Raw genomic sequence first — 54,132 nt, 5'->3', positions numbered from 1 at the left:
CGCTGCCTCGTTGCGGTACTGACCCGGCGGCGCGCACGGCGAAGGACGGCGCAGGGCGGAGGACGGCGCAGGGCGGAGGACGGCGAAGAGGCGGGCCGGCGCCCGGATTCGTACGGGCGCCGGCCCGCCTCGGCTCCGGGCGCGGGCCCGGGGGCGGTGCTGTCCTGTTCCGGCGGGTCGGTCCGGCCGGGCCGCCCTAGCCGGCCTGGCGGGGGCGACGGCCGACGAGGGCCGTCAGCGAGGCCATGGTCGTCCGCGGCGGGTCCTGCAGGTGACGGTCGGGGCGCACGAGCGGGCGGGCCAGGAGGCGGACCAGGGCGCCGAGGACGAAGCCGTACACCGACACCAGGCCGTGCCCGTTGGACTGGGCGAACCACATGGCCAGGCCGGCGGCGGGCACGGCCAGCGCGAGCAGCCGCTCCTTCGCGTCGCCGCCGCGCAGCAGGAGGGCGGCGGCCAGGGTCGCGGCGAGGAAGTAGGTGGCGCCCGAGCTCCCGGCGAAGTTGCGCGGGTCGACGGTGGTGCGGTCGGCCTCCCCGAAGAGGGAGTCGATGTGCTCCGGCAGCAGGATGCCCGCGGCGAACAGGCCCAGCATCAAGGGGGCGCCCCAGAACCACTCCGCGAGCGCGGCGACGATCACGAGGGTGGCGATGTTCCACGCGCCTCCGAAGAGGCCGCCGTTCTGCATGAAGACCGAGGTGACCACCCGCCACCAGCCCGACTTGCTGGGGTCGGAGTCGAAGGCGTCCATCGCCCCCGACCAGCACAGCTGCGTCACCACGGCGCCGATCGCGATCACGGCCAGCCCGGCCGCGGCCCACGGCAGCCCGCGCCGGTTCACGGTCTCCGGCCCGATCAGGGCCATGCCGGCCTTGAACATCAGCACCATCAGACCTGCCGTGGTCACGTTGAACACGATCGCGTCCATCGCCGCCCCCATCCCCCTGTTTGACCTGCGATGACCGCGACCCTAGCGGTAGTGGTGAGCAGATTTCAAACATCGTTTGAAAGGCCTCGGTACACTCGCCCGGTGAAGCTGACCGCCGACCGGATCATCGACGCGGGCATGGGCGTGTTCGCCGAATCGGGCTATCACGGACTCTCCATGCGAAAGGTCGCGGAGCGGCTCGGCGCGCGCGCCGGCAGCCTCTACTACCACGTGCCCAGCAAGGGCGCCCTGCTCCAGCTGATGGCCGACCGGCTCGCCCGCCAGGCCTACGACGCGGGCACGGCCGCGCTGGCGGCCCTGCCCCAACAGGCCGACTGGAAGCGCCGGTTGGAGGCCCAGGCCGTCACCCTGCGGCACAGCATCCGGCAACACCCGGGCGGCGCCGCCCTGTTCGCCGACAGCCCGAAGGTCCTCAGCACGGGGGCACTGTCGTTGATGGAGCGGCTGCTGCGGACCCTGGGGGACGCCGGGGTACCACAGGCCACGTGCGCGGTCGCCGCCGACGCGCTGCTCAGCCACGTCACCGGGTTCGTGCTGCAGGAGCAGGGCGATCCGCCCGCCGTGCCCGTCACCCCGCGGGCCGTCGCCGAAGTCCACGAACGCTTCCCGCTGACGGTGGCCGCCGCGTCGACCTCGGCCCGCGCGCTGGACGAGAAGTTCGTCCAGAGCGTGCGGCTGCTCTGCGACGGCATCGAGGCCCGGATCCCGGCGTCCGCCCCGGGCCGCCCCTGACCTGCGCCCCCGCGGCGGTCGGGCCGGCACCCCGCGCCGGGGCGCGGGCCCGCCCGCCCCCGCCCCGGCCGGCGACACCACGCCCGACCCGCGAAACGCCCGGGCCCGCGGACGCCCGGCCACCCCGTCGCGCGCTCGCCCGGCGAGCCCGGCCGCCCCGCCGTAGGCTCGCGGCCGGGACCGCCCCCGCCCCCGCCGCCCACGACGCCGCCCTCGAACGACGAGGCCGCGGGGCGGCAGGGCGGCGGACCCGCGCGAGGAAAGGAGCGGAAGGTGGACGAGCGAACCCCCACCGGACGGCGCTGCCTGGTCACCGGAGCCACCGGCTACATCGGCGGACGGCTGGTGCCCGAACTCCTGGCCGCCGGATACCGGGTGCGCTGCCTGGCCCGCGACCCCGGGCGCCTGCGCGACCAGCCGTGGCGCGCCGAGGTGGAGGCCGCCACCGGCGACGTCACCCGGCCCGAGAGCCTGGACGGCGCCTTCGACGGCGTCGACACCGCCTACTACCTCGTCCACTCGCTCGGCACCGGCCCCGACTTCGAGGACACCGACCGGCGCGCCGCCCGCGCCTTCGCCCGGGCCGCCGCCGCGGCCGGGGTGACCCGGATCGTCTACCTCAGCGGACTGCTGCCCGCCGGCGTACCCGAAGCCGAACTCTCCCCGCACCTGCGCTCGCGCGCCGAAGTCGGCCGGGTCCTGCGCACCGCCGGCGTGCCCGTCGCCGAACTGCGGGCCGCCGTCATCATCGGCTCCGGCTCCGCCTCCTTCGAGATGCTCCGCTACCTCACCGAGCGCCTGCCCGCCATGGTCACCCCCCGCTGGGTCGACACCCGCATCCAGCCCGTCGCCGTCCGCGACGTGCTCCGCTACCTCGTCGGCGCCGCGTCCCTGCCGCCCGAGGCCGACCGGGCCTTCGACATCGGCGGACCGGACGTGCTGACCTACCGCCTGATGATGCAGCGCTACGCCGCGGTGGCCGGCCTGCCCCGGCGGCTGATCGTGCCGGTGCCCGTCCTGTCCCCGGCCCTGTCCAGCCTCTGGGTCGGCCTGGTCACCCCCGTCCCCGGCCCGCTCGCCCGCCCACTGGTGGAGTCCCTGCGCCACGAGGTGGTCTGCCACGAGCACGACATCGCCCGCTGGCTCCCCGACCCGCCCGGCGGCCCGACCGGGTTCGACCGCGCCGTCGAACTCGCCCTGCGCCGCATCCGCGACGCCGAGGTCGCCACCCGCTGGTCCTCCGCCTCCCTGCCCGGCGCCCCCAGCGACCCGCTGCCCACCGACCCCGACTGGGCCGGCGGCAGCCTCTACCAGGACCTGCGCGAACGACGCGTGGCCGCCGAACCCGCGGCCGTGTGGCGCGTGGTCGAGGGCATCGGCGGCGACAACGGCTGGTACTCCCTCCCCTTCGCCTGGACCCTGCGCGGCACCCTCGACCGGCTGGCCGGCGGCGTCGGACTGCGCCGCGGCCGCCGCGACCGCCACCGCCTGCGGGTCGGCGACGCCCTCGACTTCTGGCGGGTCGAGGAGATCGAGCCGGGCCGGCTGCTGCGCCTGCGGGCCGAGATGCGCCTGCCGGGACTGGCCTGGCTCGAACTGCGGGTCACCCCCGACGGGGACGGCGGCGCGCTCTACCACCAGCGCGCCCTGTTCCACCCGCACGGCCTGGCCGGACACGCCTACTGGTGGGCGATCGCCCCCTTCCACGGCCTGGTCTTCGGCGCCATGGCCCGCAACATCACCGACCGCGCCCGCCGCCCCGCCTGACCCGGCGCAACCAGCGCCCGCCGCACCTCGGACGCGCCGTCGTCCGCGCCGTCGTCACCCGGCCGGCTCCAGGGCCACGTCGATCACGTCGACCAGTCGGCGCAGCTTCTGCTGGACGCGGACGGCCTCGGGCTGCGGAACCCGCACGACGGCCCTGGCCGGGGCCGCCGCTCCGGCGCTGAAGGCGAGGTCCAGGACCCGGTGGTTGTTGAGGGTGGAGGCGAGGCGGGCGAGCGTCCCGGCGGTGGGGTGCAGGGTGACGGTGAGCCGGGTGTGTTCCATGGCGGCGGTCCTGTCTGTGGAGGGGACTGGCGGGGCCGGAAAAGCAGAAAGACCCCTCGCGGAGCGCGAGAGGTCTGCGTGCGGGCGGGGGCCGGGGAGGGTCACTCCTCCCGGCGCGGTGCCGGCACGCCGCCGCTGGTAATCAGCTGCTGCTGCATGCCCGGAATGCTGGCAGAAACCCGCCGGCGTGGGACGGGGCGTCTCACCCTGCGGACAGCCCCGGCTGCCGCCGCCCGCCGGCGCCGCCCGCCTGGGGGCCGGGGACCGGCGACCGGCGCGGCCGTATATCGGTTGGCCGGGCACACCACCGGCTGCTACCGTCTGCGCAGCCGTGCAAGAACGCGAGGAGGTGAGACCCATGAAGGCCGTATCCGTATGGGTGCTCCCCCTTTCCGTCACGGTGGGCGGGTGACGTAGGTGTCGCCAGGGAGCGCCTCAGACCAGGCACTCCCCAAGGACGACACCATGACCGCTCCGCATCCCATCCCGGGCGCCGACGGCCACGCACTCGTGGTCACCCGGATCTCGGACACCCGGTGGCACGCCGTGCAGGACGACCTCGTGGTCGGCACCGGCGACGCCTCACGCCGCCCCGACGGGCGACTCTTCGTCAGCGTCGACGCGTGGCACGGCGAGGCCTTCGCCCGCATCGCCGCCGCGATCTCGGCCGACCTGCCCGAACCGCTGCACACCCTCACCGACGAGGCCGACCACGACACGACGGCCGCCTGGCAGCGCACCGGCTTCACGGCCGTACGCCGCGAACGGTGCTACCTCGTGCCCACCGACCCGCAGACCACCGGCCTCGGCACGGTACGGCCCCCGGCGGGCGTGACCATCGTGCCCGCCGGCGAGGCGCAGGAGGGCCCGCTGCGCGCCCTGGACCTCGTCATCCGCGAGGAGGTCGAGGCCGGCCCCGGCTGGTCGTCCATGCCGGCCCAGGTGCTGCCGCGCCCGGCGGGCACCACCGTGCTCGACCCCTCCCGGTACGCGGTGGCGCGGCAGGACGGCCACTACGTGGGGCTGGTGCGGGTGGCCCCGCCGACCCGCCCCCGGATCGGCCTGCTCGCCGTCCGGGCCGACCGGCAGCGCCGCGGCATCGCCCGGGCCCTGCTGGCCCACGCCCTGGACGGGCTGCACCGCTGCGGCACCGCTGCGGCCTGGGCCGAGGTGACGGAGTCCAACACGGCCGCCACCGCCCTCTTCGAGGGCATCGGCGCCCGCCGTACGGGCAGCACCCTGGAACTCGTCCGCCGCTGACGCCCCGCCACGCAATCCCGACCCGCAGTCCCCACCCCGCACTTCCCGCCCCGCAGTCCCCGAAGACCGCACCGACCCCCGAGAGAAAGAGGTGAGAGCCATGGCCAAGACCGCAGACGGCATCGAAGTCGAAGGCACCGTCACCGAGTGCATGCGCAATGCCACGTTCAAGGTGGAACTCCCCAACGGGCACATCGTGCTCGCCCACATCAGCGGCAAGGTCCGCAAGAACCACATCAAGATCCTCCCGCACGACCGGGTGCTCGTGGAGCTCAGCCCCTACGACCTCACCCGCGGCCGGATCCGCTACCGCTACCGGTCATAGCGCGTTCCCGCCGCCCGGTACCGCCCCGAAGCCCCGCCGCCCCGCCACCGCCCCCGACAGGAGGGCGGGGCGGGGCGGCGGGGCTTCGGGCGCCGCCGCCGGTCGAACGCCTCCGGCCCCCGACCGGCGGCGGCGCGGTGCAGTAGCCCGCCTCGGTGACTGAGCGTCAAGTGACTGATGTGCCGGACCGTTCCGCGGACCACAGTGGGTGGTGCCGGCCGCCGGTCCCCGGCACCGGCCGACGCCACAGCACCACGGAGGAACCAGCATGATCGACAGGCGCACCTTCGCCAAGGCCGTCGGATTCGGGGCGGGCACGACCGCCCTGTCCCTGGCCGCCCTGCCCCAGTCCGCGCAGGCCGCCCCCGCGCCCCCAGCCCCGGCCCCGGCGGCTCCGGCACCGGAGGTCGCGCCGGGCGCAACCCCGGCCGGGCGCACCGGCTTCGCCCGGCAGGCCCAGGTCCGCGCCGGACTCCTGGACGTCGGCTACGCCGAGGACGGGCCGGCGGACGGCCCCGCCGTCATCTGCCTGCACGGCTGGCCGTACGACATCCACAGCTACGTCGACGCCGCCCCGCTGCTCGCCGCCCAGGGCTACCGCGTCATCGTCCCCTACCTGCGCGGACACGGCACGACGCGCTTCCTGTCCGCCCGCACGCCCCGCAACGCGCAGCAGGCGGCCGTCGCCCTGGACGTCGTCGCCCTGATGGACGCGCTGGGGATCGGGCGGGCCGTGCTGGCCGGCTTCGACTGGGGCTCGCGCACCGCCGACATCGTCGCCGCGCTGTGGCCCGAGCGGGTCAAGGCGCTGGTGTCGGTCAGCGGGTACCTCGTCACCGACGTCGAGAAGCAGCGGGAGCCGCTGGCGCCGGCCGCCGAGCACACCTGGTGGTACCAGTTCTACTTCGCCACCGAGCGCGGCCGCCGCGCCATGGAGGACCGGGACAAGCGGCGCGAGCTGTGCCGGCTGGTGTGGGAGACGGTCTCCCCGACCTGGGCCTTCGACGACGCGGTCTTCGCCCGCACCGCCGCCGCCTTCGACAACCCCGACTACCCGGCGATCGTCGTCCACAACTACCGCTGGCGCCTGGGCCTGGCCGACGGCGAGCGCCGCTACGACCGCGTGGAGCAGCGGCTCGCGGCCCGGCCCCGCATCGCCGTGCCCACCGTCACCCTCGACCCCGGCCGCGACCCCTTCACCGCCCCCGGCGACGGCTCCGCCTACCGGCAGTACTTCACCGGCCCCTACCTCCACCGCACCCTCGCGGACGTCGGCCACAACCTGCCCCAGGAGGCGCCCGCCGCCTTCGTCCAGGCCGTCCTGGACGCGGACCGCCTCTGACGGCCCCCAGGCCCCCCGGCTGGCCCGGCCCGGACGGCTGGGCTCGGCCCGGGCGGGCGCCGGGCCGGTCCTGCTCCGGGAAGGCCGCGACCGGCGGGCCGCTGCCCCGGGGAGGGCGGCGGCGGCCCGCCCGGCGTCAGGCCCCCGTCCGTCCCGGGGGACCGCCCTAGACGATCCGGTTCACATCCAAGACTGAACTGTCTGGTTGACTAACTGAACCGATCCGTTTAGATTCCTCGTGTCGAGACGCCGCGAACGGCGAACCCGAACAGCCGCACCCACACACCGCCGCAAGGAGCAACCGCCATGAGCCCCGCCAAGGTCTTCGCCATCTCCGGCTCGCTGCGCGCCGACTCGCACAACACCGCCCTGCTGCGCGCCGCCCGGACGCTCAACCCGACCGGCATGGAGATCGAGATCTACGACGGCCTGCGCGAGATCCCGCCCTACGACTACGACCTCGACCACCCGGGCGTGCGCCCCGCCGTCGTCGAGGAACTGCGCCGCAAGGTGCTCGACGCCGACGGCCTGCTGATCGCCACCCCGGAGTTCAACTACTCGATCCCCGGCGTGCTGAAGAACGCCCTGGACTGGCTGAGCACCGACTGGAGCAAGAGCGAGGGCCTGCCGCTGCACCGCAAGCCCACCGCGATCATGGGCGCCGCGCCCACCAACTTCGGCTCCGTGCGCGCCCAGCTGGCGCTGCGCCAGGTCTTCGTCTGGACCGACAGCGACGTCGTAGTCAAGCCCGAACTGGTCGCCTTCCGCTCGCACGAGCGCTTCGACGCCGAGGGCGAACTGGCCGACGAGGTCACCATCGGCATCCTGAAGGACCTGCTCACCGCCCTGCAGGGCAAGATCGACGCCGCCCGCGCCTGACCTCGGCGCCCGCGGGACCGGACCACGGCAGGGCTGTTGCAGGGGCCGTGACCCGGCTCACAGCCGTTCGGGCGCGGAGCGTGATCGACTCGGCCGATGCGCCAGTTCGAACAGTCACCCCGTCGGCTGACGGCCCGTCGGCCCGCACCTCCCGCCACGGCCACCGCCGCCGCCGCCGTCACGCTCGCCGCGCTCGCCGCCGCCCTGCTCGCCGGCTGCGGATCCCCGGCGACCGGGCCCGCCGGGTCCGCGGGGCAGGCCGGATCGGCGGGGCCCGCCGGCGGCACCGGGCCGTGCGGGGCGCCGCCGGCCCCGGCGCCCGGCAGCGGGCGCCAGCCGGACGGCCCCGCGCAGGGCGGCGTACGGATCACCGCCGTCGGCCCGGCCTGCGCGGAGTACGAGGTGACCAACCCGGGCACCGAACCGTTCGACGTCACGGTGGACTTCCGCCTCTCCGCGCCGGACCCGGGCGGAACCGCGACCATCTCGCGGACCACCACGGCGCTCGCCCCCGGCGCCACCGCCGAAGGCAGGCTCGACCTGTCCGGGCCCGGCCCCGCCCGACCGGGCACCGCACCCCAGGTGAAGATCGTCAAGGTCCGCAGCGTGCCCACCGCCGAGGCCCCGCAGCCCGGCGGCCCCTGCCCGGCCTCCGGCCTGCGGCTGTACGCGGACCAGGGCGACGCCGCGATGGGCCTGCGGGTGGTCGGCCTGCACCTGCGCAACTGCGGGACGGCCACGGTCGCCCTCGACGGCTACCCGACGCTGCAACTGCTCGACCCGGACCGCCGGCCCGTCGACGGGGTACGGCTGCTGCCCGGCGGCGCCGCGATCGCCACCGGCACCGGCGCGGACGACCCGCCGCAGGAGATCGCGCTGCGCCCGGGCGAGGGAGCCCGCGCCACCCTGGTGTGGCGCAACACCACCGAGGCCGGCACCCCGCTGGACGTCCCCTACGTCCGGGTCCGCGCCACTGCGGGCGCGGCCCCCGTGACGGTCACCCCCGAACTCGACCTCGGCACCACCGGGCGCCTCGGCGTCGGCGCCTGGACCAGGGAGGACGGCGACGGGCGGCCGCCCGCCACCAGGCCGCCGGCCACGGGCGGCTGATGCCGTGGCACCCGGGGCGGGCGGCCGCCGATTTCCTCTTTCCGATCATGGACTGGTACGTTCTTCCTGTCGGCAGGACGGGAACGCGAAAGCGGTCCGGACCAGCCGGAGCAGGCGTCGGTGGTGCAGCGGTAGCACGCCCACTTTCAGTGGGAGGGGTTCGTTCGATTCGGGCCCGGCGCTCCAACTCGCAGGGGCGGAAGTCGTAGTCGACTTCCGCCCCTGCGGCGTGTCCGGGCCGAGCGGCCGGCGCCCCGTCAGGGGACCTCCGCCCCGTTTCCCGCCGCGGCGACACCCGCAGGACGGCGGCGACACCCGGCAGGGGAAGGCCTGCGGGTGGGTTCCAAGCTCGCAGTATCGGCACGCGGGCATCCGCGCACCGTCGCGCCGCCCGCCGACCCGGGCGAGCGTCACCCGTCGGGCCCGTCGCGGGGCTTTCAGTGCCGGGGGAACAGGCTGGCGATCTTGTCGTCGATGCAGTGCGGGCCGTCGTCGTCGGTGCAGACGAAGGAGGTGGGCTTGCCGCCGGGCCCCCACCCCGGGCGGCTGGAGGTCAGCGGCGTCGGCGTGGTGGCGCCGCCCGCCTCCCCGGTCGGGCCCTGGAGGCCGAGGACGGCGCAGGCCACGCCGACGCCGACGACCACCAGGGCACAGACGGCGCCCGCGACCAGCCCGGGGGTGAGCCCGGACGGGTGCCGGTCGGCGGGCGTCACCGTCCCCTGGGGCCGCTCGGGCAGGTAGCGCACCCGTACCCGGTCGCCCACCACGCGGGGCACACCCGACCTGTCGCGGAACCGGACGTCCAGGCCGTCCGGGGTGCGGAACCCGAGGATCACGTGCCGCTCGGTGAAGGTGCGCCGCTCGGTCCCCGCCCCCCTCGTCTCCACCGCGACGTAGGTCTCCAGGCACTCGGCCCACGCCGTCAGCCCCCGCGCCAGGGTCCGCGCCCGCAGCCGCGTCCTGAGCACCACACCGACCAGGACGGCCACCCCCGCGGCCGCCCCGACGAAGCCGAGCACCGACCAGACGACCTTGTCACCCGACATGTCCACCCCCCGTGGAACTGCCTGCCCGCACCTGAGCCATCGTCAGGGAGACGGTGATCGACTCCCCGCGGTTCCCCGGGGCGCCGCCGGTTCCCCCGGGGGCGCCGCCGCCGAGGTTCCGCCGCCCCCGGGCGCGGGCCCCTGGCGTCGGACGGGTCAGACCTCGGGCAGGTGGTCGGCGACGAGGACGGCGAAGTCGTCGGGGGTGACGATCCGGACGCCCAGCTCCTCGGCCCTGGCCCGCTTGGAGCCGGCCTTCTCGCCGGCGACGAGCAGGGTGGTGCGCTTGGAGACGGACGAGGACGCCTTGCCGCCGGCGCGCTCGATCAGCTCGTTCATCTCGTTGCGGGACAGCGCGGCCAGCGGGCCGGTCATGCTGCCGGTGACGACGACGGCCTCGCCCGCGAGCGGCCCGGCCGCGGCTGCGGCTGGGGCCGCCTCCGCCCGCGGCGCGTCGCCGTCGGCCCGGGCGCCCGCCGTGGCGGGGGCCCGGGGCGCGGTGACGGTGGTGCCCACGCCGCGGGCCGCGAGCCGGTCCAGGAGCGGTGCCAGTTCGGCGAGTTCGGCGACGATGACCCGGGCCTTCTCCGCGCCGATGCCGTCCACCGCCGCCAGGGTGTCGGCGTCGGCGGCACGGATCGCGGCCATCGACCCGAAGTGCGCGGCGATGCGGCGCGACATGGTGCGCCCGGTGCCGCGCACACCGAGCGCGCAGAAGACCCGGTTGAGCGGACGGCTGCGGGCGGTCTCGATCGCGGCGAGCAGGTTGTCGGTGCTGGTGTCGCCCATCCGCTCCAGGGCCAGCAGCTGCTCACGGGTGAGGGAGAACAGGTCGGCGAGGTCGGTGACCAGCCCGGCTTCGACCAGCTGGACGGCGCGGGTGCCGCCCAGGCCCTCGATGTCGAGCTGGTCGCGGCCCGCCGCGTAGATCACCGAGGCGACGGCCTGGCAGTTGCGGCCCCGGGCGCAGCGCCAGCGCTGCTCGGTGGTGTCGATGGCGTCGCCGCAGCGGGGGCAGGACCCGGGGAAGACGATGGGCCGTTCGTCGCCGGTGCGCTCGTCGACGAGCGGGGCCTCGACGCGCGGGATGACGTCGCCGGCGCGGTACACGAACACCTGGTCGCCGAGCATCAGGCCGCGCCGGGTGATGTCGGCGGGGTTGTGCAGGGTGGCGTAGGTGACGGTGACGCCGTCGATGACGACGGGTTCGAGGACCGCGCGCGGGGCGATGATGCCGGTGCGCCCGACGTTCCACTCGACGTCGAGCAGCCGGGTGACCTTGTGCTCGGCGGCGAGCTTGCGGGCCACCGCCCAGCGCGGCGCGCGCGAGCCGGACCCGGCGTCCCGCTGGTCGGCGGCGGAGTCCGCCTTGACCACGACACCGTCGATGCCGAACGGCAGGGCCGGGCGCAGCGCGGCGATCTCCTCGATGCGCTGCTGGGCCTCCGCCAGCGTGGCGCAGCGCAGCGGGCGGGCGGCCGTGGCGGCGGCGGTGTTGGCCCCCAGGGCGGCCAGGCGCTCCAGGAGGGCGCTGTGGGGCAGGTCGTCGTCGAGCCCCACGGCGTCGTAGCCGAAGAAGGTCAGCTCGACGCGGTACGGGCGGTCCTTGGCGCGCAGGGTGCCGGCGGCGCCGTTGCGCGGATTGGCGAAGGGGACGGCACCGTGGGCGGTGCGCACCTCGTTGGCGTGCTCGAACTGCTCGCGGGTGAGCAGGACTTCACCGCGCAGCTCGACGTCCACGGGCTCGGCGAGCGCGGCGGGCAGGCCCAGCACGGCGTCCGCGGCGTGGCTGATGTCCTCGCCGGCGAGGCCGTCACCGCGGGTGATCAGCCGCTGCAGGCGCCCGGCGCGGTAGCGGGCGGCCACCGCCAGGCCGTCCAGCTTCGGCTCCACGCACCAGGCGGCCACCGGTCGGCCCAGCCGCCGCTCCAGCCCGGCCGCCCACTCCGCGAGCTCCTCGGCCGAGAAGACGTTGTCCAGCGACAGCATCGGCACGCTGTGCGGCACGTCGCCCTCGACCGCGCCGCCGGCGACCTTCCCGGTCGGGGAGTCCGGCAGCGCCTCGCCCGGGTGCGCCTCCTCGTAGGCCGCGATGGCGCGCAGCAGGGCGTCGTACTCGTCGTCGCCGAGCGGGGTGCCCCCGTCGGTGTAGTAGGCGGCGGAGGCCCGGACGGCGGCCGTGACGGCGTCGGCGTAGTCGCCGGGGGTGAGCAGAGCGGCGTCGTTCATGGGCAGCATCATCGCCACCGGCACTGACAGTCGACCGGGGCACGGGTGTGCCATCCGGCGCCGCCCCCGCGCCGCCCCCGCCGGGGCCCGCGCAGCTCCTGGCGGGGCCCGCCCGGGGCCCGGCGGGGGCCGGGTCCTCCGGGCGGGGTGGGCTCGGGTCAGGGGAGGTAGCGCTCCAGGGCCGCGGCGCCCTTCTGCTCGATCTGCTGCCTCGCCCAGGAGAGGCGGCTGGGGGTGACGTCGCGGCCCGACGCCATCACGAGGTCCTCCGGGTCGAAGGGGCGCTCCGATCCGGTGTAGAGCTGTCGCTGGACTTCGGAAGCCGACTCCGGCATGTCTCCGCTCAACGGTTGCTGCATGTCCATCACCTCATCGCCTGGGTGGCCCGCACGCACGGTCCTTCGATGGTCTGCCGGAAGCGAGAGTACGGCGGGCGGAGCACGACAAAACTACTCCATCCGGGTGAATCGGCCACCTGTCCGTTCCGTGCGTGCCCCCGCTTCCCCCGGAGGACGGCCGGGGAGGGGAGCGGGGCGTCAGCGGGGCCGGTGGGCGATGACGGCGAACATCGTCACCGACAGGTGGAAGGCGCCCCGTCCGGCGGCGGCCTCGAGGTCGGCGTAGAGCCGGTCGCACTGCTCCTCGGTGAGCAGACCCCGCCGCAGGGCCGCCGCGCCGAGCCCGCGCACGATCGGCTCGCTCACGGTCCGCGGGTCGTGCAGGAGGACGTCGGAGCCGAGCTCGTCGACGGCCAGACCCGCATCGGCCAGCCAGCCCGCCAGGCGCCGCCCGGCGTCCGGGGTGGCGGCGGTGGCCTGGGTGACGGCGGCCAGCGCGGGGCGGATCTCCGGGGCGGCCGGGTGGAGGACGAAGGTGGCCCAGTCGGTGTCGAGCAGGGCGACCCGCCCGCCCGGGCGCAGCACCCGGGCGATCTCGGCGACGGCCCGGGCCGGATCGGTCAGGTGCTGCAGGACGCGCTCGCACCAGACCACGTCCGCGTCGGCGTCGGGCAGCGGCAGTGCGAGCGCGTCGCCGTCCAGGAAGCGGGCCGGGCTGCCGGCCTCGGCGGCGCGCCGCTCGGCGACGGCGCGCAGCCCGGCGTTGGGTTCGAGGCCGGTCGCGGTGCCGCCCGGGGCGACGGCCGCCGCCAGCACCCGGGTCTCCGAGCCGGTGCCGGAACCGACGTCCAGCGCCCGCTCACCGGGGCGCGCGGCGAGGCGGTCGTGCGCCCACGCGCGCAACCGCCGCACCCCGGCGTTGGCGGCCTGGACGTCCAGGGCGGCGGTCAGCCGCTCGGTGACCGCGGGGTCGGTGTTGGCCGCGTGGAAGGCCGAGGTGGGGCGGGGGGTGGTCATCGGGCTCTCCGTAAGTCGTCGGGCGGCCCCGGGGGGCCGGACCGCCGCCGAGGCGGTGGGTGTTCCGGTAGGCGATCATCCGTCATGTGCCCGCACGCAGGGCCGCCCACGTGCGGCCCCCGCACAGCCGGTGTCCGGCCCGGCCCGGTCCGGCCCGCACCGGCCCGGGGTCCGGTCTGCCGTTTTCGCGCCGGATCGACCCCGGACACGTCCGCTCCACCGGCCGGCAGGTCGGAAGACACCGTCCGTTCGACCAATAGTCTTGTGCAGTCCCTACATTCGGGCCACTGCCGGTGATCGGCCGTCGGCGGTGCGTACCCGCCCGGCCCGGCCGGCCCGTCCGCTCCTGAGCGAAAGGCCGCCCGATGGCCCCCCGCCTGTCCGTCGTCGTCCCGATCCACAACGTCGAGCGCTACCTCCAGGAGTGCCTGGACTCGATCGCGGCCCAGACCTTCGAGGACTTCGAATGCGTCCTGGTCGACGACGGCTCGACCGACGACGGCCCCGCCATCGCCAAGGCCTGCACCGACCGGGACCAGCGCTTCCGCCTGGTCCGGCAGGAGAACAAGGGCCTCGGCGCCGCCCGCAACACCGGCTGGCGCCACCTCACCCCCGGCACCGAGTACCTGGCCTTCGTCGACAGCGACGACACCCTGCCGCCGCACGCGTACGAGCTGATGATCCGCACGCTGGACGAGACCGGCTCCGACTTCGCCACCGGCAACGCGATGCGCCTGCGCACCACCGGCCTCACCCCCTCGCACGCCCACCGCCGCCCGTTCCGCGAGACCCGGCTGCGCACCCACGTCAGCGAACTGCCCGCCCTGGTCACCGACCGCACCGCCTGGAACAAGGTCTACCGGCGCTCCTTCTTCGACACCGCGGGCATCCTCTACCCCGAGGGCATCCTGTACGAGGACGCCCCCGTCAGCGTGCCCCACCACTTCCTCGCCGAGCGGGTCGACGTCCTCGCCGACCCGATCTACCACTGGCGGGTCCGCGAGGACGGCGCACTGTCCATCACCCAGAAGAAGACCGACCCGCGCGGCCTGGTCGACCGGGTCCGCTCGATGGAACTGGTCCGGGAGTGGCTGCTCGCCCGCCCCGAGCCGGTGTTCGCCGAGCACCTGCGCGCCTACGACCACAACTGCCTGGTCGAGGAGATCCCGATGTTCTTCTGGTCCGTCCCGGACGGCGACCGCGCCTACCGCGAGGCCTACCAGCAGCACGTCAGCCGGCTGCTCCGGGCCATCGGCCCCGACCGGCTCACCGGCCTGAACACCCAGCTGCGCCTCAAGTACGGCCTGACGCTGGCCGACCGGATGCACCGCTTCGTCGCCGTCCAGCGCCTGCACCGCCTCGCCCGCCGCACCCGCCAGGTGGCCGCCCGGGGCTGACCGGCGCGGGCCCGGCAGGGCCGCCGGCCCCGGCGGCGGCGCCGTGCCTGCGCCGGTCCGCCGCCGCGCCGGCTCAGGCCGTGCCCGGACGGGAGGCGGCGCGCGGGACGGCGTCGTCGAGGACGGCGAGCAGGCGGGACCGCACGTCGGCGGCCACCTCGCGGGTCACCGGGTCCTCGCTCTCCAACTGCGGGGCGATCAGCTCCACGGCCGCGGCCAGCAGCGGGAGGGGCACCTGCGCGGTGCGCAGGTGGAGGAGCTGCGACGCCGCCCGCTCGCCCGGCGTGGCGGGGGCGGGAGCGCTGGGAATCAGGGCGGTGATGCCTCGGGGGAGCTGACTGCCGGTCACCCGCCCATTCTCCCGCGCCCGGGCCGATGGTGATCACCACCCGGAACGCCGGTTCGGCCGCGGCCGCCGCCCCCGCGCCGCCGGGCCGGGGCCGACCCGAACCCCGGGCGCGCGGCCCGCGTGGGCGGGGGAGCGGCCGAACGGCGTCGATGTGGCCTGGATCACACCGGATCGGGCGATGATTCCGGGGTGGCCCACCGGTCTTCACCGCACAACCCCGAACATCCCGAGGAGCAGTCCCCATGCGCATCGCGGTCAACGAGTTCATCAGCCTGGACGGCGTCGTCCAGGCCCCCGGCGGTCCCGAGGAGGACACCGACGGCGGCTTCGCCCACGGCGGCTGGTCCCACCCGTTCTTCGACCCGGAGACCCTCGGCCCGTTCATCGACGGCACGATGGGCACCGCCGACGCCCTCCTCTTCGGCCGCCGCACCTGGCAGTCGATGGCCGCCGCCTGGCCCGGGCGCACCGACGACCCGTTCGCCGACCGGATGAACTCCATCAGGAAGTACGTGGTCTCCGGCACCCTCGCCCAGGCCGACCTCACCTGGGCGAACTCCACCCTCGTCCCCGCGGCCGAGGCCCTCGGCTGGGCCCGCGAGCAGCGCGCCGCCGACGGCGGCGACCTGCTGGTCATGGGCAGCCCGACGCTCGTCCGCTCCCTCCTCGCCGCGGACCTGGTGGACGAACTGCGGCTGATGGTGATGCCCGTGCTGCTCGGCGGCGGCAAGACGGTCTTCCCGGCGGACGGCGTGCAGCGCACGCTCGAACTGGTCTCCACGGCGGTCGGCAAGACGGGCGTCCTCGTGGCCACCTACCGCCGCCCCGGCGCCGCCGCCTAGCGCCCGGCGCGCCCGCGGGGGAAGCCGGCCGGCCCGACCTCCCCCGCGGGCGTGGCGGCCGTTGCCGCCTGCCTGACCCCCGTTCGCCTCCGGGGCCCTGCCGATCGGCAGGGCACAACGCCGGGAGTGAACGACTTTCCTGCCGATCGGCACATGGTTCGCACGGGGGTGCACCGGCCAGGATCGGAGGCGTCAGGACGGCGGCCACCGGGGCCGCCGAGGGAGGAAGCCCACCATGTCCCGCATCGGAACCCGCACCGGTATCCACACCGGCACCCACGCCCCGGTCAGCGCCCGCGCCAGCGGCCGCGCCCGAACCCGTGCGGGCCGGGCCGCCGCCGTCGCGCCGGCCCTCGCGGCGCCGGCACGCGAGGGGGACGGCCGACCGGTCAGGCCACCCAGCCGGCGGTCATCGCCTGCACGGCCGAACCGTCGAGGTCCTTGAGCTTCGTCCCGGCGAAGGCCCGGGCGGTGTCGGAGGTGAGGAGCCGGAAGGCGGGCCGCTCGGCCGCGAGCAGTTCCACGATCCGGGCGGCCACCTCCTGGGGCGCCTGGGCGGCGGCGAAGGCACCGCGGGTGCGCTCCAGGTAGGCGGCCAGGGCCGGCGCGTACGGTCCGGCCTGCTCCAGCGCGTCGTCCCCGATGCCCACGTTGGCGACGAACTCGCTGGCCACCGCCCCCGGTTCGACGACGCTGACGGACACCCCGGCCGTGGCCGCCACCGGTGCGAGGGATTCCATGAAGCCCTCGACCGCGAACTTGGCGGCGCAGTACGCCTCGTTGAACGGCTGGCCGATCACACCGCCGACGCTGGTCACCGTCAGCACCCGGCCCCGGCTCGCCCGCAACAGGGGCAGGGCGGCCTTGGTGACGTTCAGGACCCCGAAGAAGTTGACCTCCATGACGGCGCGCACCTCCTGGACGCTCTCCTGTTCCAGGGTGCCGACATGGCCGGCGCCGGCGTTGTTGACCAGCGCGTCCAGCCGGTCGACACCGGCCAGGCAGGCCTCGACCGACGCCGGGTCGGTCACGTCCAGGACCCGGACGTCCACGGCGACGCCGGCCTCCTGTGCCGACGCCAGCAATTCGCCGGCCTTCGCGGTGTCGCGCATGGTGGCGATCACGTGCCAGCCCTCGCACGCGGCGGCGACGGCGGTGGCCAGGCCGATGCCGGAGGAGGTGCCGGTGATCAGGACGGTCCTGTCGCTCATCTCGAAGACCCCACTTACTTATGTTCCATAACTAATGTCGAGCATAACTATGTGCCCCGACATTTCACTTTGTCAAGCACTTGGTACCCTGAGCGCCATGTCCCACCCCACGGATGACCTCAGCCGCGACATCGTCGGACTCTTCGCGGCCGTCAACCGCCGCTACGCCCAGGAGTCCGAGGCCGCCGCGGCAGCCCACGACCTGACCCCGCTGCAGGCCAAGGCGCTGCTCGCCGCCGAGGAGCCGGTGCCCACGCGCCGCATCGCCGAACGGCTCCACGCCGAGCCGTCCAACGTGACCGTGATCATCGACCGCCTGGAGTCCCGGGGCCTGGTCGAGCGCAGCGTCGACCCGGGCGACCGCCGCGTCAAGCGCGTCGCCGCCACCGAGGCCGGGCGCACCGTCGCCGCCGACCTGCGGGCCCGCATGCCCTTCGCCGCCGAACCCCTGGCCCGCCTCACCACCCCCCAGCGCGAGTGCCTGCGCGACCTGCTGCACCTGCTCCTGGAGGCGTGACGACGGCGGCCGCCCCCGGCCGGCCTCCGCGTCCTGCGCACGGCCCCTGCGCCCGCGCCGCCCCGGCCCGAGCCGACTGGCGGCGGGGATGAACCCGCCGGTTCCGAGCGGCCGTCACCTCGACTGAGGGGGCCGCCCGGTGAACGGGCGGGCCTCGGTCCGTACCGAGTGGGGAGTACCCGTGAAGAAGATCAAGACGGCGGTGGCCGCTGCCGCCCTCGCCGGTGTCGCGCTGACCGCCGCGCCCGCCAGTGCGGTCGCGGAGCCGATGCACTGCACCAGCACCGTCTGGGGCGGCGAGTACCTGTGCGGCGGCGAGTTCGGCCAACCCGGCATGGCGGAGTACGCCTTCCGGGACGGCCGCCGAGAGGTGTTCGTCATCGGCACCGACCACGCCGTGTGGACGCGCTGGACCGACACGTCCGGCAGGAAGAGCGCCTGGACGTCCCTGGGCGGCTACATGGTCGGCGGGATCGGCATCATCGCCACCGACACGGGCGGCGGCAACTTCGAGATCGGCGCGAAGGGCACGGACGGCCACCTGTGGGGCCGCAGCCGCGCCGCGAGCGGCAGTTGGACCGCCTGGTACCGGATTTCGTAGCACCCGGCGCCCAGTGCCCGGCACCGGCGCCCGGCACCACGCGTCGCACCGGGCGCCACGCAGGCCGGGCGGCCGCGGGATTCCGCGGGCGCCCGGCCTGTGGTGTGCGGGCCGCCCGTTCAGCGGCGGTGGCGGTGGGGCGCAGCGTCGGGGGCTCGGTCGGGGGGTGCCTGCCCGGGGTCGCGCGGGCCGTCGCCGTCGGGGGTGCGCCAGGAGTCGGCGCGTGCGCCTGCGGCGCCCTGGGCCGTTCGTGTTCGCGGGGGCCGACGGCGGGTGATGCGGTGGCTGCCCCAGGCGAACGCGCCGATGAGCAGCACGGCGATGACCAGGGCGGCACCGATGGCGAGCAGGGAAGGGCCGTTGACATGGGCCGCGGCCGGGATCGGTTGCGTGGTCATGCTCTCCTCCGTTCCGTTCCGTTGCGGCGGGCCCGGCCCGGGGGAGGGGGGTGCCGGGCCAGGTCCCGCCGCGACCGCCCGCCTACCCCGCCCGCCCCGGCACATGCACCGCCGCCACGCAGGGCCCCTCCGCCCCCTCCCCCCTCGCCGCCCTCTCACGGGCCCCGCGCCTGAGGGCCCGCCCGCCGAACGCTCCGAAGCCCTGACCTCCCCGATTTTGCTCGTCCGGGCAATTTCTTGCTCAGGCGAGCAAACTGCTCTACAGTCTTGCTCAGGCAAGCAAGAACTTGCTTGCGAAGGCAAAGAGGAGGGGTGGGCATGGGCCGGACGTTCACCGAGTCGGGGCGCCGGGCGCAGATCGTGCAGGCCGCCATCGAAGTGGTCGCCGAACTGGGCTACGCGAAGGCCTCGTTCAGCCGGATCGCCAAGCAGGCCGGGCTCAGCAGCACCGGGATGATCTCGTACCACTTCGCCGGCAAGGACGACCTGATGCACGAGGTCGTCGCCGAAGTGACCCGGGTGACCGCCGCGTTCATGACGCCCCGGATCGGTGCCGCCGAGGGCGGGCGCGCCCGGCTGCGGGCGTTCATCGAGTCCAACGTCGAACTGCTCGCGGTCTGCCCCCGGCACCTGAAGGCGCTGATCGAGGTGCTGCCCAACCTCGGCGGGGACGATCCGGCCAACGTGGGCTACCAGGACTCCATGCGGGTGGCGATGGAGCTCCAGGAACAGGCGGTGCGTGCGGCGCAGGAAGCGGGCGAGTTCCGGGAGTTCGACCCCCGTCTGATGCTGGTCGCGCTGCGCGGGGCGATCGACGCCGTGGTGATGCGCTGGGTCGGTGACCCGACCTTCGACGTCACCGAGGCCGGCCGCGAACTGGCGGACACCTTCGACCGGGCCACCCGCGCCGAACCGTAGCGCGGCACCCGGATCAGCAGGCCGCACAGGACAAGGGAGAGGCAAGTCATGGGAGGGACGGGCGTGATGGGGGAGATCGTGAACAAGCCGGCCGGACAGGACACCGCGCAGGAAGATGCGCAGGAAAGCGCGCAGGACACCGCGCAGCACACGGGACAGGACACCGGTCCGCAGGCCGTCGCCGCCGCGCCGGGCAAGGACCAGAAGGCCCGCGCCGCCAAGCGGGCGCTCGCCAAGTCGCTGGTCTTCGAACTGGCGCTGCCGCTCGGCGGGTTCTACGTGCTGCACGGCGTGGGGCTCAGCCAGTGGGCCGCGCTCCTGGTCAGCAGCGTGCTGCTGGCGCCGTGGCTGGTGCTCGGGATGGTGCGCAGCCGCCGGGTCGAGGTGCTGCCGGCCTTCACCCTGCTGATGATCGTCGTGGGGGCGCTGATGTCGATGGTCAGCGGCAGCCCGCGGGTGCTGCTGGTGCGCGACAGCTGGGTGTTCGGAGTCCTGGGGGTCTGGGTGCTGGGCACCCTGGCGACGCGGCGCCCGTTCATGCTGACGGCCGCGCGTTCGATCGTCGCCGCCAAGCTCGGCGAGGCGGGCGCCGAGGAGTGGGTGGGGCGCTGGGACCACGACGCGGTCTTCCGCCGCCACCTGCGCACGCTCACCGCCGTCTGGGGCCTCGGGTTCGCCGTGGACGCCGTGATCCGGGTGGTCCTGGCCTCGACCCTGCCGGTGGACCTGGTGCCGCTGGTGAACACGCTGCAGTGGCTGGTGGTGCTGGGCGGGCTGTTCGGCTTCCACTTCTGGTACGTCAACCGCCACGGCCTGAAGGTCTGACACCACGAACGCCCGGCCCGGCCGCAACGCCCCGGCCCTCTCGTAACGCCCCGGCCCCTTCGGCCGGGGCGTGCAGCATCGGCCGTCACTGGGTAGGCGCCGATCCGACGGGAGGTACGAGACGGTGAGCTGCGACGACGCGGTGCTGGGCGGCGTGCTGGCCCGGCTGCTGGCCTGCTCCCGGGCGAGTGGGCCGGCGCAGCTGCCCGGCCTGGTGCGGGAGGCGGCCCGAGGGCTGGGCGCCGACGGCGCGCGGGTCTTCCTGGCCGATGTCCAGCAGCGCCACCTCGTCCCGCTGCCCGGCTCCGAGGTCGGCGCCGAGGCCGGCGCCGAGACCGAGGCCGTGGCCGGGAACGGGGCCGCGAGCGGGGGCGGGGCCGGGGCGGGGGGCCGGGACGATGGCGCGGGCCGCGCCCCCGGCCGCCAGGTGGACATCGAGGGGACACTCGGTGGCCGCGCCTACCGGCTGCAGCAGACCCAGCTCTCCTCCGGATCGCCCGCGGTCGGCTGGTTCCCGCTGGTCGACGGGGTCGAGCGGATCGGCGCCCTGAGGATCGAAGGCGGCGCGCGGGACGGCCGCACCGTCGAGAGCTTCGAGGCGCTGGCGCCCCTGGTCGCCCTGCTGGTGGTCTCCAAGAGCGCGTACAGCGACGTCATCGTCGAAGCCGGACGCAGGGAGCCGATGAGCCTGCAGGCCGAACTGCTGTGGGCCTTCCTGCCGCCGCGCACCATCGGCACCCGCGAGGTCACCTCCAGCGCGGTCCTGGAACCGGCCTACGACGTGGGCGGGGACGCCTTCGACCACGCGATGGCGGGCGGGCGCCTGCACGTGTCCGTGTTCGACGCGATGGGCCACGACCTCGCCTCCGGCGGCGCCAGCTCGGTCGCCCTGGCCGCCTGCCGCTCCACCCGGCGGGCCGGCGGCGGCCTGGCCGACATCACCCGGACCATCGACCGCGCGCTGGCCCGGTGGATCCCGGACCGGCTGATGACCGCGGTGGTCGCCGACCTCGACACGGCCACCGGCGAACTGTCCTGGGTCAACTGCGGCCACCCGCCGCCGCTGCTCATCCGGGACCGCCGGGTCGTCCCGGACGCCCTGCGCCGACGCGCCGAACTCCCGCTCGGGCTCGGCTTCCACGAGCACGGGCCGCAACCCGTCCACCACGCCAGACTGCAGCCCGGCGACCGGGTGCTGGTCTACACGGACGGGGTCACCGAGGCCCGTTCGACCTCCGGTGAACTCTTCGGCGAGCGCCGCCTGACCGACACCCTCGTCCAGCACATGGCCGGCGGGGAGCCCGCCCCCGAGGCCCTGCGGCACCTGATCCACGCCCTGGTCACGCACCAGGACCACCAGCTGCGCGACGACGCCACGATCCTGCTGGCGGAGTGGCACCCGCACCGGCGTGGGCCGTGAGTCGGAGACGGCCCCAGCGGTGCCGCCGAGCGCGGGGGTGCGGGGCGGGTCGGGGGAGGCGGGGTCGGTGCGGGGCTTCCTACGGTGCCACGGCGTCCGCCGCCGGCGGCTCCGGCTCCTCCTCGTCGTCCGCCCCGGTCCCGCCCCCGGGCCCGGCCTTGGCCCGGCCCTTCGGCCCCGCCGTCGCCCTGGCCCTGGCCTCGGCCTTGGCCCGGACGTCGGCCGGGGTGGGAGCCGTGATCGAACGTTCCTCGGCGGACCGCTCCCGGGTGCGTTCGTCCGGCTGCGTCTCGTCGTCGGGCGTGGGCATGGCCTGTTCCCCTCGTCGGTGGCTTCAGCGCCTGGAGGCCGAGCGGGTGCCCCGCCCGCCCGTCACCGCAACGGACGGCGGGCGGGCGGGGCCGGGCACCGGAACGCGGCCCCCAAGGGCTCGGTCGGCCTTCCGACCGTAACCCGAAGCCGGCCACCGCGCCTCGGAGGGCCGCCGCCGCGCCCGCCCGCGGGGCGCCGACGCCGTCAGGCCACGGCGCGCGCCACCAGGTCCGCGATGCGCTCCTCGACCTGCGCGGAGACCTCGGTCAGGGCGAAGTAGGTCGGCCACATCGAGCCGTCGTCCAGCCGGGCCTGGTCGCTGAAGCCGAGCATGGCGTAGCGGGACTTGAACTTCTCGGCGCTCTGGAAGAAACAGACGACCTTGCCGTCCAGCGCGTACGCGGGCATCCCGTACTAGAGCTTGGGGGCGAGGGCCGGAGCGGCGGCGGTGACGACGGCGTGCACGCGTTCGGCCATGACGCGGTCGCTGTCCCGCATCTCGGCGATCTTCGCGAGCACGTCCTGTCTCGCCTCGGCCTCCTTCTCGGCCTGCGAGGTCTTGCGCGCGGCCTTCTTCAGCTCCTGCGCGTGCTCCTTCATCGCGGCCCGTTCCTCGGCCGAGAAACCGGCGTGCTTGCTGCTCTCGTTGCTGGTCATGGTCACCCCTGGGGTCGTCACGGCTGAGCGACGTGCCCCACCCGGGCACGTCGCGTGACCAACATCCTCTTCCAAACGCCGGGCGGGCGCTCCGACTTTGCATCGGAGCGCCCGCCCGGTCCCGGCCCGGCAGGGCGTGACGGTGTCACGCTCCCCGCGGGCCGGGACTTCGTCAGCCGTTGCTCCAGCTGGCACCCGAGCCCGTGAACGAGCCGGAGACGCCGTTGTCGTCGGCCCAGATGAAGAAGTCGGCGTGCGAGATCCCGTCGGGGGAGACGGCGGATTCGACGGCCGCGACACCGGCGCCGTGCTGGTTGGCGATGAACGCGCCCTTGCCGAAGTCAGCGCTCAGGCCTTCCTGGGCGGAGGCCAGACCGGCACAGCCGATCACGAGGGGGGCGGTGAGAGCGCTGACGGCCAGAACACGCTTGAAAGCACGCATGGGAAGATCCTCCACGGAGGTCAGGGGGGTGAAGCGGCGGTGCCGGTCGGCCTCGCCACGACTTCAGACAGCCATGCGCCGTGAGCCCTCGCAAGCGCTGCCACCGCCCGACCGGACCTCACCTTCCGTCAGACACACCGCGCCGACCTGCGGGAATGTGGATCGGGTGCGAATCTTCCCGGATCAGTCGGGCGGAGCAGACGCACGGGGGTCCTTCCGAGTGCCGAGGCCGCCGCGGGCCCGGACCCGCACGGGCGGTGCCGCTCGGCTGTCCGGAGACCCCGCCGCCGCCCCGCCCGGACCACCTGCCACGGCCGGACCGCCCGCCCACGGCCGGACCGCCCGCCCCGGACGTGCGGACGCGCCGGGAGCCTGTCGGTGCTTCCGGCGCGTCCGGGGGCGGGGGCCTACTCCGTGACCTGTACCTTGTCGGCCTGCATGCCCTTCTGGCCCTGGACGGCCTCGAAGGTGACCTTCTGCCCTTCCACCAGGGACTTGAAGCCGGGGCCCTCGATCGCACGGAAGTGGACGAACAGGTCGGGGCCGGACTCCGGGGTGATGAACCCGTACCCCTTCTCGTCGTTGAACCACTTGACCACGCCGTTCTGACGCTCTGCCATGTCTCCCCTTGATGATGTGACGCGTTGCCGACCGTGATCATTTCACGTTGCGTGAGGCAATGAACGCCAAAGGTCACCCGCGTCCCGCGAGCCCGGCGCCGCTGCGCTCCCCGGCCCGGTGCATGCGTTTCGGGAACGGGGGTACACGCGGTTCGCGGGCGGGCGGCGCGCGGGTTTTCCCCCCGGACTCCGCGCGCCGCCGCCCGCCGCTCCCGCCGGACCCCGCTGCGAGCCCCGCCAGGGGCCCCCGGGGCCGGCCGCCCGGCCCGGCGCTCAGGCCTTGACGGTGAGCCAGGCGCCGAGGCCGTTGCAGCCGCGCGCGTCGTAGGTGGTGCTGCGGTAGCCGGCCGGGATCGGCGAGTACGGGCAGGTCCAGATGCCGTTGCGGACCAGCTGGTGGAACCAGGCGCCGACGCCGTTGCAGCCCTGGGGGTTGTAGCCGGTCAGCACGTAGCCGGAGACGATCGGCGAACCGGAGCAGGTCCACAGGCGGTCCTGCGCGGGCTGCTGGTACCACGAGCCGTGGTTGCTGCAGCCGCCCGGGTTGTACATCGTGATGACGTAGCCGGCCGGGACGGGCGCCCCGGAGCAGCTCCAGCCGCCGGCCGCGGAGGCCGTGCCGGCCGCCGTGCCGGTGAGGGCGGCCGCGAGCACGGCGACCGTCGCGGCCGCCCTTCCCAGACGGGTCGTCAACTGGCGGAGGATCCTGGTCACGGCGACACCGTTCCGATCGGTCGTCTCCCTCGCCGGGAACGGCGCGGGAGGGCGTAACAACGGGGACGCGCCGCACCCTAGCGGTGGTGATCAGTTCCTGATAGGTCCGGATCGGCGGATCGACGCACCTGACCGAAAACGATCCGTCGACCGTCGGTGAGGACGACCCCGGCACCGACCCCGCGGACGCCGACCGGCCACCTTCCGAACAACCGGCCCGACCAGTAGGGACGTTGACGGGCCGACAGGCCGGCGCCGGGCCGCAGACACCTCGACGCGGCCACCGCACCGGGGCCACCGCACCGCGGCCACCGCACCGGGGCGACGCACCGCCGCCGTCCCGCGCGCTACGCCCCTGCCGGGCCTCCGGTGCCCGGCCCGCCCCCGCGCTGCGGGGGGAGGGAGGGGCGGCCGGACGGTGCGGCGTCGGCGAGGTGCCGGCGGGCGGCCTCCAGGTGTTCGGTGGCCTGGTGCAGGTGCCGGCAGGCCATCGCGGGGGAGGCGGCGCAGTACGGGCGCATCCACCGTTCGGCGGCGTGCACCGAGCCGAGGGCGGTGGTCAGCGCGTGGTGGGCGGAGCGCATCGACGGGATCTCGGCGGCCTCGCGCACGGTGCGGGCGAGCAGGACGGCCAGGTCCTCGGTGTCGGGCCAGGCCCCGTCGGTGAAGTCGTGGCCCCACCAGGTCAACTGGGCCGCGCACACCCCGATTCGGGTTTCCAGCCGTTCGTCCCAGGACGAGGGGCCGGCGGGCGGGGACGGATTCGGGGTGATCGGCACCCGAACATGATCGACCCAATGGACGCCACCGCGCGGGCATTCCCCCAAATCCGTCGGCAAGGCCCGGTGCACGACCCGCGCATTCGCGAGCCGCCCCGCTCCCGCCGCGCGCCCCGCCGCCGCAGGGCCCCACCCGCGGAAGCCGCGAGGCCACGAAACCGCGAATCCCGAACTCCTGCGCGAGGAGGCCTGGGCAGGTCGCCGTCCCGCCCGCCCGCGCGCGGTCGTCGCCACGCCACGGGGTGTCAGAGCCCCCTCCTAGTGTGGAAACAACGTCGGAGGGGGCGCCGGAAGGCGCCGCAGGAGCGTCGGAAGAGGGCGGAAGCATGTCTGTGGCCAGGATCAAGCACAAGGTCAACCACGTCTCGCTCGTGGTCGACAAGTCCGGCTCGATGCGCCAGCACGAGGCACAGCTCGTCCGGGTGGTGGACGAGTTCGTGAAGGGCCTGCAGGAGGAGTCCGACCGGCTCGGCCACGAGACCCGCATCAGCCTCTACGCCTTCGACCACGAGGTGCAGAACCTCGTCTGGGACATGGACGTCAAGCACCTGCCGTCCCTGCGCGGCCTCTACAAGGTCGACAACGGCGCGACGGCGCTGATCGAGGCCGCCGTGAAGTCCGTCGACGACCTGAAGAACATCTGGGAAGGGTACGGGGAGCACTCCTTCCTGCAGGTCGTCGTCACCGACGGCGAGGAGAACGCCTCCGGCTACTCCGAGACCGGCCAGATGCACACCCGCATGAACACCGACCGGGGCAGCGCCGTCCTGCGCACCTGGATGGACCGCATCCAGACCGCCATGGACGACCTCCCCGCCCACTGGACGTCGGCGATCCTGGTCCCGAACTCCCTGGCCAAGCGCACCGCTCAGGAGTACGGCTTCCCGGCGGGCAACATCGCGATCTGGGACGCGGACTCCAGCAAGGGCGTCGAGGAGGCCATCGGCACCGTCAAGGCGGCTGCCACCAGCTTCCTGCGCGGCCGCGAGCAGGGCGTGCGCGGCACCAGGAACCTGTTCGCCATGGGCCAGGACCTGAACACGGCCGAGGTGAAGGCCAACCTCGACGCCCTGGACACCGGCAAGTACATCCTCATCCCGGTCGACGAGCAGACGCCGATCCGCGACTTCGTCACCCGCGCCGGGCACCCGTACAAGACCGGCTGCGCCTTCTACGAGCTGTCCAAGCGCGAGAAGGTCCAGGGCACCAAGCAGCTGGCCGTGGCGGAGAAGGACCCGGCCACCGGCCGGATGACGGGCCGGGTGTTCTCGGGCCCGGCGGCCCGCCGGCTCCTCGGCCTGCCGGGGTCGGAGGTCGCGGTGAAGCCGGGCGACAACCCGGCGTACACCGTCTTCGTCCAGTCGACGTCCGTCAACCGGAAGCTGGTGCCGGGCACCAAGCTGCTGGTCCTCCTGTAACCGGCCGCCCCCCGGCCCGGGCTCCTGCCCGGCCCGGGGAGCGGGGCCCGGGCGGCGGGATCGACGGCGTCGACCCGGCCGCCCGGCGGCCCTCCGCCCCGGGCCGGAGGGCGCTACGCGGCGACGGAGGCGCGCCTGGGGGCCCGGCGGCGGCCGGGGAAGCCCTGGCCGTCGCGGCTCGAGGCGCTCCGGGTCTCACCGGAGGCGGAGACGGGCCGGCTGCGGCGGCCGCGGTTCGCGGAGGGGCTGCGGCGCGGCCGTTCGACGACGGGGTCGGCGATCACGGTGGGGATGCCGGTGGGCACGCGGGCGCCGGTGATGCGGGCCAGGTCCTCGTCGCCGGCGCTGACGCGGGTGGTGACGGGGGTGATGGCGGCCGTGGCCATCATGCGGGCCATCTCGCGGCGCTGGTTGGGCAGCACCAGCGTGACGACGGTGCCGGACTCGCCGGCCCGGGCGGTGCGCCCGCCGCGGTGCAGGTAGTCCTTGTGGTCGTTCGGCGGGTCCAGGTTGACGACGAGGTCGAGCCCGTCGACGTGGATGCCCCGGGCCGCGACGTTGGTCGCGATCAGGGCCGTGACCTGGCCGGTGCGGAACTGCTCCAGGGTGCGGGTGCGCTGCGGCTGGGACTTGCCGCCGTGCAGGGCGGCGGCCTTCACGCCGTTGGCGAGCAGGTCCTCCACGAGGCGGTCCGCGCCGTGCTTGGTGTCGATGAACATGATCACGCCACCGTCGCGGGAGGCGATGTGGGCGATCGTGGCGGCCTTGTCGAAGTTCTGCACGTGGAGCACGTGGTGCTCCATGGTGCTGACGGCTCCGGCGGACGGGTCCACGGAGTGCGTGACGGGGTCGTTGAGGAACCGCCGCACCAGGCGGTCGACGTTGCGGTCCAAGGTGGCGGAGAACAGCATCGTCTGGCAGCCTTCGGCGACCTGGCCCAGGAGTTCGGTGACCTGCGGCAGGAAGCCCATGTCGGCCATCTGGTCGGCCTCGTCGAGCACCGTGATGCCGACGCCGTCCAGCTGGCAGTCGCCGCGCTGGATGAGGTCCTTGAGCCGGCCGGGGGTGGCCACCACGACCTCCGCCCCGCGGTTCAGCGCGTGGGCCTGGCGTCCGATCGACACCCCGCCCACCACGGTGGCCATCCGCAGGCGCAGCGCGTGGGCGTACGGGGTGAGGGCGTCGGTGACCTGCTGGGCGAGCTCGCGGGTCGGGACCAGTACGAGGGCCAGCGGGCGGCGCGGCTCGGCCTTGTGCCCGGCGGTGCGGGCCAGCACGGCGAGGCCGAAGGCGATGGTCTTGCCGGAGCCGGTGCGGCCTCGTCCGAGGACGTCACGGCCGGCCAGCGAGTTCGGCAGCGTCGCGGCCTGGATGGGGAACGGCGTGGTGACGCCCTGGCGGGCCAGCACCGCCAGCAGCGCCTTCGGCATGTCGAGCTCGTCGAAGGACTCGACGGCCGGCAGCGCCGGGGTGGTGCTCACCGGCATCGCGAACTCGCCCTGCGGGGACGAGCCCTGACGGCCGCTCCGCCCGGAGGGGCGCCGCCCTCCGGCAGGCCGGTCGCCGTAGAAGGAGTTGCCGCCGGAGAAGGAGCTGCCCCCGGAGCGGGAGCTGCCACCCGACCGGGAACTGCCACCGGCGCGGGAGCCGGCGGCGGAGCGGGAGCCGGCGCTCTGGTACGAGGAGCGACTGGAGCGGTTCATGTGGGAAACCTTCCTCAGGGCGGCACGTCACGAGGAAGGCTCCGGTGGCGCGGGGCGCGCCGGGGGAGACCGCAAGGGAACGGGCCGGAAATATGACGGTCGGAGCGTGGACGGTGAAACCGTGCGGCACGTCACCTACGGTCGGCGCTCACCGCGAAAGGGCGGGCGAGCAGCTCACGGAAGCCGTTGGCGTTGATGTTCGAGTAGTGGGCGAAGACGTCGGGGCCGCCACCCTCCTGCTCGATGAAGCCGAAGCCCTTTTCCGCGTTGAACCACTTCACGGTGCCATTAGCCATTAAGAAATCTCCTTCAAGGGGCTGTCCGGAGAACGCACAGTGCGAACTCCGAGTCGCCGCGATGAGCACCCACCCGGGGAAGAGCCGGGAAACAAAAATGCGCCTGCAATACATCAGCAGGCGCACACAAAGTTCATGGGAACCACTACTGCAACTAACGTCGACTCTAGCAGGCTGCGGACCGTCGTGGCGGATTATTTCGGCCCCGGTTTCGCGGGGGGCCCGCCGGGGCGGCCGCCCGCGGCCGGGCGGGGGCGCCAACCCTCGTGGAGGGCGGGCTGGTTGGGCGTGCGGACGGACCCCGCCGGGGCCGGCGGATCCCGGGGAAAGATTTCCGCGGAGGCGGAGCGCACGCGGCGCGGCGACCGCCCCGTGAAGGAGTCGCACCACCCCCGCCGGCGCCGTCGAGGGAGCGCGAGGGAGGGCGCGCCCGGCGTTTCCGGGCTGTCCCGAACTCGTATGCGCCGGAAACTCCCGCGCTCGCGCCTTCCGGCGCATACTGGAGGGAATGACGAAATTTGCAGCAGTCCGCCGCCCCCTGCCCACCAGCCCCTTCAAGGCCCGGGTGGAGGCGCCGCGCAAGCACTTCGCCGTCGGCGACCGGGTCACCCACGACAGGTTCGGCCTCGGCCGGGCCATCGCCGTCGAAGCCGACAGCGACATCGCGGTCCTCGTCGACTTCGGCTCACGGCAGGAACGCATCACCCAGCCGTACACCGAGATGTACAAACTCTGACCCCGGGCGCCCCCGGCCTCCTCGGCCGGGGGCGCCCCCCGACTCCCAGCCGGACCCGTCCAGGGGTACCGGCCCCGGCCCCGGCCCCGGGCCTTCGGCCCCGGGCCTCGCCTTCCCGTTCCCGTTCCCGGCCCCGGTGCTCGGCTCCGGCCCCGGGTCAGCGGGCCGGCAGTTGGTGCAGCCGGTCGACGACGAACTGCGGGTTCTCCTCCGGCACCCAGCGGGTTGGCGTTCGGCACCGGGAACCGTCCGGCTCCGGCGGGGCCGGGCCGCGGCTGCCCGCCGGACTCTCCCGGTTGTCTCGAAATCGCTGTACCCGTCGGCGCGCTGGGCCCCCGTGGGCGGCGTGTGCCGTCGGCCCGGGCCGGGGTCACCGCCCGAGGACGCGTCGCAGCCAGCGGGTGCGGGCGTCGTGGGCGTCCCGGGTGAGGGCCGCGTCGGGGGCGAGGGTGTCGAAGCCGTGGCAGGCGCCGGGCCACACGTGCAGTTCGGCTTCGCCGCCCGCCTGCCAGATCGCGTCGGCGTAGGCGACGGCCTCGTCCCGGAGCGTCTCGGCGGACCCGACGTCGACGTACGCCGCCGGCAGCCGGGACAGGTCGGTGGCGCGGGCCGGGGCGGCGTACGGCGAAAGGTCGGCGGCGCCGTAGCGGCTGCCGAGTACGGCCTGCCAGGCGGTGGCGCCGGAGGTGCGGTCCCAGGTGTCGTGGCCGGCCATCTGGTGGCTGGAGAAGGTGTCACCGCGGTCGTCGAGCATCGGGCTCAGCAGCAGCTGGCCGACCGGGGCCGGGGCGCCGCGGTCGCGGGCCAGCAGGGCCAGGGCCGCGGCGAGGCCGCCACCGGCGCTCTTGCCGCCGACGACCACCCGCCGCGCGTCCACGCCCAGCACGCCCGCGTGCCCGGTGGCCCAGGCGAGTCCGGCGTAGCAGTCCTCGACGGCCCCGGGGAACCGGGTGCGCGGCGCCAGCCGGTACTCCACGGAGACGACCGCCAGCCCCAGGGGCAGCGCCCACGCGCGCAGCAGCCGGGGCAGGACCGACCACGCGTTGCCCGTCACCATCCCGCCGCCGTGCACGTAGTACAGCAACGGCAGCTCCTCGCGGACCCCGGCGGGCCGCGCGCTGACGAGCGTGACGTCGCCGCAGCCGTCGGCCCGCGGCACGCGCACCTCCGCCACCTCGAACCGGCCGCCGTCGCGCAACCGGTCGAGCGTCGGACGGGGCCGGGCGGCGGCGTCGCGCTCCTGCCACGCCGTCAGGCCCTCCGGGGTGAGCACCTGCCGCGCCCGCTCACCGGCGGCCGCCACCGCGGCCGCCACCGCGGCCCCCACCTGCGGATCCAGCGGGGGCACCCGCCGAGCCGTCGATCCGTCCCCCACCAGGGCCCCCTCTCCGAGGGCGCCCGGCAGCGCCCCGACGGGTACAGCCTGCCGGCCCCACCCGGGCCGGCCCACGGCACCCGTCACAGGGGGGTGAGGATGTCCTGGTGCGCCCCGTCGAGGACGAAGCCGTTGTCCAGCCGGACCCGGACCGTCACCCGGCTTCCCTCTTCCCGGTGCGCGGCCCACTGCGGTTCCAGCTCGGCGATCTGCGCCACCAGGCGCTCGCGGCTGGCCGTCGGCATGGTGTGCCCGTAGTCCTCGAACAGCGCGGTGAGGCGCCGGTACTCGCGCACCTCATGGCTCTCCGGGAGCTCCCCGTCCACCCGCTCGACGGTGCCCTCCGCGCCGGCTCCCAGCGAGAGGAACCCGACGACGGCCCCGGGCTCCCCGGCGACGGCCTCGCCGATCGCGAGGTCCTCGGCCAACCTGACGCGCCGGCCTTCCTTCAGGGTCATCCGTCCTCTGCCTCTTCTCTCCGTCGACCGGTACCGCCGGTACCGCCGGTACCGCACCGGCGCCGCCGGCCCGCGGCCCCCGCCATTATCCGCCGGGCAAGGGGGCCGCGGGCGCGGTGGTCAGCCGGCGGGGGGTCAGCTGAGGGTGCGCAGCGCGGCGGCGTCGTAGGGCCGCAGGTCGGCGAAGCGGCCGGAGAGGACCTTGGCGGCCCACTGCGGGTCCTGGAGGAGGGCGCGGCCGACGGCCACCAGGTCGAACTCGTCGCGCTCCAGCCGGTCGAGCAGGTCGTCGATGCCCTGGACCGGGGCGCCCTCGCCCATGAAGGCGCGGACGAAGTCGCCGTCGAGGCCGACGGAGCCGACGGTGATGGCGGGCCGGCCGGTGAGCTTCCTGGTCCAGCCGGCCAGGTTGAGGTCCGAGCCGTCGAACTCGGGGATCCAGTAGCGGCGGGTCGAGGCGTGGAAGGCGTCGACGCCGGCCTCGGCGAGCGGGGTGAGGATCGCCTCCAGCTCCTGGGGGGTCTCGGCGAGGCGGGCGTCGTAGTTCTCCGCCTTCCACTGCGAGTAGCGGAAGATCACCGGGAACTCGGGGGAGACGCGCTCGCGCACCGCGGCGACGAGCTCGGCCGTGAACTTCGTCCGGGCGACCGGGTCGCCGCCGTAGGCGTCGGTGCGGCGGTTGGTGCCCGCCCACAGGAACTGGTCGAGCAGGTAGCCGTGGGCGCCGTGCAGCTCGACGCCGTCGAAGCCGATCCGCTCGGCGGCCTCGGCGGCCTCGGCGAACGCGCCGATGACGGCGTCCAGGTCGGTGCGGGTCATCGCCCGCCCCGTGCCCTCGGTGCCGTCCAGCCGGATGCCGGAGGGGCCGACGGCGGGGGCGTCGGCGAACGGCGGGTCACCCTGCTTGCGCACCATGCCGATGTGCCAGAGCTGCGGCACGATGGTGCCGCCCGCCGCGTGGACGTCCTCGGCGACGCGGGCCCACCCGGCCAGCTGCTCCTCCCCGTGGAAGCGCGGGATGGCGTCGCTCTGGCCGGCGGACTCGTGGCCGACGTACGTCCCCTCGGTGACGATCAGGCCCACGCCCGCGGCGGCGCGGCGCGCGTAGTACGAGCGCACGTCCTCGCCGGGCACGCCGCCGGGGGAGAAGCTGCGCGTCATCGGCGCCATCACGATGCGGTTGGGCACGGTCAGCCCGTTGATCGTGACGGGGCGGGACAGGATCCCGGCCGCGCGGGAGGCGGCGGGGTCGGCGGAGGCGGCGGGCTCGGTGACGGTCATGGGGATCCTCGCGGGTACCGGTGGTGTGCGCCGGGTCGGAAAACGGTTGCCCGTGCCAACCACCTCGGCGGCCTCCGCATTTCGCCGACCGCCGCTGCCCCGCTGTGATCCGCGCCACCTGCCCGGCGGCGCCGCCGGCGCTGCCCCCGCCCCTGCCCGCCGCCACCCCCGCCGCCCTGTCAGCGCGAGCGCCTCGTCACTCGAAGCGCGCGGGATCGCCCGCGCCGCGTCGGACGATCTCCGCCGTGCCGCCGGAGAAGTCGACGACCGTCGTCGGTTCCGTCCCGCAGTCGCCGGAATCCACCACGGCGTCCAGCACGTGGTCGAGCCGCTCCTTGATCTCCCACCCCTGGGTCATCGGCTCGTCCTCGCCGGGCAGCAGCAGGGTGCTGGAGAGGAGGGGCTCGCCGAGTTCGGCGAGCAGGGCCCGTGTGACGGCGTGGTCGGGGATCCGCACGCCCACCGTCTTCTTCTTCGGGTGCATCAGCCGGCGCGGGACCTCCTTGGTGGCGGGGAGGATGAAGGTGTAGCTGCCCGGTGTCGCCGCCTTGACGGCGCGGAAGACGGCGTTGTCGATGTGGACGAACTGGCCCAGCTGGGCGAAGTCCTCGCACATCAACGTGAAGTGGTGGCGGTCGTCGAGACGCCGGATCGACCGGATCCGTTCGAGGCCCTCGTGGTTGCCCATGCGGCAGCCCAGGGCGAAACAGGAGTCGGTGGGGTATGCGATGAGGGCGCCGGAGCGGAGGCTGTCGGCCACGGTGCCGATGGTGCGGGCCTGGGGGGTCTGCGGGTGCACGTCGAAGTACTTCGCCATTGGCCGACCCTACCCGGGCGGAGCGGGGATCAGCGGGCACTGCCGAGGTTCCGGTCGCCGTCGCCGCCCTCGAGCAGGAGGGTGGTCTCCTCGATGCGGCGGAAGCGGCCGTCGGGGGCGAACTCGCCGAAGAGGTAGACCTCCATGCGGACGGTGGACCCGTCGGTCTTGACGACGGTCATGGTGTGGCGGTCGGCGTAGCGGTCGCCGGCCGCGAGTTCGTCGTGGACCTCGACGGAGCCGTCGGCGAGGACCGTGCGCAGGTGGGCGATGTGGGTGAGGAACTCGTCGCGGTCCGCCCAGCTCCCGTCGGTGCGCTGGCGGTAGTCGGGGGCGAAGTGCCGGTCGGCGGCCTCGTCCAGGTCGAGGCCGGGGGTGAGGAGCAGGTCGGTGAGGGCGGCGCGGACGTCGGTGCGGTGCATGGGGGTTCCTTCGGGTCGGTGCGGGGGATCCCGCTGCGGATCGAGCGAGATGCGTGCCTTGAGCACGCTTATGACCGTACCGGAAAAGCGTGTCCCGCGCACGCTAATCTGGAGGGGTGAACGACACGACAGGCCGCGACATCGCCGACGCCCTCGGACTCCTCCTGCGGCGCAGCACCCGCGCCCGCCTCTACACCCGCCTGACCGAAGGGCTGGGGGAGGCGGTCGACGACCTCACCTACCCGGTCCTCAGCGGCCTGGCCCGCACCGGCCCCCGCAGCGCCGCCGACCTCGGCCGCGAGATCGGCCTGGACCGCACCACCGTCACCCGCCGCGCCGACCGCCTCGAACAGGCCGGACTGCTCCGACGCCACCCGGACCCGGCCGACGCCCGCGCCACCCTGCTCACCCTCACCGACGACGGCCGCGCCGTCGTCGCCGCCACCCGGCAGCGGCTCGCCGCCGGCATCGAGGACTCCCTCGCCACCTGGCCCCAGGCCGACGCCCAGGCCTTCGCCCGCCTCCTGCGCCGCTTCGTCGACGAGGGCCCCTTCGCCGCCGGCCACGACTGACGGCCCCTCCGCTGCGGCTTGAGGGCGCCGTGTCAACCCCGCCGCACCTGACCCGATGTCACAGTCCCGTCGCCGTCATGTCCGGGCGATTGTGACGCCGATCATGCCACCGGAAGCCGTCGGCCCACCGTCATGTGGAGTGACAAAGCAGTCAGCACACAACCGTCCTCGGGGAGCCACCATGTCCGTCCGCCGCCACCGCCGCCCGCTGCTCGCCTGCGCCGTCCTCGTCGTCGGGGCAGGGCTCGCGCTGACCGCCTGCGGGCCGGACAACGCCGACTCGGCCGGCGGCCCGGCGGCCACCGCATCCGCCACGGTGGCCGTCACGCCCCCGCCCGCGGGCAACCCGGCCCCCGGTGCCCCCACCGCGAACACGCCCCCCGCCGGCGGGACTTCGCACACCGCCACCCGCCCCGCGCAGACACCGCCCGCCGCGAGCCCGTCGGCCGGCGCCCGGCCCGGCGGCGCGGGTACCGGCTCCGACGCCCGCCCGTGCGACATCCAGAACCTCGCGATCCAGGCGACGGCACGCGCCGGATCCCCGAGCCAGTGGGTGATCGAGGTGCACAACACCGGTGCGGGCGCCTGCAGCCTCAGCTCGTCGCCCGGGGTCGACCTCGGCAACTCCGCGGCCCGCGACCGGAGCAACAACCTCAAGCCGATCCTCGCCAGCGGCACGCTGCGCTTCCCGGTCGCGGCGGGCCAGAAGGCCTATGCGGTGATCGATCTCGACCCGAGCGGCGCCACCACCGGCACCGCCCCGGGCATCGACGAACTCAACGTCCTGGTCGACGACGAGGGCGACATGCCCCTCGCGAACACCCGCAACTTCCCCCTCGGCAGCGGCGTCCACGTCCTGAACCCGCAGATGGGCATCTACCGCTCCACCGTGGCCGAAGCGGTCGCCTCCATGGCGGCGGCCGGCAAGTAGCTCCCCCGCGGGTACCGGCCCGCTCCCGCCGCCCGCCCGCAGGACCGGGCGGCGGGAGCGGGCCCGGAACCGGTGAAGGCGCAGACGGACAGCAGGGCCCCGACCGGGAGGTCGGGGCCCTGCTGGGTGGGGCGGTCCAGCCGGTGGGGTCAGACGACCCCGCCGTAGTAGCCGCCGATCGTCCGGTGGTAGTCGGGGTCCGCGGTGTGCCGGTCCTTGTCGTACTCCGGCGAGTTCTTCACCTCGTCCTTCGTCCGGTTCACCCACACCGTCCGCTCGCCGGTGTCCACGCGCCGGATCGTGCCCGCCGGGAGCAGGACCTCGCGGCCGAAGATCCACGGGCCGGTGTCGACCACGATGTGCGCGGAGTCGACGTCCTCGGTGTGCCGGTCGACCTTGCCGATGTGACCGTCCTCGGCCTCGACCCGGTAGCCCGTCAGGTCCGTGCCCGGGGCGTAGCCCTCGGCGTTGCCGTAGTCCCACAGTCCACTGGTCACAACTGCCTCCTCGTCGAAGGGGTCCGTCTTCGTGGTACGGCTGTCGGCTGCCCCCGTCCCGCCGGAGCATGCATCCCACGACGGCGCTTTCCGTACGTTCCGACCGCTTCGGCGCTTTCCGTACATTCCGACCTTCCGGCCGGCCGCGCCCCGGGGCCGGGAGTGGACGCCGCTTGCCGGGGAAACCGCCGGTCAGCCACGCCGACCCCAGGAGACCCGCCGAGATGACCACGGACAGCCAGGCAGCGAACGCCCACCAAGCACCGGACGCCCACGAGCCGGCGGACGCCCACCAAGCACCGAACGTCCACCGGGCGCCGATGCAGCGGCGCCACCCCCGCCACGAGCGCCGCGGCGAGGCCCGACTGCCGGCGATGGCGGCCACCGTCGTAGCGATCCTGCTCTACCTCGCCCTGCCCGAGCCCCTGCTCGTCGGCCCGCGCTACGTCCTGCCGGCCCTCGAGGTGCTGCTCCTGATTCCGCTGGTCGCGGTGAACCCGCACCGGATGACCCGCCAGAACCGGCTGTCCAGAACCCTGTCCCTGACCCTGGTCGGCATGATCGGCGTCAGCAACCTGCTGGCCCTGGGACTGCTCGTCCACGCGCTGGTGGCCACGGACGTCAAGGACGGCGGCTCGCTGCTGATCGCCGCCTTCCAGGTCTGGGCCACCGACGTCATCGTCTTCGGTCTCGCGTTCTGGGAACTCGACCGCGGCGGCCCGGTCGTCCGCACCCAGGTGCCGCGCACCGAACTCCCGCTCGCGGACTTCCGCTTCTCCCAGGACGAGAACCACGACGCGGTGGAGGAGGTCGCCGACGGTTCCAGCCGCTCCTGCGACTGGGCCCCGACGCTGATCGACTACCTCTACGTGTCGGTGACCAACTCCACCGCGTTCAGCCCGACCGACACCATGCCGCTCTCCGCCCGGGCGAAGGTCCTCATGAGCGTGGAGAGCATCGCCGCACTCGTCACGTCCCTGCTCGTCATCGCCCGCGCGGTCAGCGCCCTGCACTGACCGGCCCGCCCCGGGGCCCGGCCGGGCCGCCCACCGCGCACCGGACCGGCTGGTGCGCGACCTGCGGCAGTGCTTCCGCAGGCTGTGCGAGAAGTGACGGGCCCCCGGCCGCCGCGGAAACCGCCGGCGAGCCGTTGGGCCGTTGGGCCGCTGCCCGGCCCCGCTACTGCGCCGACCCGCCCGTGGTGGGGGCCGGCCCGCCCTGCCCGCCGCCGAACACCTCCTTGACGAGCCGCTGCTGCGCCTTCTGGAAGGCCTGGGCCGTGGCGGCGAAGTCGAGTTCGGCGTCACCGGCGGTCAGTGAGGCGGTCAGGGTGGTGCTGCCGTCGGGCGTGCTGTACATCAGCGCCGCCCAGCCGAAGAAGCCGCCGTTGTGGTGGTAGACGGTGCCGCCGTCGGTCTCCTCCGCGAACAGCCCCAGGCCGTAACCCAGTTTGGGGTGCGCGGTGCGCATCTCGGCCAGCAGGGAGTCCGGCAGGATCCTGCCGCCCATCAGCGCGGAGAAGAACGTGTGGAGGTCCTCGGTGGTGGAGATCATGTCGCCGGCGGCCGAGATCCAGGAGACGTTGAAGCGGGTGACGTCGACGACCTTCCACTGGCCGGCGTGCTCGTACCGGTAGTAGCCGTGGGCGTGCGGCTCGGGGATCTCCGGTGAGGCGTCCGGCACCACGGTGCCCGTCAGTCCCAGCGGCTGCAGGATCAGCCGGTGCACCTCCTCGGCGAACGGACGGCCGGTGACGTTCTCGACCAGGAGCCTGGCCAGGACGTAGTTGGTGTTGGAGTAGCTCCAGTCCGTTCCCGGCTCGAACCGCGCGGGCTTGGACAGTGCCAGCCGCACCAGTTCCCGGGGCTGGTAGGTGTGGAACTGGTTGTCCACGTACTCCTGGCCCTGCCAGGGGATCCCCGGCGCGACCGTCCCGTCGTCGTAGTACTCGCCGGTGAAGTTGAACAGCCCGCTGGTGTGCTGCAGCAGCATCCGCACGGTGATCCGCCGGTCCAGCCCGAACTCGGGCAGGTAGTCGTCGGCCGGACTGTCGAGCCCGATCCTGCCGTCGGCCACCAGCCGCAGGACCGTGGTCGCGGTGAAGGTCTTGGTGGTGCTGCCGATCCGGAACCGCCCGTCGGTCGGTGGCTTGGCGCTCTCGCCCAGCTTGCGCACCCCGGCGCTGCCGGTCCACTCGCCCCGCTCGTCGTTCACGCGCAGCTGCATGCCGGCGAAACCGGACTCGACGATCTCCTCGATGGCCTTCTGCAGCTCCGGGCGGTCCTGGCCGGTGGGGGTGAGAGACATGGCTGTACTCCTTGCGGTTGCGGTTGCGGTTGCGGTTGCTGCGGTGCGCGGGTGCGGTGCGCGGGTGGGCTCGGGGAGCCGGTCCGTCAGAGGCTGCGGGCGGTGATGTCGCCGTAGGAGGTGGTGGCGCGGATGTCGAGTTCGGCGGTGCCGTCGTTCCTGAGGGCGTTGCTGATCCGGCCGTGGCCGGTGCCGGCGTCCAGGGCGGCCGACACGCCGGCGGCGGCGCCGACCGCGATGTCGCCGGACCGGGTGCGGAGTACGACGGTGCCGCCCATGGCCTCGGTGATCCGGATGTCGCCCCGGGCGGTGCTGATCTCCGAGGACCCGCCGAGCCGGCCGACCTCGACGTCGCCGTCGACCGCGGTGAGGCGGACGCTCGCGGCCTCGTCCAGCTTGATCCGGCGGTACGCGCCGTCGAAGGCGACGTCGCCGAGGCGGCCGACGCCGCGCAGTTCGGTGCCGGCCGAGCGGGCCTCGACCCGGGAGCCGGCGGGCAGCTTGACCGTCACCTCGACGGCGCCGGAAGGGCCGAGGTACTGGTTCCTCGCCGGGTTGTCGATCCGCAGGACCCCGTCGGCGTATTCGACCGTCGTCTGCTCGGCCGCCTTCACGTCGCGGCTCTTCGAGGCGTTCGCGGGCAGGACCTCGACCGCGGTGTCGGCCCGGTCCGCGGCGATGAACTGGACGCGGCCGGCGGGGATGTCCAGGACGGCGGAGATGGGGGCGGGGGTGGCGAACTTCTGCATCATCGGGCACTTCCTCTGCTGGCTGCTCGTTGTTTCCGACGTTGGAAACACTACGTTGCTTTCCAACTAGCAGCAACGAGATCTTTGCTTGAGGAAGTAATCTCTGCAGGTAGAAGCGTGGATATCATTGCAACGCGCTCGTCGTTAACGCAACGTCAGAACGACCGTTCGTTGCAATGCGGTGAAAATGAACGCTATGGTGGAGCCATCAGGCAACACCGAGCGGCACCGCGGGCACCCGTGGCGCAAGAAGAAGGGAGCCGTGATGCCGGGAGGCAGGCTCACGCAGCAGGAGCGCCAGCAGATCGCGCTGGGACTCTCCGACAACCTCGCCTACGCGGAGATCGCCAGACGCCTCGACCGCCCGACCTCCACGATCACGCGCGAGGTGATGCGCAACGGCGGCCCCGCCGGCTACCGCGCCGACCTGGCCCACCGCGCCACCCAGCAGCGCACCCGCCGCCGCACCCAGGCCGCCGCGCCCCAGGACCCGCACGCCCTCCCGCAGGTCCACGGGCGCGACCCCGAGGCCGTGCGCGACTACCAGGAGACCCTCACCACCGTCTTCATGACCTCGGGCCTGCCCAAGATGATGGCCCGGGTCCTCGGCTGCCTCTACACCACCGACACCGGCAGCCACACCGCCGCCGAACTCGCCCAGCGCCTCCAGGTCAGCCCGGCGTCCGTCTCCAAGGCGATCACGTTCCTGGAAGGCCTGGAACTCGTCCGCCGGGAACGCGACGAACGCCGCCGCGAGCGGTACGTCGTCGACGACGACCTCTGGTACCAGTCGATGATCCGCAGCGCCCGCGCCAACGACCAGTTCATCGAGACCGCACGCCAGGGCGTCGGCATCCTCGGCCGCGGCACCCCCGCCGCCACCCGCCTCGAAAACGCCGCCCGCTTCCTCGACTTCGTCAGCGAAGGGCTCCTGCGCGCCGCGGAACAGGGACGCGACGTCCTCTACGCCGGATCCGGGACGACCCCGGACACCGCCGCCACGCCGCGCGGCTGAGCGGGCCGCCGCCGGGGCGAAGGCCGTGATCGCCTCGGCGACGGCGGCCGGAGCCCCCCGGAAGCCCCCCGGAAGGACCGCCAGCCGATCCGTTCGGCCACGGCGGGGGCGGACGCCGGAAGGGCGAGGAGGACCGCGTGTGCTCCTGCAGGTGGAGGACGGGCCGTCCTGCGGGCCGACGGCGGACGGGCGGGCGCGCCGTATCGTCGGTGCCATGAGCCGAGGACTGCATCTGGACGCCTACCTGCTGGCCTTCGACACCCGGGCCCAGTCCCTGCAGGACCGCACCCGGGCCGGCTTCCTGGTGCGCGCCGCCGCCCTGGCCGAACTCGCCCACCGGGGCGCCGTCGCCGAGGACGGGGCGGGCCGGGTGCGGATCGTCTCCTCCGCCGCCACCGGGGATCCCGTGCTGGACGCGCTGCTCGCGGAACTGGGCGACCGGCCGCGCTCCTGGAAGGCGTGGATCAGGCGCAGCCGCGACGACACCCTGGAGGCCGTGGAGGAGCGCCTCGCCGTGCTGGGTGCGGTGACCATGGCCGACCGCGACCCCTACGGGCCGGTCGCGCCGCGGCGGACGGTGGCGGTGGACGATCCGCGCGAGGCCCTGGACCTCCAGGTGCGGGTGGCCGAGCTGGTGCGCGGCGGCGCCCCGGTCGCCGCGGCGCCGTTCACCGACGCCGTCCTCGCGGCGCTGGCCGCCCACGGGCACCTGCGGCTGGTGCTCTCCGGGCACGACCGCCGGGCCCACGCCGGGCGGATCGCCGCGCTCACCGACCGGCTCGCCGACCGGACCCCGGGCCTGGCCCGGGCGGTGAGCGGGCTGCACCTGACCATGGTCGCCGCCCAGGGCGGGATGGGCGGGGGCTGACCGGCCCCGGGGGCCCGCAGCCTCGGACCGAGACCGGGCCCGGGACACGGGCCGGACCGGGCGCCCGAACGGCGGCCGCAGCCGCCCCAGTCCGGTGCGGAGAAGATCCTCGGGAGGGGACCGATGAGTTCCACGCCCAGGCGCAGTCTTATCGGATGCAACGTGAAGACAGGCTTCGCAGCAACCCGTGACCGCCCGAGCGGCCCCTACCGAAGGACGAGGAAATGACCGAGCTGAACGCGGAACGCGCCCGGCAGGCGATCGTCGAACACACCCGACGCCTCGCGGAATCAGCCACCGCGGCCGGACCCGACGCCACCGTCCCGACGAACCCGGGGTGGACCGTCACCGAGCTGGTCGAGCACGTCGGCCGGAGCCAGCACTGGGTCGCGGAGATCATCGAGCGGCGCATCACCGACCCCACCCGGCTGCCGACGGAGATGGCCGTGCCCCCCGCCGACCCCCGCGAGTGGCAGGCGTGGCTGTCGGAGTCCGCCCAGCGGGTCGCGAGCGCGTGCTCCGACGACGCGCTGACCGCGCCGGTGTTCAACGCCGCGGGGGACAAGCGGCCGGGGGCGCGGTTCTGGCTGTCCAGCGCCCTCAACGAGGCGGTCGTCCACGGCTTCGACGCCGCCGCCGCGGCGGACCGGCCCGCCGACATCGACGCCGACATCGCGGCCGCGCTCATCGGCAACCACCTCGCGATGCTCACCTCCCCCACGTGGGAGATGCAGCGCTCCGAGTCCGCCCACGCCATCCGGGGCACCGGGCAGACCCTGCAGTGGCTGGCCACCGACACCGCCGAGGGAACGGGCGCCTGGTTCGTCGAACGCCGGCCCGACGGGGCGAGGTGGCAGCCCGGCACCGGGCGGGCCGACGTGACGGTCACCGGCCCGGCACGATCGCTGCTGCTGACCTTGACCCGACGGATCCCGCTCACCGCCCGCGACACCGCCGGCATCACCGTCGACGGCGACCTCGACCTCGCCCGGCACTGGCTCGACCACACCGCCCACGTCAGCGGCTGACGGCACGACACGCCAGGGCACTCCGCTCACCGGCGGCGGGCCCGTCAGCCGTCGAAGTCGGACCAGATGATCCCGACGCCCGTGCCGTGCCCGTCCCGGCCGACCAGGATGCTGTTCGCCGTGAAGTCCCAGGTGGGGAAGACCAGGGCGTTCGCGCCGCCGGCGGGGTCGACGACGACGTCGAGTACCGGGGTCCGGGAGCCGCTCTCCTGCTGCGCCCGGAACTCGGCCACGGCGTGGGCCTCGGGGGTGTCGGCCTGCGCGAAGCCCGCGGTCCGGCCGAGGGCCCCGCCGATCGCCAGGTCGTCCGGGGTGGCGGAGTAGATCGCCGAGGCGTCCTCGCCGAGCATGTTGACGTCGTCCGACGCCTCCTCCCAGTTCGCGGCCACCAACGCCTGCGGGGTGGTACCGCCGGCGACCAGCGCGACCGCGGAGACGACGGCGCCCCGCTCGTCGTCCCGGTCGTACGCCAGGTAGACGTCGTGCAGCCCGTCGGCGACCACGGAGAACGTGTAGAACTCGGCGGCGTCGAGCCCGGACACCGCGATCCCCCCGCGGCTCGACAGCCGCCCCGCCGGCGCGAACCGGCCCTGGTACCCGGGCTCCCCGTCCGGATCGCTCGCCCTCAGCACAGCCTCTACGGCTTCGATCATCGTCATGGCGGTGAGTGTGCCACCCGCCTCCGACCGGGGCAGCGCCGGCCGGGACACCCACCACCACCGGAGCGGCCACCGGCCGGAACCCCCGCGGACCCCGGTGTCCGACGCACTGCCTAGGCTGGGGCCGGCCGATGACCAAGGAGGCAGGACTGTGCGGATCGAACGTCACCAGGTGGACGGGACGCGGGTGGCGAAGGCCCTCGAGGACTTCGGGGACCGGATCGGCAGGCAGGTCCACTCCTACTCCCGCGCGGGCCTGATGACCACCACCGAGTGGCAGCTGATCGCCGACTCCTACCTCGACCACCTCGGCGCCCTGTCCACCACCCGGCCCGGTCTCGACACCCACGAGGCCAAGGTCCTCCTCAAGGACGCCACCGAGGCCGCCGTCGGCGCCGTCTCCTTCGCCGCCTACTACCCGCACGACCGCTTCCGCGTCTTCCTCGACCACCCGAACTTCGGGATGAGCTACGCCCGGGACGACGCGCTCGCCCGCGACCCCCGCCACCTGGTCACCGCCCGGGAGTGGCTCGACGCCTTCTGCCTCGCGATCGTCTCCGACACGACCTCCCCGCACGGCGAAGCCTTCTGCTGGGCCCGGCAGTTGATGCCCGACGGGCCGCCCACCCCGACCCTCGAACTCGTCGACGGCTTCGTGGCCCACTTCTTCGAGGAGGAGGTCGACTTCCCCGCCCCCGCCGAACCGCAGCCCGGCCTGCGCGCCCTGCGCGCCCTCACCGACGCGGACCGCGAGGCCTTCGACGCCGCCCTGCTCGCGCTCCTCCAGGACGGCCCGCACGGCACCACGCCCCGCAGCCTCCTGCCGCTCCTCCCGATCGCCCTCGCCGCCCTCGCGTACCGCACCTACGGCTGGACCCCGGCGGTCGACACCGACTACCTCCCGCACGCCCTGGTCACCGGATTCGAGACCCCCGGCCCCCGCGACCCGCGCCCCGACGCCGCGGCCAGCCCCGCCGCCGGACCCGCCGACCTCGACCCGCCGGGGCCGGCCCGGCTCCTCGGGCAGGACGGCCAGGCGTAGTCCGGGCGGCGGCCGGAGCGGACGCCGCCGTTCCCCGGCTGCGCGCCGAAAGGCGGGAGGGCCCGGGAGCGTAGCCTGCTCCCGGGCCCCTGTGTGCCGCCCAATTGCGCACACCGGCACGTTCAAGGGTCGCGGATCAGGTTGAAATCGACGCGTTCTGCCTTTGAACTACCGTGCCACGGAGCGGCACAGACAGGACTTGAACCTGCATTCGTCGATATTCGTCCGCACCCGGTCGATCCGGTGTTCGGCGGCGAATGCTGAGACTGGAGCGAGAGTCTGAGATTCACGGGGTCTGCCTCTGCCTGTTTGGGCTACCCCGGCGAGTGGTGCCGGGGGGAGGACTCGAACCTCCACTGTGACCCCTGGTCAGCTTCAACATCAGTGTCAGCTTTTCGCGCCGCGCGCGCCCGTCCCCGCCCGGTTCCCGGGAAGGTCCTCGGCGCGCCCGGCGCACCCGCCCGGCTCCCCGGGCGGGCGATCACGGGGCTACCGGAACAGGTAGCCGAAGACGGCGTCACCCGCCCGCTGGTCGGTGACCTCGACGGCGTTGGCCTCCTCGCGGGCGAACTTGACCGCCTGCTGGAGCTTCTCCACCCGCTCCGCGAGCTCGTTCACGCGGCGGGCCGGCAGCGCGCCGGAGAACTTGACCGTGGTCCAGTAGCCCACCGCGATGTCCTCGTAGTAGACCTCGACCTGGGCCGGGTGCTTGTCCGTGGCCTCCGCCTTGACGTGGTTGCGCGGCACCTTCTTGGTCCGGATGGTGCGCACCGGCTCCGTCTTCCAGGAGTCGGTGGACGGGTCGAGGCTCCAGGACTCGGAGGCGTCCAGCACCGGGAGCTTCTTCACGAAGGTGAACAGGTCGGTGAGCTGCTTCTCCAGGAAGAGCAGGTACGGCACCGGCACCTGGGCGAGGAGCACCTGGCCGTCCACCACCACGTCGGCCCGGGCACTGATGTTGGCCCAGTCCTTGGTGGCCGTCACGTCGAAGAGCCGGGTCAGGGTCTTCGCGGTGGACCGCAGGATGTCCTCGGCCTTCAGCTGCACGCGGGTCGACTCCGGCGGCAGCTGCTCGCCCTCCTCGTCCTTCGGCTGGTAGGCGCGGGAGATCCCGGCCAGCAGCGCGGGCTTCTGGAGGTCCTGGTGGGCCTGCGTCAGCTCCTGGAAGGACTTGGACTTGACGCCTTTTTCAACGGCGATGATCTGGTTCAGCTTTGCCACGTCCGGGACGCTATCAGTGCCGAACTGATCGGCGACACCGAATTGTCGACCGGGATTGTCGGGGACGCCTGCACCGGAGCGCTGCCGTGCCCCCGTACGAAGGAAGGGCGGGACCATGCCGGAGGGCGCGGGGGTGCGGGAGCTGTGCGACAGGACCCGTCTGGCGCTGCTGCCCTGGACCCGCGTACGCGGGCGATCCGCACGCCCGCCGCTCGGAGGCCGTGGGCGACGGCAAGTTCGGCCCGGCCGGGGGTGGCTGCGGCGTTGTCGGTCGTCACTGGCGCTCGGGGGCGATCTTTCCGGTGTTGCCGGCACCGTACTGAGTGATCTTGTCCCCGATGTGCACGCTCTTCACCTCGACCTGGAACTCCGCCTGGGGGTTCTCGATCGCGTCGTTGATCAGATCGGACAGCCGGTGGACCTCGGCGGCGTCCGGGCTCGTGACGGCGGTGTCGGACGAGCTCGACGTCTCGATGGCCAACTGGTGCAGCACGGGCGCGCGCAGTCCCTTCACCAGTCCGACCACCAGCAGGGTGAAGCCGATGACGAGTACCCAGCCGCCGAAACTCTCGCTGAAGTTCGAGATGATCAGGAAGCCGATCAGCAGGGCGACGATTCCGCCGAGGAAGTTCTTGACGGGTGTGAGCCGGTTGGGCCGGATCTCACGCAGTCGCGTGCGCGTGACGTTTCTCAGCGGGTAGGAGTCGTTGCCCACCCGGAGTACGCGATTGCTGACGCTGACGTTGACGGTGTCCTTGGTGCCGACCACTTGGCCCCCAGCCGTGAGTGGCCCCGCCGGGTGCGAGGGGTCAGCACCATAGCAGCGTCAGACGCGGCGGTCAGGGTAATCCACAAGTAAAGTGATGATCATTCATTGATATGTCCCGCGTACCTGACGTGATTTTCCCGGCGTCCGCTACCGGCTGCGCTCAAGGAGGGCGAGGGCGGTCGGGGTGGCGGTGTGCAGGGCGGTGTTGCGGTCGCGCAGGGTGGTGACGAGGCCGGCTTCGCGCAGGACGGTGGCGTGCTGGCTGGCGCCGGAGGCGGTGATGCGCAGGGCGGCCGCGAGTTCGCCGGTGGTGCAGCCGGGGCGTCGGGCGATGGTGTGCAGGACGGCGGCGCGGGTGCGACCCAGGAGGGCGGACACCGGTGCGGGGGCGCCGGAGGCGGCGGGGCGGGCCACGAGGAGGGGGCCGGTGGCGGGGTCGTAGTGGGCCGGGTAGGTGAGGACGGGCCGGGGTTCGGTGTCCGGGTCGACCAGGGGGGCCTGGGTGGCGAACACGGAGGGCACCAGCAGCAGGCCCCGGCCGCCCAGGTGGACGTCGCCCTCGATGCCGGACAGCAGGTCGACCTCCAGGACCGGCGGCCGCCAGCGGATCCGCGGCGGGTACAGCCCGTTCAACAGGCGTTCGACGCCACCGTGCAGCACCTGCCGGGCCCGCAGCGCCCGGTCGGCGGCGAGGCCGGCGCCGACCTGCGGCCAGTACGGTGCCAGCACCGTCGCGTGGACCTCCCCGAGGGCGTCGGCGAGTTGCCGCAGGAGGCCGGGATCCTCGCCGAGGCGGTGCGCCCAGGCGGGCAGGCCCTGGTGGTCGGCGATGGCGGCCAGGGAGGTGCGCAGCCGGGTCCGCGGGGTGGCGGCGACCTGTTCCAGCAGTTCGGGGATGGTGCCGCTGCCGCCCGGGCTCAGGAACGGGCGACCAGCCGTGCACGGGGGTCAGGTCGAGCACCATGCGTGCTCGCGGTGTGAGGCGGGTGCGGGTCTCGCGGCGCCACGGGCCGAAGCGCAGGTCGTGGTTGCGGTCCTGCAGGACGCGCAGGGCGATGCTCAACTCCTCGAGGGGCGGGGCGGTTTCGGCGACGCAGGTGCGTGCCAGGTCCGCGCTGGTGAAGTGGAACCGGTAGACCATCCGTTCCCCCTGCGTCCGAGACGGGGCGTCAGTTCCTGTTTCGAGCATGCCACGGATTTCGCGTGATTCGCCCTTGTTCAGCGGACGTTGAAACAGGGCGACAGGCCCGGGGCCGAAGCCGATGCTGAATGCGGGAAGACGGGCCGGACGGTTGGCGGTCCGCACCTCACCGCCCGCCCCCGGAGTGGGCCGGGCCCCAGACAGGAGTCGAGATGACCTCACGCAGCAAGGCAGTCCGGGCGATCGGCATCGCCCTCGCCGGTCTGAGCGTCCTGTGCGGCGCCACCACCGCGGCCGCCCGACCGGCACAGCCGGCATCCGTCCAGCGGTTCGAGGCGCAGGCCCTGGCCGCCGGGCTGAGCGCCGGCCAGGCCGCCTCCCTCCAGGAGAAGGTCGATTCCTACCTCGCCACCGTCGGCGGCACCCAGGTCGCCCCCAACCGGATCCGGCTCGCCGGCGCCACGGTGTACGTGGCCGCGCCCGGCGAGGCCCACCCGCGTGACCTGACCGGTGCGGCCGGGGCCGAGTACTACGACCCGTGCGCGGGCGGCGGTGCCGACTACCGGCACATGTGCGCCTACCGCGGCACCTGGTACTCGGGAGACGAAGTCGACATGTACGACTGCGCCCGCTACTACTTCAGCACGTGGTCCGGCCCCGGCTCCTGGGACAACAACCAGACCACCGGCACCGTCGCCCGCATGTACGGCGCCACCGGCGCGTGGGTCTTCTCGACCAGGCCCGCCCACAGCTCGGACCCGAACGGCAACTGGTCGCCCGTCCACAGCGTCGTCAACTGCTAGACGCGAAAGGGCGGTTCCGAAGTCGACCGGCTGCGCCGGTGCTGCTCCGGACCCGCAGGACGGTGTCCGGCATCCGCGTCGTGGCGGCCGAAGGGCCGGACACCCTCCTGGCCGCACGCTGCCGCCCGCTCCGTGCAACTCGATCGGGGCCGATCGGCGGTGCGAGGCGTTCCGGCGCATGGCCGTCGCCGGAGGCGGTTGCGCGGGCGCGCCGGGTGAGGCGAGGTGGCACGGCCGGACCGCCGCGTCGGGCCGCTCCGGCCGGTCCGGGGACGCCGCCGCCGGAGGGCGAGGTCACGGCGCCGCGGTCGCCGGGCCACGCGTCACACGGTCGGGTCTCGGCGAGCCCGGATGGCTCCGGCTGGTTGCCGGACGGCCGGGGATCGGGACAAATCGGGAGTGGGCCGGCATACCGGCCGGAGGCCGGGGCAGGCGACAGCCCGGCCGACGAAGCTACCCGAAGGCGAGTGCAGTGATGAGCAAGGTGCAGGAATCGATCGACGTGGACGTGCCGATCAGCACCGCGTACAACCAGTGGACGCAGTTCGAGGACTTCCCGAACTTCATGGACGGCGTGGAGGAGATCACCCAGATCGACGACCGGCACAACCACTGGAAGACGAAGATCGCCGGTGTCAGCCGGGAGTTCGACACCGAGATCGTCGACCAGGTCCCGGACGACCACGTCGCCTGGCGCACCACCAGCGGCGACGTGAAGCAGACCGGCATGGTGCGGTTCGAGCCCATCGACGCCACCCACACCCGCGTCATGATGGAGATGGACTTCCAGCCCGGCGGCATGGCCGAGAAGGCCGCCGACATGATGGGCATGCTCGACCGGCAGGTGAAGGGCGACCTGCGCCGCTTCAAGCACTTCATCGAGGAGCGCGGCGCCTCCACCGGCGGATACCGCGGCACCCTCTGAACCGGCTCCACCCCCGCCCCCGTCGCCACGCCGCGGCGGGGGCACCCGGCTGCCCGCCCCGCCCACCCGGAAGCAGGCGGCGCGAAGGGCCGCCGCGCGTACGAGGTGTCGGACCGGCCGTCGTCGCCGAGCCTGCCGCGGCCCCGTCCAGGCCCGCGTCGGGTACAGGCAGGATCGACTCCAGGACCCAGGGCTACGGGGCTCCAGGGGGCCAGGACCCAGGGCTCCAGGGCGCCGTCGGGCAGGCGTGGTCGATCGTCAGCGGGCCGTCCGGAACCGCCGGCGGCCCGGGGACAGCACGATCCTGGTCCAGCGTTGCAGGCGGGTGCCTTCGGGGTGCCGGCGGGCCTGGGGGAGCAGTTCGTCGTAGTGGGGGTCGCCAGGGACGATCCGGTCCCAGCCGTCGTAGTAGCTCCCGTCCTCGGTCCGCCCGCCGTACCGCCGGCGGATCGTGACACCGTCCAGGGCAAGGGTGGGGTGTCCGGTGACGTGGTACGAGTCGTCGGGGCTGTGGGTCACGGTGCCACGGTAGCGGCCGGTGCACCCCGGGCGCCCGGGGCAGGGGTCGTCCAGGCGGTCCGCTCCGCCGGAACCCCGCCACACCGAGCCGGCGACGTCCGGCTGGTGGGGAACCGGAACCGGTGGGGGACCGGAACGCGTGAACGCTGACGGGCCCGAGCCCGTGAAACCGCCCCGCAACCGAACGGCACCGTCGCCCTTCGCGCTTCGCGGCCCCTCCCCGAGGCCCCGTGCCGGAACCGGGTCCGGGGAGCGCGCCGGTAGCTGCTTGCGGTCGTCCCGTGTCCCGGCCAGCCCGGCAGGCGGTCACGGCTCCGGACGCCCGGCTTCCGGCCCCCGGCCGCAACCGACCGCCAGGGTAGGTGTCCAGTGCGCGCCGCAGGAGCGACACCCCGCCACCGAAGGCGCCGCCGCGCACCTCACTGCCCGCCGGACCACCACCGAAACCGACTGCCCGAGAGGACCCCACACCCGATGTCCCTATGGCCCTCGATCATCGCCGTGCTCGGCACCCTCGCCGGCGCCCTGACCGCCGGGCTCCTCCAGCAGCGTTCGGCCCGTACCGCGCGCGCCGAGGAACGCGCCGACAGCCACCGCCAGGACCAGCTCGACGCCGTCACCGGCTTCGCGGCCGCCCTCGACGCGCACCGCTCGGCCATGTTCCACCGGGAGCGCCTGGCGCTGGCCGGGGCGGACACCGAGCGCCAACTGGAGGCCCAGACGACGTCCCACGACACCCGGGCGGCAGTCACCGCGCCCCACATCCGCCTCCAGGTCCTGGTGCCCGAACTGGCCGGCCCCGCCCAGCAGGCCGCAGATGCCACGTACGCGCTGCGCAAGGCCGTCGACCGGACCGACCTGGACGCCAGGCGGCATGCAGCCAGGGAAGCATCCGTCGCCCTCATCGCCGCGGCCGCCACCCTGCCGGCCCCGACGACCGTTGGCTGAGCGGCCCATCGACCCGGCCCCGCCGTCCTGGCACCGCCTGGCACGGTCCGGCGGATCCGCGCCCGCCAGGCTCACCCGTTCGAGTGATGCCGGCAACTGCCGCCCGTACAGCCACCGGTGACACCATGGCACCTCATGGACTACCAGCAGTGCACGGACCACCTCTGCGAGCTGTACCGGCTCCCGCGGACGGAGCGTGACGCGCGGCGCGAGAACCTGCCCGCGCTGCTGGCGGCGATCGGCCGCCCGCAGGACGGGCTGCGCGGGGCGATGGTGGTCGGCACCAACGGCAAGGGCTCCACCGCCGCCTTCGCCGTCGCGGCGCTGTCCGCGTCGGGGCAGCGGGTGGGCAGCATGCCGAGCCCGCACCTGCAGGAGGCGCGCGAGCGGGTCCGGGTCGCCGGACGGCCGGTCAGCCGGGCCGAGTTCGCGGCAGCCTTCACCGAGGTGACGGCGGCGATCGAGGAGCACCACCTGCCGCTGTCCGCCGCCGGCATGTGCACCGCGGTCGCCGCCGCCCACTTCCGGCGGGCCGGCGTCACCCACGTCGTGGCCGAGGCATCCATCGGCGGGCGCAGGGCCGCCGTCCGGGCCCTGGACCTCGACGTCAAGGTGATCACCGGCGTCGGACTCGACCACACCGACCTGCTCGGCGGCACCTTGGCCCAGGTCGCCAAAGCCAAGGCCGGCGCGGTGCGCGACGGCGACCACGTCGTACTCGGCCGCCTGCACCCCCAGGCCCAGACGGCAGTCGAAGAAGTCCTGGCCGACCGCACCGGCCTGACGCTCTGGCAACTCGACCGGCACATCCACTGCACCGCCCGCCCCGACGGCGCGGCCGGCGCCACCGTGCTCGACGTCGCGACGCCGCGCGGCGAACACCGCGCCCTGCCCTGCCCCCTGCCCGGCCCCCACCAGCACCACAACCTCGCCCTCGGCCTCGCCACCGCGGCCGCACTCGCCGAACGCGGCCACGCCCGCACCCCGACGGACGACCTCCTACGCCCGGCACTGGCCGCCACCCGCTGGCCCGGCCGGCTCGAACTCCTCACCGACGCCCGGCTGGACGGCTGGCACGGCCGGGTCCTCCTGGACGGGGCCCACAACCCGCAGGGCATGGCCACCGTGCTGCCCGAGATCGAACGCATCGCCGGAGCGACCCGCAGCCCCCGCACCCCGCCGACCGCCGTCGTCTTCGCCGCGAGGCACGGCAAGGACGTGCCCGCAATGCTCGCCGTGCTGCCCGAACCGTGGCCGCTGGTCCTCACCCGCACCGGCTCACCCGACGCCGGCGATCCCGCCACGCTGCACACCCGACTGCCCCCCGCCCGGCGCGCGGGCACCGTCACCGCCCCCGACACCGCCACCGCGCTGCGCCGGGCAGCCGGCCTGGTGGGCCCCGGCGGCCTGGTCGTGGTGCTGGGATCGCTGCGGCTGGTGGGCGAGTGCCGTACCGCGCTCGGCTTGCCCCCGGCCTGAACCGTGGGCCCAGCTCCGCCCAGACCCGCCCCGCCCAGCCCAGCCCCGCCCACCGCGCCGCCGGCACCGGGCTGCGTGTGCCGTGCCGCCCGGGCCCCCGCTACCCGGCCGCCGCGCCCTCCGCGACGACCTTCTGCGCGTCGGCGACGTGCCGGCTGACGCCCTGTGCGAACGTCGCCAGCTCCGCCGGGTGCGCCGCGATGTACTGCCGGTCGTAGGTGGCCTGGACGGCGACCGCGATCCCCATGAAGTTGGTGGACCGCTTGCAGGCGTCATCGGCGGCCGCGGTGGCGAGCTCGGCCGGGGAGTGGTCCGCGGACGCTCCGGCGCCCTGCGTCCGGTCGCGCCAGCGCGGGTCCATGTAGGCGTCCGCCGGGGTGGCGTAGGCGAAGCCGTGGTCCTTCATGCAGCTGCTCCACTGCCGGTCGGCGGCCACGACGCGAGGATCCGCCAGGGGCTCCTTCGGCCCGCCGCCGGGCAGGGCGGAGGAGTCGGAGCTCAGCAGCACCGCTCCGCCGACCGCGTCCAGGCCCTCCTGGAGGCAGCCGCCCTTGGGGACGGCCCGGCCCTGGAAGTCCGTGACGGGGGTGCCGGCCGCGTCCCGACCGGTGAGCACCTGCATGGTGGCGGTGGAGGCCGGCTGCCCGGTGCCCGTGGCCACGACGGCGTCGTAGCCGGTGGTCGCGACGCGGTCGGGCGCGAAGTACCCGTAGAGCCGGGACCGGACGTCCCGGTCGGCGGGCTCGGCCCGCTCCGGGTCGGGACCGGGAGGCTCCGTGATGCCCAGCCGTCGCAGGCAGCGGGCACTCGTCAGGTAGGCGGCCCGTTCCACGGTCCGGGTCTGTGCCGCGGTGGGGAGGTAGACGTCGATCGGGCGCACCACCTGGCCGACGCCGGTGATGGTGAGGATCTCGCCCAGCTGCGGGGGAGCCGAGCGGGTGCCGCCGGTGCCGCAGCCCGCGAGGGCCGTCAGCAGGACGAGCGTCAGGGCCGAGGTCGTGGAGCGCTTCATTTCCGTCCTCCGGGAGCGGGCGCGGCGGAGCGGCACCCGCCACGGGCGACCGAAGGTCGGTGGCGGGTGCCGGATTCACGGGCCGGTGGGGCCGGGGATCACGTCCAGTTCGGGTTGTCGATCTCCAGCGCGTAGGTGATCACGCCGCCGAGGTAGCCGGTGGACTGGCCGGGCTTCAGCTTGATGACGCCGCTGGAGTTGTAGAAGGCGGCCCAGTTCCACGCGGTCGACTCGTAGGTGACGTGGTCGATCTGGCCGATCCCGAACAGGCTGCTGGTGTTCTTGTAGCCGATGGAGCCCGCGGCGCAGTAGTTGCCGTTGCCGCTGGTGGTGACCGTGAGCCCGTTCGTCGGGCAGCCCACTGCGCCGATGGCGTTCGCCGGTGCCGCCACGGCCATCCCGGCCAGGGCGAGGCCGGCGGTGGCGGTGAGGGTGAGGAGCTTCCTGCCGATCTGCATGGGGAATCCTTCGATCGATGTTCGGGATGTCGAGGCGCCGGGCTGATTGCGGCCCGTTGAGAGAATCGCCGTCGGGCGCAACGGCGGCGCGAGCTGCGGGGCCGGAGCCGGGCAGGCGCGAAACCACCCGAAGTTGCACGGAACATGACATGTTTACGGCCGTCGGCTGCCGGCCCACTGGGGGAGAGGGGGGACCGAATTGCGCTTCACTCGTCGCCCGGTCGTGGTCGGGCCGGTCGTGGTCGGGGCGGTCGCCGTCGGGCCGGGCGCGGCCGGCGCTGGTTGGTGCGGATGCGGCGAAGGGGCCCGGTGCGCGTGGTGCGCACCGGGCCCCTCGGCTCGGGTTCCCGTTCGGCCCGGGACTCGGCTTGCGGCGTCCGTGGTGGGTCGTGGGGAGGGTGGGTCGACCGGTGGATCGGTGGATCGGTGGGTCGACCGGTGGGTCGGCGGGGTGTGCCGGTCCGGTCAGTAGTTGTGGTGGATCTGCCAGTAGGCCCAGGCCTGGTTGGGGCTGCCGTAGCGGCTGTTCATGTAGTCGTAGGCCCACTTGATCTGGGTGGCCGCGTTGGTCTTCCAGTCGGCGCCGGCGGAGGCCATCTTGTTGCCCGGCAGGGCCTGGCCGAGGCCGTAGGCGCCGGAGGAGGGGTTGGTCGCGGTGACGTTCCAGCCGCTCTCGTGGGAGATGATCTGGTTGAAGGAGGCGAGCTGGCCGGCGGGGACGATGCTCGCGGCCAGCTGCTGCGGCGTGGTGGCCGAGGCGGCGGTCGGGACGACGGCGGCGCCGATCGCGGCGATGCCGAGGGCGCTGGTGAGCAGGGCGGCGGACTTGCGCATGCGGGTGGGGATCACGGGCATGGGGGAGTTCGACCTCAATCGTGGGGGCGCCTGGCCCGCGGCTCGGCGGGCCCCGAGGGGCCGGCGGGCGGGAGTCGGCGCCGGGGCGGTCACGAATGGTGACTGCCTGGCGGGAGTTGCGGCAGCGGTGGGATCCGCCGCCGCAGCTGGCGACTGAGCCATTGTTAGCGGGGGCGGGGCCGGGTTCCAAGGGGTGCCTGCTACGACGCGCCGTCGTAGCCGGGTGGGGTGCACGTGCTCGTCGGAGGCGGTTCGTTGTCCGTCGATCTGGGGTTCAAACCTCACCAAACACGGACTTTTGGTCCAATTCGCACCGGTTTGATCTGCGAAAACGGCGGAGGACCGGCCGAAGGCGGGGGAGTGCGGCGGTGGCGCCGCCCGGTCGGGCGAACGCGGCTCGGGGGGCCGGGGAGCGACCTACTAGGAAGGGTAGGGGGCGCGTGGGGCGCGTGATGACCGTCACGGGCCACCCCCGTCCGGCGCCCGCCGAAAGGCGATCCAGCTCACATCGCGGTGACTTTCCGTAACGATCGATGGCGCCGACGACGGG

General features: G+C 74.2%; 59 protein-coding genes, 1 tRNA gene and 2 pseudogenes (1 of these 62 only partly in view). 29 read left to right on the top strand and 33 right to left on the bottom strand.

The genetic code is table 11. From position 1 onward, the window contains the following. Positions 1-22, top strand: the 3' portion of a protein-coding gene (locus tag IF30_RS0131595; RefSeq protein ID WP_030244846.1) for a hypothetical protein. The gene continues 1,076 nt to the left of window position 1, outside the view; the window shows 22 of its 1,098 coding nt (coding positions 1,077-1,098); the start codon falls outside the window, past its left edge; it ends in the stop codon at positions 20-22. Between the two features lie 174 nt (positions 23-196). Here IF30_RS0131595 and IF30_RS0131590 read toward each other — a convergent pair whose 3' ends face one another. Next, positions 197-928 (bottom strand): hypothetical protein, encoded by a 732-nt coding sequence (locus tag IF30_RS0131590; RefSeq protein ID WP_030244843.1) that lies wholly within the window; start codon positions 926-928, stop codon positions 197-199. Between the two features lie 102 nt (positions 929-1,030). Between IF30_RS0131590 and IF30_RS0131585 the strand changes: the two genes are divergently transcribed. After that, positions 1,031-1,681, top strand: coding sequence for a TetR/AcrR family transcriptional regulator (locus tag IF30_RS0131585; protein ID WP_030244841.1), 651 nt, complete (start codon positions 1,031-1,033; stop codon positions 1,679-1,681). A gap of 273 nt (positions 1,682-1,954) precedes the next feature. Next, positions 1,955-3,448 (top strand): SDR family oxidoreductase, encoded by a 1,494-nt coding sequence (locus IF30_RS0131580; RefSeq protein WP_030244838.1) that lies wholly within the window; start codon positions 1,955-1,957, stop codon positions 3,446-3,448. 54 nt (positions 3,449-3,502) lie between these two features. On the opposite strand, the gene IF30_RS0131575 is transcribed toward IF30_RS0131580, so the two are convergent. Continuing rightward, positions 3,503-3,730 (bottom strand): hypothetical protein, encoded by a 228-nt coding sequence (locus IF30_RS0131575; protein ID WP_030244836.1) that lies wholly within the window; start codon positions 3,728-3,730, stop codon positions 3,503-3,505. 465 nt (positions 3,731-4,195) lie between these two features. On the opposite strand from IF30_RS0131575, the gene IF30_RS0131570 reads away from it, so the two are divergent. The 6 genes from IF30_RS0131570 to IF30_RS0131545 all read left to right on the top strand — a co-directional run bounded on the left by IF30_RS0131570 (position 4,196) and on the right by IF30_RS0131545 (position 8,832). Beyond that, positions 4,196-4,990, top strand: coding sequence for a GNAT family N-acetyltransferase (locus IF30_RS0131570; protein ID WP_030244834.1), 795 nt, complete (start codon positions 4,196-4,198; stop codon positions 4,988-4,990). Positions 4,991-5,090: 100 nt separating this feature from the next. Then, entirely contained in the window at positions 5,091-5,315 is a 225-nt protein-coding gene (gene infA / locus IF30_RS0131565; protein WP_030244832.1) for a translation initiation factor IF-1, read from the top strand. 268 nt (positions 5,316-5,583) lie between these two features. Further along, positions 5,584-6,657, top strand: a complete 1,074-nt coding sequence (locus IF30_RS0131560; protein ID WP_030244830.1) for an alpha/beta fold hydrolase — start codon at positions 5,584-5,586, stop codon at positions 6,655-6,657. A gap of 306 nt (positions 6,658-6,963) precedes the next feature. After that, positions 6,964-7,536: an NADPH-dependent FMN reductase gene (locus IF30_RS0131555; RefSeq protein WP_030244828.1), complete on the top strand. Its 573-nt coding sequence runs from the start codon at positions 6,964-6,966 to the stop codon at positions 7,534-7,536. Between the two features lie 96 nt (positions 7,537-7,632). Next, on the top strand, positions 7,633-8,646 hold the full coding sequence (locus IF30_RS0131550) for a DUF4232 domain-containing protein (RefSeq protein WP_078891859.1): 1,014 nt from the start codon (positions 7,633-7,635) through the stop codon (positions 8,644-8,646). A gap of 114 nt (positions 8,647-8,760) precedes the next feature. Next, a tRNA-Glu gene (locus IF30_RS0131545) sits at positions 8,761-8,832 on the top strand. A 251-nt stretch (positions 8,833-9,083) separates the two neighbouring features. Here IF30_RS0131545 and IF30_RS0131540 read toward each other — a convergent pair. The 4 genes from IF30_RS0131540 to IF30_RS0131525 form a co-directional block, all read right to left on the bottom strand. Continuing rightward, the gene (locus tag IF30_RS0131540; RefSeq protein ID WP_158835622.1) at positions 9,084-9,692 is read right to left on the bottom strand and encodes a DUF3592 domain-containing protein; all 609 of its coding nucleotides are present in this window, start codon (positions 9,690-9,692) and stop codon (positions 9,084-9,086) included. Positions 9,693-9,848: 156 nt separating this feature from the next. After that, positions 9,849-11,921 (bottom strand): NAD-dependent DNA ligase LigA, encoded by a 2,073-nt coding sequence (gene ligA / locus IF30_RS0131535; RefSeq protein ID WP_420791169.1) that lies wholly within the window; start codon positions 11,919-11,921, stop codon positions 9,849-9,851. Positions 11,922-12,079: 158 nt separating this feature from the next. Beyond that, positions 12,080-12,280, bottom strand: coding sequence for a hypothetical protein (locus IF30_RS42265; protein ID WP_037901769.1), 201 nt, complete (start codon positions 12,278-12,280; stop codon positions 12,080-12,082). A 177-nt stretch (positions 12,281-12,457) separates the two neighbouring features. Beyond that, positions 12,458-13,276, bottom strand: a complete 819-nt coding sequence (locus IF30_RS0131525) for a methyltransferase domain-containing protein (RefSeq protein WP_030244821.1) — start codon at positions 13,274-13,276, stop codon at positions 12,458-12,460. A gap of 365 nt (positions 13,277-13,641) precedes the next feature. On the opposite strand from IF30_RS0131525, the gene IF30_RS0131520 reads away from it, so the two are divergent. Continuing rightward, entirely contained in the window at positions 13,642-14,673 is a 1,032-nt protein-coding gene (locus IF30_RS0131520; RefSeq protein WP_030244819.1) for a glycosyltransferase family 2 protein, read from the top strand. A 73-nt stretch (positions 14,674-14,746) separates the two neighbouring features. Here the strand turns inward: IF30_RS0131520 and IF30_RS0131515 are convergent, their stop codons facing one another. Then, on the bottom strand, positions 14,747-15,022 hold the full coding sequence (locus tag IF30_RS0131515) for a hypothetical protein (RefSeq protein WP_030244816.1): 276 nt from the start codon (positions 15,020-15,022) through the stop codon (positions 14,747-14,749). A 242-nt stretch (positions 15,023-15,264) separates the two neighbouring features. On the opposite strand from IF30_RS0131515, the gene IF30_RS0131510 reads away from it, so the two are divergent. After that, positions 15,265-15,864 carry a dihydrofolate reductase family protein gene (locus IF30_RS0131510; protein WP_030244814.1) on the top strand — a complete coding sequence of 200 codons (600 nt, stop codon included), beginning with the start codon at positions 15,265-15,267 and terminating at the stop codon, positions 15,862-15,864. Positions 15,865-16,253: 389 nt separating this feature from the next. On the opposite strand, the gene IF30_RS0131505 is transcribed toward IF30_RS0131510, so the two are convergent. Continuing rightward, positions 16,254-17,075: an SDR family oxidoreductase gene (locus IF30_RS0131505; RefSeq protein WP_030244812.1), complete on the bottom strand. Its 822-nt coding sequence runs from the start codon at positions 17,073-17,075 to the stop codon at positions 16,254-16,256. Positions 17,076-17,172: 97 nt separating this feature from the next. Between IF30_RS0131505 and IF30_RS0131500 the strand changes: the two genes are divergently transcribed. Both IF30_RS0131500 and IF30_RS0131495 read left to right on the top strand, forming a co-directional pair. Then, on the top strand, positions 17,173-17,592 hold the full coding sequence (locus IF30_RS0131500; RefSeq protein ID WP_030244810.1) for a MarR family winged helix-turn-helix transcriptional regulator: 420 nt from the start codon (positions 17,173-17,175) through the stop codon (positions 17,590-17,592). Between the two features lie 181 nt (positions 17,593-17,773). After that, a complete protein-coding gene (locus IF30_RS0131495) occupies positions 17,774-18,193 on the top strand; it encodes a hypothetical protein (protein ID WP_051711652.1) in 420 nt (139 codons plus the stop codon). A gap of 119 nt (positions 18,194-18,312) precedes the next feature. Here IF30_RS0131495 and IF30_RS0131490 read toward each other — a convergent pair whose 3' ends face one another. Next, on the bottom strand, positions 18,313-18,591 hold the full coding sequence (locus tag IF30_RS0131490; RefSeq protein WP_051711650.1) for a hypothetical protein: 279 nt from the start codon (positions 18,589-18,591) through the stop codon (positions 18,313-18,315). 318 nt (positions 18,592-18,909) lie between these two features. On the opposite strand from IF30_RS0131490, the gene IF30_RS0131485 reads away from it, so the two are divergent. The 3 genes from IF30_RS0131485 (at position 18,910) to IF30_RS0131475 (ending at position 21,754) form a co-directional block, all read left to right on the top strand. Further along, on the top strand, positions 18,910-19,509 hold the full coding sequence (locus IF30_RS0131485) for a TetR/AcrR family transcriptional regulator (RefSeq protein ID WP_030244804.1): 600 nt from the start codon (positions 18,910-18,912) through the stop codon (positions 19,507-19,509). A gap of 48 nt (positions 19,510-19,557) precedes the next feature. Next, positions 19,558-20,334: a VC0807 family protein gene (locus IF30_RS0131480; protein WP_199807961.1), complete on the top strand. Its 777-nt coding sequence runs from the start codon at positions 19,558-19,560 to the stop codon at positions 20,332-20,334. Between the two features lie 124 nt (positions 20,335-20,458). Then, a complete protein-coding gene (locus IF30_RS0131475; protein WP_030244800.1) occupies positions 20,459-21,754 on the top strand; it encodes a PP2C family protein-serine/threonine phosphatase in 1,296 nt (431 codons plus the stop codon). 79 nt (positions 21,755-21,833) lie between these two features. On the opposite strand, the gene IF30_RS0131470 is transcribed toward IF30_RS0131475, so the two are convergent. The 6 genes and pseudogenes from IF30_RS0131470 to IF30_RS0131445 form a co-directional block, all read right to left on the bottom strand. After that, entirely contained in the window at positions 21,834-22,064 is a 231-nt protein-coding gene (locus IF30_RS0131470) for a hypothetical protein (RefSeq protein WP_030244798.1), read from the bottom strand. 206 nt (positions 22,065-22,270) lie between these two features. Further along, positions 22,271-22,723, bottom strand: a pseudogene (locus IF30_RS42260) (hypothetical protein). Positions 22,724-22,895: 172 nt separating this feature from the next. Continuing rightward, a complete protein-coding gene (locus IF30_RS0131460) occupies positions 22,896-23,165 on the bottom strand; it encodes a hypothetical protein (protein ID WP_030244797.1) in 270 nt (89 codons plus the stop codon). A 407-nt stretch (positions 23,166-23,572) separates the two neighbouring features. Next, positions 23,573-23,785 (bottom strand): cold-shock protein, encoded by a 213-nt coding sequence (locus IF30_RS0131455; RefSeq protein WP_030244794.1) that lies wholly within the window; start codon positions 23,783-23,785, stop codon positions 23,573-23,575. Between the two features lie 273 nt (positions 23,786-24,058). Then, on the bottom strand, positions 24,059-24,499 hold the full coding sequence (locus IF30_RS0131450; RefSeq protein WP_234322919.1) for a hypothetical protein: 441 nt from the start codon (positions 24,497-24,499) through the stop codon (positions 24,059-24,061). Positions 24,500-24,846: 347 nt separating this feature from the next. After that, entirely contained in the window at positions 24,847-25,278 is a 432-nt protein-coding gene (locus tag IF30_RS0131445) for a hypothetical protein (protein ID WP_030244791.1), read from the bottom strand. A 326-nt stretch (positions 25,279-25,604) separates the two neighbouring features. Between IF30_RS0131445 and IF30_RS0131440 the strand changes: the two genes are divergently transcribed. Then, entirely contained in the window at positions 25,605-26,696 is a 1,092-nt protein-coding gene (locus IF30_RS0131440) for a vWA domain-containing protein (protein WP_030244790.1), read from the top strand. A 113-nt stretch (positions 26,697-26,809) separates the two neighbouring features. Here IF30_RS0131440 and IF30_RS0131435 read toward each other — a convergent pair whose 3' ends face one another. Then, positions 26,810-28,399: a DEAD/DEAH box helicase gene (locus tag IF30_RS0131435; RefSeq protein WP_030244788.1), complete on the bottom strand. Its 1,590-nt coding sequence runs from the start codon at positions 28,397-28,399 to the stop codon at positions 26,810-26,812. Between the two features lie 170 nt (positions 28,400-28,569). Next, a pseudogene (locus IF30_RS45785) lies at positions 28,570-28,695 on the bottom strand (cold-shock protein); the annotation flags it as partial. Between the two features lie 508 nt (positions 28,696-29,203). Here IF30_RS45785 and IF30_RS0131425 point away from each other — a divergent pair. Next, entirely contained in the window at positions 29,204-29,431 is a 228-nt protein-coding gene (locus IF30_RS0131425) for a hypothetical protein (RefSeq protein ID WP_030244786.1), read from the top strand. A 370-nt stretch (positions 29,432-29,801) separates the two neighbouring features. On the opposite strand, the gene IF30_RS0131420 is transcribed toward IF30_RS0131425, so the two are convergent. From IF30_RS0131420 to IF30_RS0131400, 5 genes are all read right to left on the bottom strand, one after another. Further along, positions 29,802-30,806: an alpha/beta hydrolase gene (locus IF30_RS0131420; protein ID WP_234322918.1), complete on the bottom strand. Its 1,005-nt coding sequence runs from the start codon at positions 30,804-30,806 to the stop codon at positions 29,802-29,804. Between the two features lie 83 nt (positions 30,807-30,889). Further along, positions 30,890-31,264: a hypothetical protein gene (locus tag IF30_RS0131415; protein WP_030244783.1), complete on the bottom strand. Its 375-nt coding sequence runs from the start codon at positions 31,262-31,264 to the stop codon at positions 30,890-30,892. A 135-nt stretch (positions 31,265-31,399) separates the two neighbouring features. Continuing rightward, positions 31,400-32,545: an NADH:flavin oxidoreductase gene (locus IF30_RS0131410; RefSeq protein ID WP_030244782.1), complete on the bottom strand. Its 1,146-nt coding sequence runs from the start codon at positions 32,543-32,545 to the stop codon at positions 31,400-31,402. Between the two features lie 196 nt (positions 32,546-32,741). Further along, on the bottom strand, positions 32,742-33,362 hold the full coding sequence (locus IF30_RS0131405) for an L-threonylcarbamoyladenylate synthase (RefSeq protein WP_030244779.1): 621 nt from the start codon (positions 33,360-33,362) through the stop codon (positions 32,742-32,744). Positions 33,363-33,391: 29 nt separating this feature from the next. Next, positions 33,392-33,784, bottom strand: a complete 393-nt coding sequence (locus IF30_RS0131400; protein WP_030244778.1) for a nuclear transport factor 2 family protein — start codon at positions 33,782-33,784, stop codon at positions 33,392-33,394. Positions 33,785-33,900: 116 nt separating this feature from the next. Between IF30_RS0131400 and IF30_RS0131395 the strand changes: the two genes are divergently transcribed. Next, entirely contained in the window at positions 33,901-34,356 is a 456-nt protein-coding gene (locus tag IF30_RS0131395; protein ID WP_030244776.1) for a MarR family winged helix-turn-helix transcriptional regulator, read from the top strand. Between the two features lie 181 nt (positions 34,357-34,537). After that, positions 34,538-35,287: a DUF4232 domain-containing protein gene (locus IF30_RS0131390; protein WP_030244775.1), complete on the top strand. Its 750-nt coding sequence runs from the start codon at positions 34,538-34,540 to the stop codon at positions 35,285-35,287. Between the two features lie 149 nt (positions 35,288-35,436). On the opposite strand, the gene IF30_RS0131385 is transcribed toward IF30_RS0131390, so the two are convergent. Further along, positions 35,437-35,784 carry a hypothetical protein gene (locus tag IF30_RS0131385; RefSeq protein ID WP_030244773.1) on the bottom strand — a complete coding sequence of 116 codons (348 nt, stop codon included), beginning with the start codon at positions 35,782-35,784 and terminating at the stop codon, positions 35,437-35,439. Positions 35,785-36,008: 224 nt separating this feature from the next. On the opposite strand from IF30_RS0131385, the gene IF30_RS0131380 reads away from it, so the two are divergent. After that, positions 36,009-36,800: a hypothetical protein gene (locus IF30_RS0131380; protein WP_234322917.1), complete on the top strand. Its 792-nt coding sequence runs from the start codon at positions 36,009-36,011 to the stop codon at positions 36,798-36,800. Positions 36,801-36,963: 163 nt separating this feature from the next. On the opposite strand, the gene IF30_RS0131375 is transcribed toward IF30_RS0131380, so the two are convergent. Both IF30_RS0131375 and IF30_RS0131370 read right to left on the bottom strand, forming a co-directional pair. After that, a complete protein-coding gene (locus tag IF30_RS0131375) occupies positions 36,964-38,091 on the bottom strand; it encodes a serine hydrolase domain-containing protein (protein ID WP_030244770.1) in 1,128 nt (375 codons plus the stop codon). A gap of 86 nt (positions 38,092-38,177) precedes the next feature. Then, on the bottom strand, positions 38,178-38,840 hold the full coding sequence (locus IF30_RS0131370; protein ID WP_030244768.1) for a DUF4097 family beta strand repeat-containing protein: 663 nt from the start codon (positions 38,838-38,840) through the stop codon (positions 38,178-38,180). A 265-nt stretch (positions 38,841-39,105) separates the two neighbouring features. Here IF30_RS0131370 and IF30_RS0131365 point away from each other — a divergent pair, with 265 nt between their 5' ends. The 3 genes from IF30_RS0131365 to IF30_RS0131355 all read left to right on the top strand — a co-directional run bounded on the left by IF30_RS0131365 (position 39,106) and on the right by IF30_RS0131355 (position 41,751). Continuing rightward, on the top strand, positions 39,106-39,855 hold the full coding sequence (locus IF30_RS0131365; RefSeq protein WP_030244765.1) for a GbsR/MarR family transcriptional regulator: 750 nt from the start codon (positions 39,106-39,108) through the stop codon (positions 39,853-39,855). A 214-nt stretch (positions 39,856-40,069) separates the two neighbouring features. Then, entirely contained in the window at positions 40,070-40,723 is a 654-nt protein-coding gene (locus IF30_RS0131360; RefSeq protein WP_030244764.1) for a GOLPH3/VPS74 family protein, read from the top strand. Between the two features lie 224 nt (positions 40,724-40,947). Further along, positions 40,948-41,751: a maleylpyruvate isomerase family mycothiol-dependent enzyme gene (locus tag IF30_RS0131355; protein WP_030244762.1), complete on the top strand. Its 804-nt coding sequence runs from the start codon at positions 40,948-40,950 to the stop codon at positions 41,749-41,751. Positions 41,752-41,795: 44 nt separating this feature from the next. Here IF30_RS0131355 and IF30_RS0131350 read toward each other — a convergent pair whose 3' ends face one another. Next, positions 41,796-42,410, bottom strand: a complete 615-nt coding sequence (locus IF30_RS0131350) for a hypothetical protein (RefSeq protein WP_030244761.1) — start codon at positions 42,408-42,410, stop codon at positions 41,796-41,798. A 151-nt stretch (positions 42,411-42,561) separates the two neighbouring features. Here IF30_RS0131350 and IF30_RS0131345 point away from each other — a divergent pair, with 151 nt between their 5' ends. Continuing rightward, positions 42,562-43,452 carry an Imm49 family immunity protein gene (locus tag IF30_RS0131345; protein WP_030244759.1) on the top strand — a complete coding sequence of 297 codons (891 nt, stop codon included), beginning with the start codon at positions 42,562-42,564 and terminating at the stop codon, positions 43,450-43,452. A gap of 489 nt (positions 43,453-43,941) precedes the next feature. Here IF30_RS0131345 and IF30_RS0131340 read toward each other — a convergent pair whose 3' ends face one another. The 3 genes from IF30_RS0131340 to IF30_RS42255 all read right to left on the bottom strand — a co-directional run bounded on the left by IF30_RS0131340 (position 43,942) and on the right by IF30_RS42255 (position 46,255). Next, positions 43,942-44,673, bottom strand: a complete 732-nt coding sequence (locus tag IF30_RS0131340; protein ID WP_030244757.1) for a hypothetical protein — start codon at positions 44,671-44,673, stop codon at positions 43,942-43,944. 274 nt (positions 44,674-44,947) lie between these two features. Beyond that, on the bottom strand, positions 44,948-45,442 hold the full coding sequence (locus tag IF30_RS0131335; RefSeq protein WP_030244756.1) for a DUF6232 family protein: 495 nt from the start codon (positions 45,440-45,442) through the stop codon (positions 44,948-44,950). Between the two features lie 147 nt (positions 45,443-45,589). Beyond that, a complete protein-coding gene (locus IF30_RS42255) occupies positions 45,590-46,255 on the bottom strand; it encodes an ArsR/SmtB family transcription factor (protein WP_234322920.1) in 666 nt (221 codons plus the stop codon). A 540-nt stretch (positions 46,256-46,795) separates the two neighbouring features. Here IF30_RS42255 and IF30_RS0131325 point away from each other — a divergent pair. Further along, the gene (locus IF30_RS0131325; RefSeq protein ID WP_030244754.1) at positions 46,796-47,386 is read left to right on the top strand and encodes a hypothetical protein; all 591 of its coding nucleotides are present in this window, start codon (positions 46,796-46,798) and stop codon (positions 47,384-47,386) included. 475 nt (positions 47,387-47,861) lie between these two features. After that, positions 47,862-48,311 carry an SRPBCC family protein gene (locus IF30_RS0131320; RefSeq protein ID WP_030244753.1) on the top strand — a complete coding sequence of 150 codons (450 nt, stop codon included), beginning with the start codon at positions 47,862-47,864 and terminating at the stop codon, positions 48,309-48,311. A 258-nt stretch (positions 48,312-48,569) separates the two neighbouring features. On the opposite strand, the gene IF30_RS0131315 is transcribed toward IF30_RS0131320, so the two are convergent. Then, entirely contained in the window at positions 48,570-48,830 is a 261-nt protein-coding gene (locus tag IF30_RS0131315) for a hypothetical protein (protein ID WP_158835619.1), read from the bottom strand. A 474-nt stretch (positions 48,831-49,304) separates the two neighbouring features. On the opposite strand from IF30_RS0131315, the gene IF30_RS0131310 reads away from it, so the two are divergent. Both IF30_RS0131310 and IF30_RS0131305 read left to right on the top strand, forming a co-directional pair. Next, positions 49,305-49,778 (top strand): hypothetical protein, encoded by a 474-nt coding sequence (locus tag IF30_RS0131310; protein WP_030244749.1) that lies wholly within the window; start codon positions 49,305-49,307, stop codon positions 49,776-49,778. A 135-nt stretch (positions 49,779-49,913) separates the two neighbouring features. Next, entirely contained in the window at positions 49,914-51,257 is a 1,344-nt protein-coding gene (locus tag IF30_RS0131305) for a bifunctional folylpolyglutamate synthase/dihydrofolate synthase (RefSeq protein ID WP_030244747.1), read from the top strand. A gap of 100 nt (positions 51,258-51,357) precedes the next feature. Here the strand turns inward: IF30_RS0131305 and IF30_RS0131300 are convergent, their stop codons facing one another. The 3 genes from IF30_RS0131300 to IF30_RS0131290 all read right to left on the bottom strand — a co-directional run bounded on the left by IF30_RS0131300 (position 51,358) and on the right by IF30_RS0131290 (position 53,582). Then, positions 51,358-52,269 carry a hypothetical protein gene (locus IF30_RS0131300; RefSeq protein ID WP_030244745.1) on the bottom strand — a complete coding sequence of 304 codons (912 nt, stop codon included), beginning with the start codon at positions 52,267-52,269 and terminating at the stop codon, positions 51,358-51,360. 98 nt (positions 52,270-52,367) lie between these two features. Then, a complete protein-coding gene (locus IF30_RS0131295; RefSeq protein WP_030244743.1) occupies positions 52,368-52,727 on the bottom strand; it encodes a hypothetical protein in 360 nt (119 codons plus the stop codon). Between the two features lie 465 nt (positions 52,728-53,192). Next, entirely contained in the window at positions 53,193-53,582 is a 390-nt protein-coding gene (locus IF30_RS0131290; protein ID WP_030244742.1) for a transglycosylase SLT domain-containing protein, read from the bottom strand. Positions 53,583-54,132 lie beyond the last annotated feature (550 nt).

Origin of the sequence: Streptomyces sp. NRRL S-350 (genome assembly GCF_000719705.1) — a bacterium.
Taxonomy (GTDB): domain Bacteria; phylum Actinomycetota; class Actinomycetes; order Streptomycetales; family Streptomycetaceae; genus Kitasatospora.
The sequence above is the reverse complement of the archived record's forward strand: the minus strand, read 5'-3'. Positions and strand labels throughout refer to the sequence as shown.

Coding starts and splice junctions, on each gene's coding strand:
- IF30_RS0131590 (WP_030244843.1), bottom strand. CDS start 928: ATGGACGCGATCGTGTTCAACGTGACCACGGCAGGTCTGATGGTGCTG.
- IF30_RS0131575 (WP_030244836.1), bottom strand. CDS start 3,730: ATGGAACACACCCGGCTCACCGTCACCCTGCACCCCACCGCCGGGACG.
- IF30_RS0131570 (WP_030244834.1), top strand. CDS start 4,196: ATGACCGCTCCGCATCCCATCCCGGGCGCCGACGGCCACGCACTCGTG.
- infA (WP_030244832.1), top strand. CDS start 5,091: ATGGCCAAGACCGCAGACGGCATCGAAGTCGAAGGCACCGTCACCGAG.
- IF30_RS0131560 (WP_030244830.1), top strand. CDS start 5,584: ATGATCGACAGGCGCACCTTCGCCAAGGCCGTCGGATTCGGGGCGGGC.
- IF30_RS0131555 (WP_030244828.1), top strand. CDS start 6,964: ATGAGCCCCGCCAAGGTCTTCGCCATCTCCGGCTCGCTGCGCGCCGAC.
- IF30_RS0131550 (WP_078891859.1), top strand. CDS start 7,633: ATGCGCCAGTTCGAACAGTCACCCCGTCGGCTGACGGCCCGTCGGCCC.
- IF30_RS0131540 (WP_158835622.1), bottom strand. CDS start 9,692: ATGTCGGGTGACAAGGTCGTCTGGTCGGTGCTCGGCTTCGTCGGGGCG.
- ligA (WP_420791169.1), bottom strand. CDS start 11,921: ATGAACGACGCCGCTCTGCTCACCCCCGGCGACTACGCCGACGCCGTC.
- IF30_RS42265 (WP_037901769.1), bottom strand. CDS start 12,280: ATGCAGCAACCGTTGAGCGGAGACATGCCGGAGTCGGCTTCCGAAGTC.
- IF30_RS0131525 (WP_030244821.1), bottom strand. CDS start 13,276: ATGACCACCCCCCGCCCCACCTCGGCCTTCCACGCGGCCAACACCGAC.
- IF30_RS0131520 (WP_030244819.1), top strand. CDS start 13,642: ATGGCCCCCCGCCTGTCCGTCGTCGTCCCGATCCACAACGTCGAGCGC.
- IF30_RS0131510 (WP_030244814.1), top strand. CDS start 15,265: ATGCGCATCGCGGTCAACGAGTTCATCAGCCTGGACGGCGTCGTCCAG.
- IF30_RS0131505 (WP_030244812.1), bottom strand. CDS start 17,075: ATGAGCGACAGGACCGTCCTGATCACCGGCACCTCCTCCGGCATCGGC.
- IF30_RS0131500 (WP_030244810.1), top strand. CDS start 17,173: ATGTCCCACCCCACGGATGACCTCAGCCGCGACATCGTCGGACTCTTC.
- IF30_RS0131490 (WP_051711650.1), bottom strand. CDS start 18,591: ATGACCACGCAACCGATCCCGGCCGCGGCCCATGTCAACGGCCCTTCC.
- IF30_RS0131485 (WP_030244804.1), top strand. CDS start 18,910: ATGGGCCGGACGTTCACCGAGTCGGGGCGCCGGGCGCAGATCGTGCAG.
- IF30_RS0131480 (WP_199807961.1), top strand. CDS start 19,558: ATGGGAGGGACGGGCGTGATGGGGGAGATCGTGAACAAGCCGGCCGGA.
- IF30_RS0131470 (WP_030244798.1), bottom strand. CDS start 22,064: ATGCCCACGCCCGACGACGAGACGCAGCCGGACGAACGCACCCGGGAG.
- IF30_RS0131460 (WP_030244797.1), bottom strand. CDS start 23,165: ATGCGTGCTTTCAAGCGTGTTCTGGCCGTCAGCGCTCTCACCGCCCCC.
- IF30_RS0131455 (WP_030244794.1), bottom strand. CDS start 23,785: ATGGCAGAGCGTCAGAACGGCGTGGTCAAGTGGTTCAACGACGAGAAG.
- IF30_RS0131440 (WP_030244790.1), top strand. CDS start 25,605: ATGTCTGTGGCCAGGATCAAGCACAAGGTCAACCACGTCTCGCTCGTG.
- IF30_RS0131435 (WP_030244788.1), bottom strand. CDS start 28,399: ATGAACCGCTCCAGTCGCTCCTCGTACCAGAGCGCCGGCTCCCGCTCC.
- IF30_RS0131425 (WP_030244786.1), top strand. CDS start 29,204: ATGACGAAATTTGCAGCAGTCCGCCGCCCCCTGCCCACCAGCCCCTTC.
- IF30_RS0131415 (WP_030244783.1), bottom strand. CDS start 31,264: ATGACCCTGAAGGAAGGCCGGCGCGTCAGGTTGGCCGAGGACCTCGCG.
- IF30_RS0131410 (WP_030244782.1), bottom strand. CDS start 32,545: ATGACCGTCACCGAGCCCGCCGCCTCCGCCGACCCCGCCGCCTCCCGC.
- IF30_RS0131405 (WP_030244779.1), bottom strand. CDS start 33,362: ATGGCGAAGTACTTCGACGTGCACCCGCAGACCCCCCAGGCCCGCACC.
- IF30_RS0131400 (WP_030244778.1), bottom strand. CDS start 33,784: ATGCACCGCACCGACGTCCGCGCCGCCCTCACCGACCTGCTCCTCACC.
- IF30_RS0131390 (WP_030244775.1), top strand. CDS start 34,538: ATGTCCGTCCGCCGCCACCGCCGCCCGCTGCTCGCCTGCGCCGTCCTC.
- IF30_RS0131380 (WP_234322917.1), top strand. CDS start 36,009: ATGACCACGGACAGCCAGGCAGCGAACGCCCACCAAGCACCGGACGCC.
- IF30_RS0131375 (WP_030244770.1), bottom strand. CDS start 38,091: ATGTCTCTCACCCCCACCGGCCAGGACCGCCCGGAGCTGCAGAAGGCC.
- IF30_RS0131370 (WP_030244768.1), bottom strand. CDS start 38,840: ATGCAGAAGTTCGCCACCCCCGCCCCCATCTCCGCCGTCCTGGACATC.
- IF30_RS0131365 (WP_030244765.1), top strand. CDS start 39,106: ATGCCGGGAGGCAGGCTCACGCAGCAGGAGCGCCAGCAGATCGCGCTG.
- IF30_RS0131360 (WP_030244764.1), top strand. CDS start 40,070: ATGAGCCGAGGACTGCATCTGGACGCCTACCTGCTGGCCTTCGACACC.
- IF30_RS0131355 (WP_030244762.1), top strand. CDS start 40,948: ATGACCGAGCTGAACGCGGAACGCGCCCGGCAGGCGATCGTCGAACAC.
- IF30_RS0131350 (WP_030244761.1), bottom strand. CDS start 42,410: ATGACGATGATCGAAGCCGTAGAGGCTGTGCTGAGGGCGAGCGATCCG.
- IF30_RS0131325 (WP_030244754.1), top strand. CDS start 46,796: ATGACCTCACGCAGCAAGGCAGTCCGGGCGATCGGCATCGCCCTCGCC.
- IF30_RS0131320 (WP_030244753.1), top strand. CDS start 47,862: ATGAGCAAGGTGCAGGAATCGATCGACGTGGACGTGCCGATCAGCACC.
- IF30_RS0131310 (WP_030244749.1), top strand. CDS start 49,305: ATGTCCCTATGGCCCTCGATCATCGCCGTGCTCGGCACCCTCGCCGGC.
- IF30_RS0131305 (WP_030244747.1), top strand. CDS start 49,914: ATGGACTACCAGCAGTGCACGGACCACCTCTGCGAGCTGTACCGGCTC.
- IF30_RS0131300 (WP_030244745.1), bottom strand. CDS start 52,269: ATGAAGCGCTCCACGACCTCGGCCCTGACGCTCGTCCTGCTGACGGCC.
- IF30_RS0131295 (WP_030244743.1), bottom strand. CDS start 52,727: ATGCAGATCGGCAGGAAGCTCCTCACCCTCACCGCCACCGCCGGCCTC.
- IF30_RS0131290 (WP_030244742.1), bottom strand. CDS start 53,582: ATGCCCGTGATCCCCACCCGCATGCGCAAGTCCGCCGCCCTGCTCACC.